The following is a 57,671-nucleotide window of genomic DNA, read 5'->3' as shown; positions in this document are numbered from 1 at the left end:
GCCGAGACCGTGGCGGTGGACGCGCGCTACTGCGTGGCGGTGCCCGACGGCATCGACGACATCACCGCCGCGGCCATCGCCAACCCCGGCATGTCGTCCTGGGCGGCGCTGCAGGAACGCGCGCACTTCAAGCCCGGCGAAAGCGTACTGGTCAACGGCGCCGCCGGCACCTCCGGGCGCCTGGCCATCCAGGTGGCCAGGCACCTGGGCGCCTCGCGGGTGGTCGCCACCGCGCGCAACCCGGCGGTGGAAGCGGAACTGCGCGCCCTCGGCGCGGACGACTTCATCCGCCTCGACCAGCCGGCCGAGCAACTGACCGCCGCCTTGCGCGAAGAAATCCAGGGCCGCGGCATCGACGTGGTCCTGGACTACCTGTGGGGCCCGCCGGCGGCCTGCATCCTCGACGCCGCGTCCAGCCACGGCAGCGGCGAGGCCTCGCCGCGCCTGCGCTTCGTCAACATCGGCTCGCTCGCCGGGGCGAGCCTGCCGCTGAACGCCGGCGCGCTGCGCAGCTCCGGCCTGGAACTGCTCGGCAGCGGCCTGGGCAGCGTGTCCAACGAAGGCCTGGTGCAGGTGATCGGCCAGTTGCTGCGGGCCATCGAGCCGGCCGGGCTGAAGGTGGACGCCGAGGCGGTGCCGCTGAGCGAGGTCGAGTCGGCCTGGCAGCGCAGCGCCGCCGAGCGCATCGTCTTCACCCTGTGATCGGCTAGCCGCGGGGGAGGCATACCATGCTTCCCGGTAACCTGTAGGAGCGGGCCCTGCCCGCGATTTCGCGCGCAGGGCGCGCTCCTACATTGGAATGGCGAGGGTGGGCAGTGTAGGAGCGGATCTCATCCGCGAATCGCGCCGGGACGACCGGCTATCGCGGACAAGGTCCGCTCCTACGACGGAGGTTCCCGGGAGCGTAGGGCGAATAACCGTTCGCGGTTATCCGCCGATACGCCGAGGCCATGGCCGTATGCCCAGGCCAACCCTGGAGCGTCGTAGGATGGCGTTGAGCGAAGCGATACCCATCGCCACGGCCGCATGGGTTTCGCAAAGGCTCAACCCATCCTACGAAAAGCGTTTCGGCGCAGCCGGCAAGACAGCTGCTCCTGCGACGGAGGCTTCCGGGAGCGTAGGGCGAATAACCGTTCGCGGTTATCCGCCGATACACCGAGGCCATGGCCGTGTGCCCAGGCCAACCCTGGAGCGTCGTAGGATGGCGTTGAGCGAAGCGATACCCATCGCCACGGCCGCATGGGTTTCGCCAAGGCTCAACCCATCCTACGAAAAGCGTTTCGGCGTAGTCGGCAAGACTGTGATCAGCGCTTCCCATCGGCAGGCACGTACACCACCCCGGCCATCAGCCGGCGCCAGGCACGTCTACGCCAGGCGGCACTTCTTCATCGACGAGGACAGCCGGGCGATCGCCAAGGTCGACCAGTACGACAACCGCTGCGAGCTGCGACGGGTTTGACCTCTTGCACTTTTTAAGGTAATCACCTTAGGCGTGGGGCCCGTTGCGCCGTCCGCCGTGCCTTTGCGCATGGCCCGGGTGCGCAGCGGCGCCGTATGGCGAACGATCCTGAGGAGGATGCCGCGTTGTCGAAACTGGCCAGCTATTACAACAACAAGATCGCCGTGGTCACCGGCGCCGGCTCGGGTATCGGCCGGGCCATCGCCCAGCGCCTGGGCGCGCTGGGCGCCCGGGTGTACTGCACCGACGTCGATGGCGCGGCGGCGCAGCGCGTCGCCGAGGGGTTGTCCAATGCCGCCGGCGAGGCGCTGGACGTCACCGACGCCGCGGCGCTGGCGGCCTTCGCCGAGCGCGTGTATGCCCGCGAGGGCAGGGTGGACCTGCTGTTCAACAATGCCGGCGTCGGCCATGCCGGGCGGGTGGAGGACACCGAGCTGTCCGACTGGCGCTGGGTCTTCGAGGTCAACCTGATGGGCGTGGTGCACGGCATCCACGCCTTTCTGCCGCGCATGCTGGCGCAGCCCGGGCGCGGGCACATCGTCAACACCGCCTCCGGCGCCGGGCTGATCCCGATGCCGCGCACCGCGCCCTACTGCGCCTCCAAACACGCGGTGGTCGGGCTGTCGCAGTCGCTGGCGGCGGAACTGGCCGGGCGCAACGTCGACGTCACCATCCTCTGCCCGGGCACCATCGACACCGCCATCATCCGCAACACCCGCATGCGCGGGGCCGGCGCCGAGCAGCGGCAGTCGCGGGCCGTCGAGTACTACGCGCGGCGCGGCGTGTCGCCCGACCGGGTGGCGGCGGACGTGCTCACGGACATCAGCAAGGGGCGGCTGTTCTGCGTCACCCCGCGCAGCGAGGTGGGCGTCGGCTGGCTGCTGCAGCGCCTGTCGCCGCGGCTGATGCAGCGGATCATGCGGGCGCGCATGGACAAGGTCGAGGCGGCGGACTGAGACGCCGGGCGCGGGGCCGGCGAGCGGCCCCGCGCGTCACTCAGCGTCGTAGGATGGGTTGAGCGAAGCGATACCCATCGCCACGACCGCATGGGTTTCGCCAAGGCTCAACCCATCCTACGAAAAGCGCTTCGGCGCAGCCGGCAAGACAGCTGCTCCTACGACGGAGGCTCCCGGGAGCGTAGGGCGAATAACCGTTCGCGGTTATCCGCCGATACACCGAGGCCATGGCCGTGTGCCCAGGCCAATCCTGGAGCGTCGTGGGATGGGTTGAGCGAAGCGATACCCATCGCCACGACCGCATGGGTTTCGCCAAGGCTCAACCCATCCTACGAAAAGCGCTTCGGCGCAGCCGGCAAGACAGCTGCTCCTACGACGGAGGCTCCCGGAAGCGTAGGGCGAATAACCGTTCGCGGTTATCCGCCGATACACCGAGGCCATGGCCGTGTGCCCAGACCAACCCTGGAGCGTCGTAGGATGGCGTTGAGCGAAGCGATACCCATCGCCACGACCGCATGGGTTTCGCCAAGGCTCAACCCATCCTACGAAAAGCGTTTCGGCGCAGCCGGCAAGACAGCTGCTCCTGCGACGGAGGCTCCCGGGAGCGTAGGGCGAATAACCGTTCGCGGTTATCCGCCGATACACCGAGGCCATGGCCGTGTGCCCAGGCCAATCCTGGAGCGTCGTGGGATGGGTTGAGCGAAGCGATACCCATCGCCACGGCCGCATGGGTTTCGCCAAGGCTCAACCCATCCTACGAAAAGCGTTTCGGCGTAGTCGGCAAGACTGTGATCAGCGCTTCCCATCGGCAGGCACGTACACCACCCCGGCCATCAGCCGGCGCCAGGCACGTCTACGCCAGGCGGCACTTCTTAATCGACGAGGACAGCCGGGCAATCGCCAAGGTCGACCAGTACGACAACCGCGGCGAGCTGCGGCGGGTTTGACCTCTTGCACTTTTTAAGGTAATCACCTTAGGCGTGGGGCTCGTTGCGCCGCCCGCCGTGCCTTTGCGCATGGCCGGGGTGTGCGCAGCGGCGCCGTATGGCGAACGATCCTGAGGAGGATGCCGCGTTGTCGAAACTGGCCAGCTATTACAACAACAAGATCGCCGTGGTCACCGGCGCCGGCTCGGGTATCGGCCGGGCCATTGCCCAGCATCTGGGCGCGCTGGGCGCCCGGGTGTACTGCACCGACGTCGATGGCGCGGCGGCGCAGCGCGTCGCCGAGGGGTTGTCCAATGCCGCCGGCGAGGCGCTGGACGTCACCGACGCCGCGGCGCTGGCGGCCTTCGCCGAGCGCGTGTATGCCCGCGAGGGCAGGGTGGACCTGCTGTTCAACAATGCCGGCGTCGGCCATGCCGGGCGGGTGGAGGACACCGAGCTGGCCGACTGGCGCTGGGTCTTCGAGGTCAACCTGATGGGCGTGGTGCACGGCATCCACGCCTTCCTGCCGCGCATGCTGGCGCAGCCCGGGCGCGGGCACATCGTCAACACCGCCTCCGGCGCCGGGCTGATCCCGATGCCGCGCACCGCGCCCTATTGCGCCTCCAAGCACGCGGTGGTGGGGCTGTCGCAGTCGCTGGCGGCGGAGCTGGCCGGGCGCAACGTCGACGTCACCATCCTCTGCCCGGGCACCATCGACACCGCCATCATCCGCAACACCCGCATGCGCGGGGCCGGCGCCGAGCAGCGGCAGTCGCGGGCCGTCGAGTACTACGCGCGGCGTGGCGTGTCGCCCGACCGGGTGGCGGCGGACGTGCTCACGGACATCAGCAAGGGGCGGCTGTTCTGCGTCACTCCGCGCAGCGAGGTGGGCGTCGGCTGGCTGCTGCAGCGCCTGTCGCCGCGGCTGATGCAGCGGATCATGCGGGCGCGCATGGACAAGGTGGAGGCGGCGGACTGAGACGCCGGGCGCGGGGCCGGCGAGCGGCCCCGCGCGTCACTCGGCCTGCTCGCCGGCGGCCGCGCGGACGTCGCGCGAGCGCACCAGGTAGGGCTCGAACAGCGCCGCCATCTGGTTGTAGCCCCAGTTCAGATGCTTGCGGGTGACGCGCACGATGCCGTGCCGCGAGTGCAGGTATTCGATCCAGTAGGTGGAGACGATCCAGGCGTTCTCCAGCAGCGCCTCCACCTGTTCCTCGCGCAGGTTCATGCGCCCGCTGCCGATCATCGCCAGCAGCTTGGCGCGGCCGTGGGCCTGGACCTCGTCGGAGAGCGTCTGCAGGCGCGGGCGCAGGCTGGGGTCGAGGGCGAACAGGGTCATGCTGTCGCGGTAGAAGAAGCGCCATTCCCACATCAGCTGGAACCACAGGTGCAGGTCGTCCTGCTGCGAGGCCACGCGCAGCTGCTCGGCGGCGAACTGCTCGAACAGCTCGCTGACGATGTCGGCCTTCTTCTTGAAGTAGTAGTACAGGTTGCCCTCGTTGATGCCCACCGCCTCGGCGATGGCCGCGGTGGTCACGGCGGCCACGCCGCTGGTGTTGAACAGCTTGCGGCACGTGACCAGGATGCGCTCCCGGGTGTTCTGGCGCTTCATGGGCTTCACCTGTTCGGCGGTTGACATTGTAAGGTGTTCACCTTAGATTCGGTTTTAAGGTGCCTACCTTAAAGCAGGCGCCGGAGTTTTTGCATCTTAGCGACGCTTCACCGCATAAAAAAGCATCCCCCGGCGGCGCCGGGGGTACGACAACAGCGTGGAGATCCAGATGTCGGTCGAGCATTTCGATGTACTGGTGGTGGGCGCCGGGCTGTCCGGCATAGGCGCCGGCTACCACCTGAAGACGCGTTGCCCGGAGCGCAGCCTGGCGATCCTGGAGGCGCGCGAATCCATCGGCGGCACCTGGGACCTGTTCCGCTACCCCGGCGTGCGCTCGGACTCGGACATGTTCACCCTGGGCTATGCCTTCCGCCCCTGGAAGGCCGGCAAGGCCATCGCCGACGGCGCCAGCATCCTCGAATACATCCGCGACACCGCGCGGGAGTTCGGCATCGACCGGCACATCCGCTTCGGCCACCGCATCGTCTCGGCGGCCTGGTCGTCGCAGCATGCGCTGTGGCAGCTGCAGGTCGAGGTGGGCGGCCAGCTGCGCGGCTTCACCTGCAACTTCCTCTACCTGTGCAGCGGCTACTACCGCTACGACGCCGGCCACCTGCCGGCGTTCCCCGGCATCGAGCGCTTCAAGGGGCGCCTGGTGCACCCCCAGCAGTGGCCGCAGGACCTCGACTACCAGGGCAAGCGCATCGTGGTGGTGGGCAGCGGCGCCACCGCCGTGACCCTGGTGCCGAGCCTGGCCGGCGAGGCGGCTCACGTCACCATGCTGCAGCGCTCGCCTTCCTACGTACTGTCGCTGCCGGACGCCGACGCGCTGGCCGATGTCCTGCGCAAGCTGCTGCCGGAGAAACTGGCGCACAAGCTGGTGCGCGCCAAGAACGTGCTGCTGAGCATGTTCCTCTACCGCCTCTGCCGGCACCGCCCGAACCTGGCCAAGCGCCTGATCCGCAGCGGCATGCGCCGCTACCTGGGCGAGGGCTTTCCCCTCGACCCGCACTTCGCGCCCAGCTACCAGCCCTGGGACCAGCGCCTGTGCCTGGTGCCCAACGGCGACCTGTTCCGCGCCCTGCGCAAGGGCAGCGCCTCCATCGTCACCGACCGCATCGAGGGTTTCAGCGAGCACGGCGTGCGCCTGGCTTCGGGCCAGGAGCTGGCGGCGGACATCCTGGTCGCCGCCACCGGCCTGGAGCTGGTGCCTTGCGGCGGCATCCGCTTCGAGGTCGACGGGCGCCCGGTCGCGGTGGGCGACACCTACAGCTACAAGGGCCTGATGATGTCCGGGCTGCCCAACGCGGCGGTCTGCGTCGGCTACACCCACCTGTCCTGGACGCTGCGCGCGGACCTCGCCTCCCTCTACGTCTGCCGCCTGCTGCGCTACATGGCGCGCAAGGGCTACAGCCACTGCGTAGCCCAGGCGGACGACCCGCGGATGCCCGCCGCGCCGCTGCTGGACCTGCAGTCCGGCTACATCCTGCGCGCCGCGCCGCTGTTCCCCAAGCAGGGCCCGGGCGCGCCCTGGCGGCAGAAGCAGAGCTACCTGGGCGACCTGCTGGACATGCGTTTCGGTCGCCTGGCCCAGCGCAACCTGAAGTTCCACCGCGCCACGCCGGCCGGGGAGGCCCTGCAACCCGGCACCTGAGCCGCGCCGCTGCAGCTTCCCGTGACGATGACCAGGGCCGGCGCCACAGCCGGGCCCGCTACCAGACTGCGAAGGAACGACCATGGCCTTTATCGAACGTGAAACCCCCGGCGCCGGCGACGCGGCACAGATCGCCGAACTGCAGCGGCTGCTCGCCGCCCAGCGCCGCGCCTTCCTCGCCGAGCCGATGCCCAGCCTGGCCCAGCGCCTGGCGCTGCTCGGCACCCTGGCGAACATGCTGCTGGCCAACCGCACGCGCATCCAGGAGGCCATCGCCAGCGACTTCGGCAGCCACCCGCGGCAGTTCGCCGACCTGGTGGAATGCCTGGGCGTGGCGGGGCGCGCGCAGTACGCCGCCGAGCACCTGGTGAGCTGGATGAAGCCCCAGGCGCGGGCCCTGGACCCGGCCCTGTACGGCAGCGCCAACGCCTATGTGCAGCCGCAGCCCAAGGGCGTGATCGGCAACATGGCGCCGTGGAACTTCCCCTTCGACATCGGCCTGGGGCCGGTGGTGGAGATGCTCGCCGCCGGCAACCGGGTGATCGTCAAGCCTTCCGACCTGGCCCCGGCCTGCAGCGAACTGCTGCTGGAGATGCTCGCCAGCCACTTCGACGCCGAGCAGCTCACCGCCGTGGCCGGCGGCCTCGACCTGGCCCGGGCCTTCGCCGAACAGCCCTGGGACCACCTGATGTACACCGGCAGCACCGAGGTCGGCCGTCAGGTGGCGGTGGCCGCGGCGCACAACCTGGTGCCGGTGACCCTGGAGCTGGGCGGCAAGTGCCCGGCGATCATCGCCCCCGGCGGCCTGGACGAAGCCGCGGTGGAGCAGATCGTCGGCTGCAAGACCATCAAGAACGGGCAGATGTGCGTGACCGTGGACTACGTGCTGGTCCACGAGGATGACCGCGAGCGTTTCGTCCAGATGGTCGGCACCTTGCTGGACAGCCGCCTGCCGGGCTATGCCAGCCGCGCCGACACCACCGGCATCATCAACGCGCGGCACCTGCAGCGTCTGCTTGGCTACCTCGACGACGCCCGCGCCAGGGGCGCCAGCCTGGTGCAGTTCGGCGGCGAGGCACAGCCGCAGGCGCGGCGCCTGCCCTTCACCCTGGCCCTGGACGTGGACGACGGCATGCAGCTGATGCAGCGGGAGATCTTCGGTCCGATCCTGCCGGTGCTGACCTACCGCGAGCTGGACCAGGCCATCGCCTACGTCAACGCCCACGAGCGGCCGCTGGGTATCTACGTGTTCTCGGCCCACCCGGCCAGCGCCCACCGGGTGCTCGGCCGCACCGTTTCCGGCGGCGCCTGCATCAACTGCGCGGCGCTGCAGGCCGCGGTGCCCAGCCTGCCGTTCGGCGGCATCGGCAAGAGCGGCAGCGGGCGCCACCACGGCCATGAAGGCTTCCTCGAATTCTCCAACCTGCGCTCGGTGGTCGAGCGCGGCCAAGACGACCTGGTACGCGCCATGTTCGCCCCCTACGGCGAACTGGCCGACGCCCTGATCGCCGCTGCCACCGGCGGTTGAGGGGAGGGGTTCGCGCCGGCCCGGCGGGCCGCGCGGCACATGCCAACCCCGCCGCGGCCGGGCCGCGGCGGACGTGGATCGAGTCATCCATCAAGGAGCGCCAAATGATAAGAACAATAAGGTTCGCCGGCTTCAGCCCGAAGATACTGGCGGTGGTGGTGGGCGTCGGCGTCAGTGCCGAGGCCTCGGCGGTCAATTTCAACATCGGCGAGATCCAGGGGCAGTTCGACTCCTCGCTGTCCATCGGCGCCAGCTGGAGCACCCAGAGTCCCAAGCAGGACCTGATCGGCGCGGCCAACGGCGGCCACGGCTTCACCCAGACCAACGACGACGGCCGGCTGAACTTCAAAAAGGGCGAGACCTTCTCGAAGATCTTCAAGGGCATCCACGACCTGGAGCTGAAGTACGGCGACTTCGGCGTCTTCACCCGCGGCAAGTACTGGTACGACTTCGAGCTCAAGGACGAAAGCCGCCAGTGGAAGGACATCGACGACCACGGCCGCAAGGAGGGCGCCAAGTCCTCCGGCTTCCAGCTGCTCGACGCCTTCGGCTACTACAACTACAGCATCGCCGAGAAGCCCGGCAGCGTGCGCCTGGGCAAGCAGGTGGTGAGCTGGGGCGAGAGCACCTTCATCCTCAACTCGATCAACAGCATCAACCCCATCGACGTCGCCGCCTTCCGCCGCCCCGGCGCCGAGATCAAGGAAGGCCTGATCCCGGTGAACATGGCCTTCATCTCCCAGGGCCTGACCGACCAGCTGTCGATGGAAGCCTTCTACCAGCTGGAGTGGGACCAGACCGTCATCGACAACTGCGGTACCTTCTTCTCCACCACCGACGTGGCCGCCGACGGCTGCCGGAACAACTACAACATCCTCGACCCGGCCTCGGTCAACGCGCTCAACGCGCCGGCGACCAAGGCCGTGCTCAACTCCCTGGGCGTCACCGTCACCCCCGAGGGCCTGATGGTGCCGCGCGGCGCCGACCGCGACGCGCGTGACTCCGGGCAGTGGGGCCTGGCCCTGCGCTGGCTGGGCGACAACACCGAGTACGGCGCCTACTTCATGAACTACCACAGCCGCACGCCCATCGTCAGCATGCAGAACGCCAACCGCGGCGACATCGGCAATGCCCTGCTGGCGCTTTCCAGCCCGGCCACCGCGGCGCTGGCCCAGCCGATCCTGCTCGGCCGCGGCAGCTACTTCCTCGAATACCCCGAGGACATCCGCCTGTACGGCCTGAGCTTCTCCACCACGCTGCCCACCGGCACCGCCTGGAGCGGCGAGATCAGCTACCGGCCGAACATGCCGCTGCAGACCAACACCACCGACCTCACCCCGTTGCTGGCCACCACCGTGGCCGGCGGCTTCGCCAGCGGCGGCGTGGCCGGCGCGCTGGGGGCGGCCGGGCAGGTCAGCCACGGCTACATCCGCAAGGAAGTCACCCAGGCGCAGACCACCTTCACCCAGTTCTTCGACCAGGTGATGGGCGCCGAGCGCCTGACCCTGGTGGGCGAGCTGGGCCTGACCTACGTCGGCGGCATGACCGACGACGTCGGCGAGCGCTACGGCCGCGACGCCGTCTACGGCGTGCCGGAAAACCCGGCGGCGGCCAGCCGCTACGGCAGCCACGGCTTCTACACCTCGTCGTCCTGGGGCTACCGCGCGCGGGCCATCTGGGACTACCCCAACGTCATCGCCGGCATCAACCTTAAGCCCAACCTGGCCTGGTCCCACGACGTCGACGGCTACGGTCCGGTGTTCAACGAGGGCAGCAAGGCCGCCAGCATCGGCCTGGACGCCGACTACCAGAACACCTACACCGCCAGCCTTTCCTACACCAACTTCTTCGGCGGCGATTACAACACCATCAGCGACCGCGACTTCGTCGCGCTCAGCTTCGGCGTGAACTTCTGAGGAGGGACCCTGCATGAACAAGCCCAAGATACAGTTGCACGGCATCGCCCTGGTCCTGAGCCTGCTGGCGGGCCACGCGCTGGCGGCGGCCACGCCGGACGAGCTGGCCAAGCTCGGCACTTCGCTGACGCCGCTGGGCGCGGAGAAGGCCGGCAACGCCGACGGCAGCATCCCGGCCTGGACCGGCGGCCTCAAGCCCGACGCCGCGCCGGTGACCGCCAATGGCTTCCTCGGCGACCCCTACGCCGGCGAGCAGCCGCTGTTCACCATCACCGCGAAGAACCTCGAGCAGTACCGCGCGCGCCTGTCCGAGGGGCAGCTGGCGATGTTCCAGCGCTACCCGGACAGCTACCGCATGCCGGTGTACACCAGCCACCGCTCCAACGCGGTGCCCGAGGCGATCTACGCGGCGGCGAAGGTCAGCGCCCAGAAGACCCGCCTGATCCCCAGCGGCAACGGCCTGGAAGGCTTCACCGACAGCCGCTACTACGCCTTCCCCATCCCCCACGACGGCCTGGAAGTGGTGTGGAACCACATCACCCGCTACCGCGGCGGCAACCTGCGGCGCCTGTACGTGCAGGCCGCGCCGCAGGTCAACGGCAGCTACAGCCTGGTCAACTTCGAGGACGAGGTGGCCTTCCCCGACAAGATGCCCGACCTGCCGGCGGACACCGCCGCCAACGCGCTGCTGTACTTCAAGCAGCAGATCACCGCGCCGGCGCGCCTGGCCGGCAACGTGCTGCTGGTGCACGACTTCCTCGACCAGGTGAAGCAGCCGCGCATGGCCTGGATCTACAACGCCGGCCAGCGCCGCGTGCGCCGCGCCCCGCAGGTGGCCTACGACGGCCCCGGCACCGCCGCCGACGGCCTGCGCACCTCGGACAACTTCGACATGTACAACGGCGCGCCGGACCGTTACGACTGGAAGCTGATCGGCAAGAAGGAGCTGTACATCCCCTACAACAACTTCCGCCTGGCCGCGCCGACGGTGAAGTACGCCGACATCCTCAAGGCCGGCCACACCAACCCGGAGCTGGCGCGCTACGAACTGCACCGGGTGTGGGTGGTGGAGGCGACGCTGAAGAGCGGCGAGCGCAACATCTACGCCAAGCGCCGCTTCTACCTCGACGAGGACAGCTGGCAGATCGCGATGTCCGACCTCTACGACGGCCGCGGCCAGCTGTGGCGGGTCGGCCGCGCCATGCTGATGCCCTACTACCAGCGCGAAGTGCCGGCCTACGCCTTCGAGGAACTCGACGACCTGATCGCCGGGCGCTACATCGTCACCGGCCTGAGCAACGAGGAGAAGACCTTCGTGCAGTTCGACCTCAAGGCCTCGCCGGCCGACTTCACCCCCTCGGCGCTGCGCAGCACCGGGGTGCGCTGAAACCCGGCCACCGCCCTGCGCGCGCAAGCGGGCAGGGCGGTGGCGCCTTGCTCGCCAGCGTGGCGTTCAGGCCTGGCCGGCGCCAAGCTCCGCCACTACCAGGTCGACGAAGCTGCGCAGCTTCGGCGGCATGCGCCGGTCGCTGGCGTACAGCAGGTGCACCGGCCGCGCCGGCATCTGCAGCTGGGGGAACAGCCGCACCAGGCTGCCCCGGCGCAGGTCTTCGGCGAGCATCGCCTCGGCGCCGAGGAGGATGCCCAAGCCGTCGCGCGCCGCGGCTCGCTGGGCGCGCGCGTCGTTGACCTGGAAGCGGCTGCCGCGGGAGAAGTACTGCAGGCTTTCGCTGTCGAGCATCAGCCAGTCGCTGGCCGCTGCGGGCGATTGGAAGGTGAAGCCCAGGCACTGGTGCCGGGCCAGCTCGGCCGGGGCATGTGGCGTGCCGTGCTCGGCCAGGTAGTCCGGCGAGGCGCAGGCCACCAGCCGGTAGGGCGCCAGCGGCCGGGCCACCAGGCTGGAGTCGCCCAGGGTGCCGATGCGGATGACCGCCTCGAAGCCGTCGTCGATCAGGTCCACCAGGCGGTCGTTGAGCGACAGTTCCACCTGCACCTCGGGGTGCGCGCGCAGGTAGCGGCCGAGCAGCGGCAGCAGGCAGTAGGTGCCGTAGGTCACCGGAGCGCTGATGCGCAGGCGCCCGCGCGGCACCGCGCTGTGGTTCAGGGCCAGGGCGTCGGCCGCTTCCGCCTCGGCCAGCACCAGCTTGCAGCGTTCGTAGTACTGCTGGCCGACCTCGGTGAGGCTCTGCCGGCGGGTGGTGCGGTTGAGCAGCTTGACGCCCAGGCGCTCCTCCAGTGCGCCGACGTGCTTGCCGACCATCTGCGAGGACATGCCCAGGGCCGCGCCGGCGGCGGAGAAGGAGCCGCTGTCGGCGGCCTTGACGAATACCGCCATGCTTTGCAGACGATCCATGATTCAAAACTCGCGATTCAAAACCAATGGTTTCGGCAGTTGCAAATGGAGGCCGATTTTTCCGCCTCCAAGTTTCAAATAGCATCCTGGCTTCCGGGTTGGCTGGCAAGCGCCAGCCGCCCCCCACCGAGAACGGACAACGGGAGACAGGCGATGCGTATCGGAATCATCGGGGCGGGCTTCATCGGCCGCGCCCTGGCAGAACTGGGCGTGAAGAACGGCTACGAGGTGATGCTCAGCAACTCCCGTGGCCCGCACACATTGACCAGCACCATGATCGCCCTGGGCTGCCGGATCGGCAGCGTGGAGCAGGCCGCCAGCTTCGGCGACCTGTTGCTGCTGGCCATACCCTTCGGCCGCTACCGCGAGCTGCCGGCCCAGGCCTTCGCCGGCAAGATCGTGCTGGACGCCAACAACTACTACCCGCAGCGCGACGGCCAGTTCGCCGAGCTGGACAGCCAGGCGACCACCACCAGCGAACTGCTGGCGCAGCACCTGCAAGGCGCCCGCGTGGTCAAGGCCTTCAACGCCATCCTCGAACGCGACCTGGTGGCCGACGCGCGGCCCGCCGGCGCCGCCGACCGCCGCGCGCTGCCGATCGCCGGGGACGATGCGCAGGCCAAGCAGGCGGCCGCTGAACTGCACGAGCGCTTCGGCTACGACGTGGTCGACGCCGGCCCCCTAGCCGAGGGCTGGCGTTTCGAACGCGCCCGCCCGGCCTACTGCCGGCGCCTGGACAGCGCCGGCCTGCGCGCCGCGCTGGCCGATACCGGGCCCAACCAGGCCGAAGGCGCCTGGCGCAGCTGACGCGGCGCGGGGGAGGGCTCTGGCGCGGGGGATTCTGGTTTGCCCAGAGTGACTCCGATAGTATGGGCGGCATGCCCAAGAGTCCCTCCGCACCGCCCGCCGCCAGGCCCTCCCGGCCTGTTTCGCCGCAGGAAAAGATCGCTTTCGTACCGCTGCCCAGCTGGATCCAGGCAGCGGCGCGCTGCGGTTTCGCCATCGACCCCATCCTCCGCGAGATCGGCGTGCGGGTGGATGGCATCCGCCTCAACGAGGTCAGCATCAGCCTGGCCCAGTCCAGCCGGCTGATCGAGGCCTGCGTCGCCCGCTCCGAGGCGGCCAGGGCGCGTGGCGAGCATTTCCCCTTCGTCTTCGGCGAGTCCTTCGCCTTCGGCTCGATCCCCGAGATCGAGACCTACCTGGCCACCTGCACCACGCTGCGCAAGGCGCTGCGCGCGCTGGACTGGGTCAGCGAGCTGATGAGCCAGAGCCTGCGCATGACCCTGCACGAAAGCAGCCGCTACGCCCAGCTGCGTATCGACCTGGGCGACTACCAGGCCTGGCCGGCGCCGACGCGCTACTTCACCGAGGCCTGGCTGGCCTCGATGCTGCGCTTCACCCGCACGCTGATCGGCCGCAACGCCGTGGAACGCGTGCTGGTGCGCCATGCCGCGCCGGAGTATGGCGAACTCTATGCCCGCCACTTCGCTGCCGAAGTGCGTTTCGAGCAGCCCTGCAACGCCATCGTGCTGCCCCGCGAACTGCTCGACCAGCCGCTGTTCGGCGCCTTGCCCGAACTGCATCGGCAGGCCGAGGTGAGCATCGAGCAACGGGTTTCCCGGCTGACCTCGCAGGTAGGCATCAGCGGCCAGCTGGAACGGCTCTTCGGCGAGCGCCCGGCCTTGCTCAGCCTGGGCATCGAGGGCAGCGCCGAGGAACTCGGCATGCAGGTGCGCACCCTGCAGCGGCGCCTGCAGAGCGAGGGCGAGAGCTTCGCCGCGCTGCAGGCGCGCCTGCGCTTCCGCCAGGCCAGCAAGCTGCTGCGCGAAACCGACCTGGACCTGGACAGCATCAGCGAGCGCCTCGGTTTCTCCGAACGGCGCGCCTTCACCCGGGCCTTCAGCCGCTGGGCCGGCATGTCGCCCAGCGTCTTCCGGCGTTCGCAGAAGGGCTGAGGGCCCGGCTGGCAGCGACCGCCTTCGACTGTCGTCTTCGGTCCCCTGGGCGTCGCGGGCGGTCCTAGTTGCGCCCCGGGCCTGGCCCTATCGTTCTGCCACACCCCCGCCGGCCAGGCGGGCGGTGCCAGAACAATAAGAGGCCCAGCCTCAGGAGCGCCGAATGACAAGAACAAATCGGCAGGCCAACCTTGCGTCGCAGGTACTGACCTTCTCGGTCGTACTGGGATTGGCCGCCCCCGCCCATGCCTACAACTTCACCCTCGGCGAGATCGAAGGCCAGCTCGACTCCTCGCTTTCCTTCGGCGCCAGCTGGGGGACCTCGAAAATCGACAGGAACCTGGTCGGCATCAACAACGGCGGGCGCGGCCCGACCGCCACCGGCGACGACGGCCGCCTCAACTTCAAGCGCGGCGAGACCTTCTCGAAGATCTTCAAAGGCATCCACGACCTGGAGCTGAAGTACGGCGACTACGGCGCGCTGCTGCGCGGCCGCTACTGGTACGACTTCGAACTCAAGGACGAAAACCGGCCCTGGAAGGACATCGACGACCACGGCCGCGACGAGGGCGCCAAGGCCTCCGGCGGCGAAATCCTCGACGCCTTCGTCTACCGCAACTACGACATCGGCGGGCAGCCCGGCGCGGTGCGCCTGGGCAAGCAGGTGGTGAGCTGGGGCGAGAGCACCTTCATCGCCAACGGCATCAACGCCATCAACCCGGTGGACGTTTCCGCCCTGCGCCGCCCCGGCGCCGAGGTCAAGGAAGCGCTGATCCCGGTGAACATGCTCTCGCTGTCGCAGAGCCTCGGCGACTCGCTGAGCGTCGACGGCTTCTACCAGCTGGAATGGCAGAAGACCGTGGTCGACAACTGCGGCACCTTCTTCTCCAGCTCCGACGTGGTGGCCAAGGGCTGCAACGACAACAACCGCGTCGGCTCGCCGGCCATCGCGCCCCTGGAGCCCCTGGCGCGGGCCTTCGGCATCGGCTTCGACGTCGACGCCGAGGGCGTCGCCATCCCCCGCGGCAAGGACCGCGAGGCGCGCGACTCCGGGCAGTGGGGCCTGGCCCTGCGCTGGCAGACCGACAACGTCGAGTACGGCGGCTACTTCATCAACTACCACAGCCGCACGCCGTTCCTCTCCACCCGGACGCCCAGCGGCCTGCTCGCGGTGGCCGCCAACCCGGCCTTCAACGCTGCCGCAGGGCCCCTGGCCGGCGGCCTGCTGCAGAGCGCCGCGCTGGGCACCGGCCAGTATTTCCTCGAATACCCGGAAAACATCCGCCTCTACGGCCTGAGCTTCGCCACCACGCTGCCCACCGGCACCGCCTGGAGCGGCGAGATCAGCTACCGGCCCAACGCGCCGCTGCAGATCAACACCACCGACCTGCCGCGGGCGCTGCTCAACCCCATCAGCGGCGGCCTCGCCTCGCCAACCATCCCCACCAGCGAGGGCGCCTACAACCAGGGCTACCGGCGCAAGGAGATCACCCAACTGCAGACCACCTTCACCCACTTCTTCGACCAGGTGATGGGCGCCGAGCGCCTGACCCTGGTGGGCGAGGTGGCCTACGACCACGTCGGCGGCCTGGAGAGCACCCACGACCTGCGCTACGGCCGCGACCCCAACTTCGGCAGCGTCGACGACCCGGCGCAGCGCGCCGAGTTCGGCACCGCCGGCTTCGTCACCCGCGACTCCTGGGGCTACCGCGTGCGCGCGCTGTGGGACTACAACAACGTGTTCGCCGGGGTGAACCTCAAGCCCAACCTGGCCTGGTCCCAGGACGTCGACGGCTACGGCCCCAACGGGCAGTTCAACCAGGGCGCCAAGGCCGCCAGCGTCGGCCTGGACGCGGACTACCTGAACACCTACACGGCCAGCCTTTCCTACACCAACTTCTTCGACGGCAAGTACAACACCCAGGGCGATCGCGACTTCCTCGCGCTCAGCTTCGGCGTGAACTTCTGAGGAGCCACAGATGCGTGCAACAACCCGATGGTTCGCTTCCCTGACCCTTTCCCTGCTGGCCACCAGCGTGCTGGCCGCGGCCACCCCCGACGAGGCCGCCAAACTCGGTAGCAGCCTCACCCCGCTGGGCGCGGAGAAGGCCGGCAACGCCGACGGCAGCATCCCGGCGTGGACCGGCGGCCTGCCGACCGATGCCGCGCCGATCGCCGCCGGCGGCTTCGTCGGCGACCCCTATGCCGGCGAGAAGCCGCTGTTCGTGATCACCGCGCAGAACCTGCAGCAGTACCGCGGCAAACTCACCGAGGGCCAGCTGGCGCTGTTCCAGCGCTACCCGGACAGCTACCGCATCCCGGTGTACAGCAGCCACCGCAGCGCGGCGCTGCCGCAGAAGATCTACGACCTGGCCAAGGTCAGCGCCCAGCGCACCAGGCTGGTGGAGGGCGGCAGCGGCCTGGCCGACTTCACCGACAGCCGCTATTACGCCTTCCCCATCCCGCACAACGGCCTGGAGGTGATCTGGAACCACATCACCCGCTACCGCGGCGGCACCTTGCGGCGCTCCATCGTGCAGGCGGCGCCGCAGACCAATGGCGAATACAGCCTGGTCAACTTCGAGGACGAGATCGCCATGCCCGACGGCCTGTCCGACCTGCCGGCGGACAAGGCGGCCAACCTGCTCTTCTACTACAAGCAGAAGGTCACCGCGCCGGCGCGCCTGGCCGGCAACGTGTCGCTGGTGGCCGAGACCATCGACCAGGTTAAGGAGCCGCGCCTGGCCTGGGTCTACAACGCCGGCCAGCGCCGCGTGCGGCGCGCCCCGCAGATCGCCTACGACGGCCCCGGCACCGCCGCCGACGGCCTGCGCACCTCGGACAACCTGGACATGTTCAACGGCGCGCCGGACCGCTACGAGTGGAAGCTGCTGGGCAAGCGGGAAATCTACATTCCCTACAACAACTACCGGCTGGCCTCGCCGCAGCTGAAATACGCCGACATCCTCAAGCCCGGGCACATCAACCAGGACCTGACGCGCTACGAGCTGCACCGCGTGTGGGTGGTGGAAGCGAGCCTGAAGAGCGGCGAGCGCAACATCTACGCCAAGCGCCGCTTCTACCTCGACGAGGACAGCTGGCAGATCGCCGAGTCGGAGCTCTACGACGGCCGCGGCCAGCTCTGGCGGGTGGGCGAGGCGCAGTTGTACCAGCAGTACGACAAGCAGATCCCGGTGTACGCCCTGGAAGCCTTGTATGACCTGATCGCCGGGCGCTACATCGCCATCGGCCTGGGCAACGAGGAAAAGGCGCCTGTGCAATACGGGATCGAGCTTTCTTCCAGTGACTTCAGTACAGCAGCACTGCGCAACGACGGCGTGCGCTAAGGGAGGCGATATGTTTCTGAGTATCCAGCAGGCCCGCGAACTGGCCGAAGCCGGCATGCGCGGTTGCGGCCACAGCGCCGAAGAGGCGAGGGTGATCGCCGACCACCTGATCGACTGCGAACTGCGCGGGCTGTCCTATGGCGGCCTGCCGCGGGCGCTGTCGATCATCGAGCGGATCGCCGCCAGCCCCACGCCGCCGCGGCCGATCCGCATCGAGCGGGAAAGCGCGGTGTCGGCGGCCATCGACGGCGGCGACCAGGTCGGCTACCTGGTCGCCCAGCGCGCCACCGACCTGGCCATCGCCAAGGCCCGCGACAGCGGCGTGGCCGTGGTCGGCGCCCGCCAGACCTGGTACACGGGGATGTTCTCCTACTACCTGGAACAGGTCACCGGCGCCGGCTTCGCCGGCATGATCGCCGGCAGCGGCGGGCACATAGTGGCGCCCCACGGCGGCACCGAAAAGCGCTTCGGCACCAACCCCATCGCCTTCGGCTTCCCCACCCCGGCGGCGCCGATGATCTGGGACATCGGCACCTCCAGCGTGATGCTCGCCGAGGTGCTGCTGAAGCTGCGCCTGGGCGAGCAGCTGGCGCCGGGCCTGGCCTTCGACGGGCAAGGCCAGCCGACCCGCGAACCGGCCGAAGCCCTGGCCGGCGCCTTCAGCGTCTGGGGCGGCCACAAGGGCTCGGGCCTGGCGCTGGTGGTGCAGCTGCTGGGCATGCTCTGCGGCGCCGCGGCGGCCCCCGAAGGGCTGCGCGACTGCGGCTTCTTCCTGCTGGTGGTGGACCCCGGCCTGTTCGGCGAGCGCGAGGCGTTCCGGCAGAGGGTGGGCGAGTATCTGGAAAGCCTGCGTGCGACTCGTCCGCTGGAGGAGGGTAGGCCGGTGAGGGTGCCGTTCGAGCGGTCGGCGGCGGAGCGTGAGCGGCGGCTGGCGGAGGGGCGTGTCGAGGTGGAGGAGGTGGTGTATCAGGCTCTGGTGAAGGTCGCTGGGACTGGAGGGTGAGGGAAGGGGAGTATGGTTTGGCGCTGGAGCGGTGTTGACGTCCGCAACCCTCTCCCCAGCCCTCTCCCTGAAGGGAGAGGGGGCCGTTCGGTGTGTGCGGGAAGTCAGCAGTTATCCTGATACTCCTTTCGCTCTTGAAACCTCCGTTGTTCCAGGATGACACCAAGCCCCAAATCCGCTCAGGACAGCCCCCTCTCCCTTTAGGGAGAGGGTTGGGGAGAGGGGCGGAGTCCACCCAGCACACCGCAACCACCGGCGAACACCTTTCGCGAGCAAGCTCGCTCCTACAACTGCAGGAATACACCAACGTAGGATGGGTTGAGCGAAGCGATACCCATCGCCACGACCGCATGGGTTTCGCCAAGGCTCAACCCATCCTACGAAAAGCAGCGCACAAACGCCGTTTCCCACCCCTGGGAAACGGCGTTTTCATTTGCCCGCCATACCCTGCATCGAGAACCTTCCAGTCTGTCGTCTTCGGTCCCCTGTCCGTCGTGGCCTGTCCTATGGAGCCCCGCGGCCGCGCCCTATAGTCGCCTCAAGCTCATCGCCGCTCCCCGTGGCGGCGATGCCCCATAACAACAACGAGGAACGGCAGCAGATGGTCAAGATATTCACCGTGGACAGTCCCTTCGAGAACAACGTCCCCAGCCCCGAGGCACTGGCGCGCCAGGCGCGCAAATGGGAGGCGGCGGAGGTCATCGACTACGTACTCTGCGGCTATTCGTCCCTGTGGCCGCACAACCTGGTGACTTCGCCGCTGCTGTTCGCCGAAAGCAGCCGCGTCAAGCTGATCGTCGCCCACCGCCCGGGGGTCATGCACCCGGCCGCCGCGGCGCGCTGCTTCGCCACCATGGACGTGATGTCCGGCGCGCGCCTGGCGATCAACTTCGTCACCGGCTCCTCGGACAAGGACGTGCACCGCGAGGGCGACTACGCCGACAAGGCCACCCGCTACGAGCGCGCCGGCGAGTACGTGGAAGTGATGAAGCGCTGCTGGAGCGAGCCGAAGTCCTTCGACTACCAGGGCGAGTTCTACCGCGCCGAGGCGGTGCGCCAGCTGCTGCGTCCGCTGAAGAACCACGTGCCGGTGTTCATGGGCGGCGACAGCGACGCGGCCATCGAATTCGGCGCCCGCCATGCCGACACCTACATGCTCTGGGGCGAGCCCCTGGCCGGCACCCGCGAGCGTATCGAGCGGGTGCTCGCCGCCGCCGAGAAGCATGGGCGCAAGCCGGAATTCTCGCTGAGCCTGCGGCTGTTCCTGGGCGACACCGACGAGGCCGCCTGGGCCGCCGCCCACGCCGCCGAGGACACCATCCTCGCCGCCCAGGGCAGCAACCGCTTCGCCCGCTCCAGCGCCGGCGACACCTCGGTGGGGCGCGAGCGCCAGTTGTCGCTGACCAACGCCGACGTCCACGACGACTGCTTCTGGAGCGGGCTGGTCAAGCTGCTCGGCGGCTTCGCCAACTCGGCGGCGCTGGTCGGTACCCCGGACCGCGTCATGGCCACCCTCAAGCAGTACCACGCCCTGGGCATCGGCGCCTTCCTCTTCACCGGCGGCGCCGATGGCCTATGGGAACCGTCGCTGAAGGACTTCCTGGTGCGCGTCAAGCAGGAGCTGCAATGAAGCCGGTGCGCCTTCGCGACATCTCGCCGCGCCTGGCCTTCCAGGCACGGCCGGCGAGCACCGCGCAGAAGATCGAGCTGGTCGACCGCCTGAGCGCGGCCGGGATGCGCGCCATCGAGGTGTCGTCCTTCGTCCACCCGAAGCTGGTGCCCGGGCTGGCCGACGCCGAGCAGGTGTTCGCCGGCGTGCAGCGCCGCGAGGGGCTGTCGCTGGAGTGCTGCGTGGGCAACCTCACCGGGCTCAAGCGCGCCATCGACGCCGGCGCCCACGTCGCCTGGTTCCTGCTGGCCGCCGACGAAGCCTTCGCCCGCGCCAACATCGGCCGCTCCATCGACGATTCCCTGCTTGAGCTTGAGAAGATGCGCGAGCTGGCCGAGGGCACCGGCACCGGCCTGGGCACCTATATCATCGCCGCCTTCGGCGGGCCCATCGGCCTGCCGCGCGGCCCGGCCAGCGTGCGGCCGCTGGCCGAGCGCCTGCTGGCCATGGGCGTCGAGCACTGGATCCTGGCCGACTCCTGCGGCTACGCGGCGCCGCCGCAGGTGCGCGCCATGGTCGAGTTCGCCGCCGGGCTCACCGGCATCGACCGGCTCAACGTGCAGGTCCACGACAGCCGCGGCATGGGCGTGGCCAACGTCGCCGAGCTGGCGCGCCTGGGCGTGGCCAACATCGACACCGCCCTGGCCGGCTCCGGCGGCCATCCGGCGGCGCCGGGGGCCTCGGTGGGTGGCGTCTGCACCGAGGACGCGGTGCAATTGCTGGAGCTGATGGGCGTGGACACCGGGCTGGACCTGGGCGCGCTGATCGACACGGCGAACTGGCTGGACGCTATCCTCGGCGCAGGCGAGAAGGGTTTCACCCGGCGCGTCGGCAAGGTACCGCTGGACCAGGCCGAGCTGGAAGTCTTCCGCAAGGCCCAGGGTACCTTCGACTGGGCCAGGCGATAGAACACAGGGCCTGCGTGCCCGGCCGCCAGGCGCCACAGAGCGCCGCCGGCCGGTAGCCCACGAAACATGCGCCCGGTATGCCGGGCCACCATAACAACAAGAGGCGAATCCATGAACGTGCATGACTTAGAGGACCTTGGCGGCGGCACCCTGACCGGCCTGCTGGCCCGGCGCGCCCGGCAGGCGCCGGACAACCCGGCGCTGCTGTTCGAGGGCCGCGAGTACAGCTATGCCGAGCTGAACCGCGAGGCCGACCGGCTCGGCTCGGCGCTGATGGCGCAGGGCCTGGGCAAGGGCGACGTGCTGGGCGTGTTCCTCGGCAACCGTCCGGAATACCTGTTCACCACCCTCGGCTCGTCCCGCGCCGGGCTGGTCAACGTGTCGATCAACAACGCCTACAAGGGCGAATTCCTGCACTACGCCCTGGAGCATTCCGGGGTGCAGATACTCATTACCGACTCGCGCCTGGCCCAGGCCGTGGCCCAGCTCGACGAACTGCCGCCGACGTTGCGCACCCTGGTCTACCTCGGCGACGAAGCGCCAGGCATCGACGCGCCGGGGCTGCGGGTGCTGTCCTGGGCCGAGCTGCTCGCCGGCGCCAGCGACGCGCCGCAGTTCCCCCGCGTGGAATACCACGACATCGGCGCCATCAGCTTCACCTCCGGCACCACCGGCAAGAGCAAGGGCGTGGTCGCGCCGCACCTGCAGGGCGTGATCATGGCGCGGGAGACCGCCCAGGCCTTCGGCCTCACCCCGCGCGACCGGCTATACACCTGCATGCCGCTGTTCCACGGCATGGCCCAGGTGACCACCTGCGCCGCGGCCATCTACGCCGGCGCCTGCATCATCCTGTCGCCGCGCTTCAGCGTCAGCAACCTGTGGAACGAGGTGCGCGAAGCCCGCGCCACCCAGTTCAACGCCCTGGGCTCGATGCTGCACATGCTGTTGTCCACGCCGCCGTCGCCGCGCGACCGCGAGCACGACGTGCAGTTGGTGTTCGCCGCGCCCGCGCCAGCCGAGGTGCTCTACCGCTTCGAGGCGCGCTTCGGCGTGCACGTGCTCGAAGGCTATGGCCAGACCGAGATCAAGAACGTCCTGTACAACCCGCGCCAGGGCCGCAAGGTCGGCTCGCTGGGCAAGCCGACCGCCTCGTCGATCCTGGAAATCCACGACGAGCAGGGCAACCGCCTGGCGCCCGGCCAGGTCGGCGAGATCGTCTACCGCCCGCGGCTGCCGCACATCATGCTCAGCCACTACCACCGCAACCCGACCGCGACCCTGGAGAAGATGGCCGGCCTGTGGTGGCACACCGGCGACCTGGGCTCGATGGACGAGGACGGCTTCTTCTACTTCCACGACCGCAAGTCCGACTCGCTGCGCCGGCGCGGCGAGAACATCTCCTCGATGGAGCTGGAGCGCGCCCTGGCGGCCTTCCCCGGGGTGGTGGACGCGGCGGCCATCGGCGTGCGCTCGGACCTGGGCGAGGACGAGGTGATGGTGGTGGTGGAGCACCACGCCCCGCAGGCGCTGGACTTCAGCGCGCTGTTCCAGCACTGCGTGCGGCAACTGCCGCGCTTCATGGTGCCGCGCTACTACCGCGTGGTGCAGGTGCTGCCGCGCACGCCCACCGGCAAGGTGCTCAAGGTCCCCCTGCGCGAAGCCGGGCTGACCGCCGACACCTGGGACCACGTCGCCGTCGGCCTCACGGTTCCGCGCTGAGCCGCGGCTTTCCTCTTCGATCTCGCGGCCGCCCGGCGCGGCCCCTTGCAGGTATGACGACATGACTCTCTCCGTCGCTCCCTTCGACCAGCGGCAACTGCGCGACGTCCTCGGCACCTTCGTCACCGGCGTCACCGTGGTCACCACCCGCGACGCCCGGGGCGTGGCCCACGGCGTCACCGCCAACTCCTTCAGCTCGGTGTCCCTCGACCCGCCGCTGGTGCTCTGGAGCCAGGCGCTGACCTCGCGCAGCTTCGAGGCCTTCCGCGACAGCCGGCATTTCGCAGTGAACATCCTGGCCCACGACCAGGTGGCGCTTTCCGGGCACTTCGCCAAGTCCCGCGAGGACAAGTTCAACGGCGTCGAGCACCATGACGGCCACGGCGGCGCGCCGGTGCTGGCCGGCGCGGCGGCGCACCTGGAGTGCGAGCAGGTGGCCGCCTATCCCAGCGGCGACCACCTGATCTACATCGGCCGGGTGCTGCGCATCGGCCACGCCAACCGCCGGCCGCTGGCCTTCGCCGGCGGCCGCTACATGCTCGCGCATTCCTGGGACCTGGAGGCGTCCTACCTGCAGTTCGAACAGGCCCCGGCCTTGCCGCCGCAGGCCCTGCGCAACGTCGTCGCGGCGCTGCCGGAGCTGGCCGCGAGCCTGGGCGAGCACAGCCTGTGCCTGGCGGCCTGGGGCAACCGCGGGCCGGTGGCGCTGCACTGGGAGGCGTCGCGCCAGCCGGTCAGCGAGCACCTGGTCAGCGGCCTGGTCATGCCGGTCACCCGCTCGGCCACCGGCCAGGCCTTCGCCGCCTTCCTGCCGGAGGCCTGGACCACGCCCTTCATCGAGGAGGAACTGCGCCAGTTCGCCGAGCCCGGGCAGGGCCTGGAGGCGCGCCGCGAGCAGTTCCGCGCGGCCCTCGACGAGGTGCGCCAGCGCGGCCTGGCCCGCGAGCTGGGGCCGGCGCCGGCGCGTTTGCACAAAACCGCGGTGAATACTTTCAGCGCACCCATTCGCAACACGAATGGTGACATGATCATGGCGTTGACCTTGGCAGGCAGCCCGGCACGCCTGGGTGCAGACTGGGAGGGCGAGGTTCCCCGGCGCCTGCTCGCGGCCGCCGCCGAACTGTCCCGGCAACTCGGCCACCCGGCGGCGGGCTCCGCGGCCTTGCCGCGCTGAAGCCCGGCGTGCCGGTGTCCATGACAACAAGAACAAGGGAAACACCATGCAGCAGCACAGCCAGCAGGCGGACAATGCCTGGCGCATCCTCTTCCTGCTTTTCCTCGCCAACCTGTTCAATTTCTTCGACCGCACCATCCCGGCGATCCTGGTCGAGCCGATCCGCCACGAGTGGAACCTCAGCGACTTCCAGCTGGGCCTGGCCGGCACCGTGTTCACCCTGGTCTACGCCATCGCCGGCCTGCCCCTGGGGCGCATGGCCGACCGCGGCTCGCGCAGCCGCATCATGGGTTGGGGCCTGGCCACCTGGAGCGGGCTGACCGCGCTCAACGGGCTGGCCTGGAACTACACCAGCTTCCTGCTCATCCGCATGGGCATCGGTGTCGGCGAGGCCAGCTACGGGCCGGCCGCCAGCTCGCTGATCGGCGACCTGTTCCCGGCCCACAAGCGCGCCCGCGCCATGGGCATCTTCATGCTCGGCCTGCCGCTGGGGCTGATCCTGGCGTTCTTCACCACCGGCGCCATCGTCAAGGCCTTCGACAGCTGGCGCGCGCCTTTCTTCATCGCCGCGGTGCCGGGGCTGCTGCTGGCGTTCTTCACCCTGCGCATCCGCGAGCCGGCACGTGGCGCGGCCGACGGCGTGGTCGCCGACAGCACGCCGGTGGCGCGCCCCATGCGCCGGGTGCTGGCGATCCGTACCTTCTGGTGGCTGATCCTCGCCGGGCTGGCGTTCAACTTCGCCAGCTACGCCTGCAACTCGTTCATGGTGCCGCTGCTGCAGCGCTACTTCCTGCTGCCGCTGGAGCAGGCGGGCATCGCGACCGGGCTGATCGTCGGCCTGACCGGACTGATCGGCCTCACCGCCGGCGGCTGGGTCGCCGACTACCTGCACCAGCGCAGCCGCAGCGGGCGCCTGCTGTTCGCCGCCTTCAGCATGCTGGTGGCCGCGCTGGCCACCGGCGGCGCCTTGCTCGCCGGGCGCATCGATACCGGCCTGTTCATCGCCGTGTTCGGCGTCGGCTGGCTGTTCTCCTACGCCTTCTTCACCTGCGTCTACACGGCGATTCAGGACGTCATCGAGCCGCGCCTGCGGGCCACCGCGATGGCCCTGTACTTCATCTTCCTCTACCTGCTCGGCGGCGGCCTGGGGCCGATCGTGGTGGGCCTGCTCTCCGACCACTTCTCGCACCTGGCGATGCTCGCCGCCGGCACCGGGCAGATGCGCGAGGAGTTCCGCGCCCTGGGCCTGCACGACGCCATGTTGCTGATCCCGGTGTCGCTGCTGCTGTGCATGCTGGCACTGCTGATGGGGGCGCGCACCTACGCCGCCGATGCCCACCGGCAGAGCGCCGCGCTAAGCGAGGCCACGCCCCAGGGCGCCAGCTGAGGCCCGGTCGGCCGAGCGCCGCGGCCGACCAGCGCTCGGCCGGGCCACTGCTGTAGAGTACGCCTTCGCAAAGCTCCGCCCCGCGGAGCGCAAGGGCGTGATCGAAGGACGGCGCATGTCGAGCAGAAAGCCACACAACCAGCCCGGGGCGCCCGCGCCCCAAGCGGATGCCGGCGCGGCCACGCGCAACGCCAAGGCGCGTTCGCGCACCCGCGCCAAGCTGATCCGCGCGGCGCGCGAGGTCATGGGCCGGCAGGGCATCGAGGCCACCGCCATCGGCGAGATCACCGAGCGCGCCGAGCTGTCGCTGGGCTCGTTCTACAACTACTTCAGCAGCAAGGAAGCGATCGCCCGCGCGGTGTTCATCGAGGACGCCCTGGCCCTGGCGGACCTGCTGGACGCCGAGGCCGCGAACAGCCGCGACATCGTCGAGCAGGTCGGCCACAACATCCGCAGGACGCTGCACCATGCGCTGCACGACCCGGTGTGGGGCTGGTTCTTCATCCACTCGGCGCACAGCATCAACGACCTCGGCGCCACCCTCGGCAGCCGGCTGCTGCGGGACCTGCGCAGCGGCGCGCAGCAGGGATCGTTCGCCATTGCCGACGCGCAGGCCGCGGCCGACTGCATCATCGGCGGCTGCCTCTACCTGTTGCGGCAGATTCTCGAAGGCGAGCGGCAGGCCAGCGCCATCGAAGGCGCGGTGGAGTTCTTCCTGCTTGGCCTGGGCGTCGCGAAGGAAGAGGCCGGGCGGGTGGCGCACCGGCCGTTGGTAGCGGGTTCCAGCGCCTGAGGCTGGATGAAGGGAACCCCGCGCGGCTCGTGGCTGCGCGGGGGTGGGGCGAGGTCAGCGCGGTTCGGCGATGACGCGGTTCTCGATGTGGCCGATGCCGTCGATCTCCACGCGCATCACGTCGCCGACGGCGAGGAAGCGCGGCGGGTCCATGGCCAGGCCGATGCCGGCCGGGGTGCCGGTGATCAGGATGTCGCCGGGCTGCAGGGTCATCACCTGGCTGAGGTAGGCGATCTGCCTGGCGACGCTGTAGGTCATCTTCGAGGTGGAGGATTCCTGGCGCGTCTCGCCGTTGACCTGCAGGCGGATGTTCAGCGCCTGCGGGTCGGCGATCTCGTCGGCGGTGACGATCCACGGGCCGATCGGGCCGTGGGTGTCGAAGGACTTGCCGAGCGTCCAGGTCGGGCTCTTGGCCTGCCAGTCGCGCGCGCTGACGTCGTTGGCCACGAAGTAGCCGGCGACGTGTTCCAGGGCCTGTTCCTCATCGATGTAGCGCCCCGGCTTGCCGATCACCACGCCCAGCTCGGCCTCGTAGTCCATGCGCTCGCACACGGCGGGGTAGTGCACGTCGTCGAACGGGCCGGTGATGCAGGACACCTGCTTGCTGAACCACACCTGGGAGGTGGGGATGGGCACGCCGGCGCGGCGCGCTTCGGCTTCGTGGTCCTTGTAGTTCATGCCCAGGGCCATGAACTTGGACGGCCGCAGGATGGGCGCGCCCAGGCGCACCTCTTCCAGCGCCAGGCGGTTGCCGGCGTGGCCCTGCAGGGTGCGCGCGGCTTCCAGGGCCGCGGGCGAGGCGAGGATGTCGGCGACGTCGCGGGCGCCGGCGGGCAGCACTTCGGACAGGTCGATCAGGTACTGGCCCTCGACCTTGCCCAGGGAGGTGCGGCCGTTGTGGCTGTAGCGTGCGAGTTTCATGGGGTTTCCTCTTGTGCGTTGCCGCCCCGGGCGCTGGCCGGGGCGGGGCTGGGGTTGGTACGGCTCAGTTCAGAAAGTCCGGCGACAGCGGCGGCGCCCATTGCGCGAAGGCGTCGGGGGTGAGCGGCTCGTGGGTGGTGGGCGTGGCGTCGTTGACCAGGTCGCCGTCGGTCCAGTGCTCGATCTTGTTGCCGAAGGGGTCGCGCCAGTAGTCGAACACCTGGCTGCCCTGGATGTGCCGGCCGATGCCCCAGGCGTGCTGGCGCTCGCGGGCCGCCAGGTGCTGGTTGCCGCGCACCAGGTCGTCCCAGTCCAGCACCTCGAAGGCGCTGTGGTCGAAGTCGCGCTCCTGGCTGCCGATGTTGATCAGCGCCACGGTGTGGTGGTCGGTGTAGCGCTCGCCCAGGCCGCAATGCAGGAAGGCGGCGACCATGTTTTCCGGCGCCTGCGCGTAGTAGCTGTCGGAAATCCGCAGGCCCAGCACCTTCTGGTAGAAGTCCATCATGGCCGGGAAGTCGACGGTCTTGAGCACCACGTGGCCCAGGCGCATGACGTGCGAGGGGCCGGCCGGCACCCGCGCGGCCTGGCCCAGGCGCGGGCGCTGCTGGGCGTTGTTCAGGCGCAGCGCGGCGCGGGTGGGGGCGGCCTGGACCACTTCGCCGCCGTGCAGCAGGTCGACGCGGAAGCCGTCGGGGTCGGCGAGGGTGACGATGGAGCCGGCGCCCAGTTCGTCGTTGTCACGCACCTGGGTGCCGAACTCGGCGGCGATGCGCTGCAGGTCGGCCAGTTCCTGGGCGATGAGGCCGATGCCCAGGGCCTGTCGCGGGCCCAGCTGGGAGATGTGCAGCGGGTAGCCGCCGGTGTAGGAGCCCATGTACAGGGCGGTGTCGGTCCTGCGCTGTCGGCGCATGCCGAAGTCCTCGAGGAACGCGGCCTGGGCGTCCAGATCCGGGACCTGGTAGCGGACGTAAGCGATGTCGCGCACGCTGATCATGTCTGTGCACTCTTGTTGTCGTTCGTGAAGGAAAGGCGGCTCAGCCGAAGTCGTGCCAGCAGTGGCTGGGGTCCAGGGCATGCAACTGCTTGTAGGTGCCGGAGAAGAACAGCAGCGGGCGGCCATCGGACTCCTCGATGGCTTCGACGTCGGCCGTGTAGATCAGGTGGTCGCCGCCGGGGTGCACGGCGTTGGCGCGCACCGCCAGTTGCACCAGCGCGCCCTGCAGCAGCGGGGTGCCGCGGTGCTCGCCGAAGGCGACCTGGCAAGCCGCATCCGGGCGGCCGCCGAAGTGCCGGCTCAGCGCCTCGTGCTCCTCGCGCAGGAAGGCGATGCCGAAGCCGTCGCCGGGCTTCACGCTGCCGGCGAAGCGCGACTCCTTGCGGATCGACACCAGCACCATCGGCGGGTCCACCGAGAGCGACATGAAGGCGTTGGCGGTCATGCCCGCCGGCTGCCCCTCGTGCTGGTAGGTGATGACGGTGACGCCGGTGGCGAACTTGCCCATCACCCGGCGAAAGCGCTTGGCATCGAGTGCCGCTGTCTGCATGTCCATGGGCTTCTCCTGGCTGGCCACGGGTTCAGATGAAGGGCGTGCCCGGTTCCATGCCGCAGAGGATGCGGCCGTAGGTCTCGAAGTTGGTGGCCGGGGTGACGATGCCGTGCAGCGAGGCGATGCGCGCGTCCTGCCAGAGGCGGTTGAAGGGGTTGCCCACCGCGGCCAGGGAACCACCGGAGGCAGTCGCCAGCATGTCCACAGCTTCCCACAGCAGCTTCTCGGCGAAGCCGACGTCGCGGCGCACCCGGGCGCGGTCGAGGAACTCCATGTAGCGGCCGTCGCGGGCGCAGGCGTCCAGCGCATCGGCGTGCTTCTCCAGGATGGCGCGCGCGCCCTCCAGCTTGGCCGAGGCCTCGCCGAGCATCAGGTGGGTGACCGGCGCCTCGGCCTGCTTGGTGTACCAGCTGTACTGGATGCCGCGGCGCGGCAGGCCTTCGAGGAAGGTTTCCAGGGCGGCGACGCCCAGGCCCAGGGCCGGGAAGGCGAGGATGATCGCCAGCATCGGCATGCAGGCGACGCTGTACAGCGGCTCGTCCGCCAGGTGCCTGGACTCGTAGTCGCCGGTGATGGCCTTGCTCACCGAGGTGACCCGCGAATCCGGCACGAAGACGTCGGTCACCGAGACGCTGGAGCTGCCGCTGCCGGAAATGCCGATCACGTTCCAGTCGTCGAGGATCTTCACCTGCGAGGTGGGGACCAGCGACACGCCCTGGTCGATCACGTTGCCGGCGGCGTCGACGATGGGGATGCCCAGCAGGTCCCAGTTGGCGTGGTAGATGCCGGAGTTGAAGCCCCACAGGCCTTCCTCGATCAGGTAGCCGCCCTCGACCTTCTTCACCACCGCTTTGCGCGGCGAGAGCACGCCGACCACGCGGGCCTTGGGCCCGTCGCCGAACAGCTCCTCGGCGGCGCGCTCGCCGAAGAAGGTCGCGGCGCTCCAGGTGCTGACGTTGGTCAGGGCGGTGACCCAGGCCACCGAGGCATCGGCCTTGCCCAGCTCGGCGACGACTTCCAGGAAGGTGCGCACCGACACCGAGGGGCCGCCGTACTTGCGCGGCGTGGTCATGCTCAGCAGGCCGCCGGCCTCGAGGTCGGCGATGGTCTCGGCGGGCAGCCGGCCGAGGGCGGCGGTGTCCTTGGCGCGGGCTTTGAGGGTGGGGATCAGCGAGGCGGCGTAGGCACGCAGGTCGTCGGCGCTGCGCTCGGTTCTGGCGGGTGTTGCGGCATAGGCGATGGTGCTCATGGAAATACCTTTGTCTTGTCGATTGTTATCAAGGCTCTTCTGCGCCTCCCCCGGCTGAGCTGGGAGGGGAGGGTGGTTTGATACTAGCATCAAATTTGAAGGATATTCAAAAAATAAAATCGATGAGATGAAGGTGAGGGTTGGAGGGTGTGTGGTGGGTGGCTGGTGTGGCTTTTCGTAGGAGCTTGCTCGCGAACGGGGCTCGCCGGTGGCTTCGGTGTTTTGGATTAACTCCGCTCCCTCTCCCTAACCCTCGGCTGCGCGCCCCGCCCTGAAGGGAGAGGGGACCGTTCGGAGTGGACTGGCTTTCCCGAGTTAGCCGGCAAGCGCGGTGGTTTCCGGCTGGAACCATTCCTTCTCTCGGCACGGACTAGCCCCCTCTCCCTTCAGGGAGAGGGCTGGGGAGAGGGTGTTCTTGGTCCTGGCGCCGAAGCCCCCGGAAGCCTCGTTCGCGAGCTTGCTCGCTCCTACGAAAAGCAACTTCTGCCGCGGTGCACGAAGTCCTCGATGCCTTCCCGGGGATGTCTGCGCGCCGCTGCGGCGCCCGTGCCAGCGGCGGAAAAAAAGCAGCCACCTGGGTGGCTGCAAGGCGTTGCGTCAGGAGTTGCAGGGGCGGGCCGGGGCCCGCCCATGCCCGGGGCGGCGTGCTCAGCGCACGCCGGCATTCCTCAGCGCGGTCGGGGTGAAGTCGGCGGCCACCGCCTTCACGCCGAACTCGATGGCGTTGCGTTCCTGGTTGCGCATGCCCGAGGCGATGTAGCGGCCGTTCTGCAGGTCGTACAGGGTTTCCACCGCCAGCCACGGCACCTTCACGTCGTAGAAGGGTTCCATGTGGCCCTCGGCGACGCGCCACAGGTTGCCGCGGCCGTCGTAGTGGTCGGCCAGGGCGATCTGCCAGGAGTCCTCGTCGACGAAGTACACGCGCTTGGCGTAGATGTGCCGGGCGCTGGGCTTCAGGTTGGCCTCCACCACCCACACGCGATGCAGCTCGTAGCGGGTCAGGTCGGGGTTGAGGTGGCCGGCCTTGATCACGTCGGTGTACTGCTTGCCGGGCGCGTCGAGGGCGAAGGCGTTGTAGGGGATGTACATCTCGCGCTTGCCCAGCAGTTTCCAGGTGTAGCGGTCCTGGGCGCCGTTGTACAAGTCGAAGTTGTCGCCCACGCGCTGGCCCTCGGAGGCCGGGTAGGGGCCGTCGTAGGCCACCTGCGGGGCGCGTCGCACGCGGCGCTGGCCGGCGTTGTAGATCCACGCCTGGCGCGGCTCGGCGACCTGGTCGATGGTCTCGTGCACCAGCAGCACGTCACCGGCCAGGCGCGCCGGCGCGGTCACCGCTTCCTTGTAGTAGAAGAGCACGTTGCCGGGGTTGCCCGGGTCGAACTCCTTGAGCCGGTCGCGGTAGGTGAACTGCAGCTGGAAGAACACCGGGGTGAAGCCGCCGTCCTTGTCCGGGGTGGCCTGCACGCTCAGGCGCTTGACGCTGCCGCCGCGGTAGCGGGTGGTGTGGTTCCACATCACTTCCTGGGCGTTCTGCGGGATGGGGAAGGGATAGGCGGTGAGGAAGTCGGCCAGGCCGTTGCCGTCCTTGACCATCTTCGCGTGCAGGGCGTTGGCCTTGGCGTCGTTGTAGATGGCATCGGGCAGCGAGACGCTGCGGTGGCTCGGGTACACCGGCATGCGGTAGCTGTCCGGGTAGCGCTTGAACATCGCCAACTGGCCGGGGCTGAGCTTGTCCTTGTACTTGTCGACGTTCTTCGCGTCGATGACGAACAGCGGTTTCTCCGCCGCGTAGGGGTTGCTCAGGAAGCCCGCGCCGTCCTTGCTGCCGGCATTGGTGGGCAGCCCGCCGGTCCATTCGGGAATGCTGCCGTCGGCGTTGCCGGCGCGCTCGGCGCCCAGCGGGGTGAGGCGCTTGCCCAGCTCCGCGGCCTGTTCCGGGGAGACGGCGGCGAGGGCGCTGCCGGCCAGCAGCGAGAGGCCGAGGGTGGTGCCTTTGATCAGGTGGTTCATGAGGGGACTCCGGCTCAGAAGGACATGCCGACGCTGAAGGCGACGAAGTCGCGATCGACGTTGGTGTTGTAGCGGCCATCGAAGAAATCGGTGACCGACAGGCTGGCGCTGTAGGTGTTGCGGTAGTCGGCGTCGATGCCGAGGCTGACGGCCTTGCTGCCTTCGTTGAAGCCCGGCTCCGGCGCGTAGCCTTCGACGTCGTGGGACCAGGCGATGTTGGGCTTGAGCGTCACCGAGGGGATCAGGTTGCTGTACTCCCAGATGGCGCGCATGCGGTAGCCCCAGGAGAAGTCGGTGGTGAAGCCGTGGCTGTTGCAATTGCGCGCGGTCGCCGGGCTGTTGGAGGCCTGGCACAGGCTGTTGTCGGGGTACAGCGCGCCCTGGCCGAACACCGGGTCGCGGCCATAGCGCAGGCCGCCCTTGCCTTCGAGGTTGCCGACGTGGACCGCGCCGACCTCGCCGATCAGCGTCACCCGGTCGGCGCCCATCACCTGGTCGAAGAACTGCACGGCGGTGACCTGCGCCTGGGTCACCGGCTTGCGCTGGTAGCCCTGGATCAGTGCGTCGTCGGCCACCGGATAGGCGCCCGAGGACAGCAGCGGGGAGAGGGCGGGAATGCCGCTGGAGGCCGACACCTGGTCCACCGCGTTGAGCTGCAGCGGCATGTTCGGCCGGTAGCTGATCTCGCCGGACAGCGCCGTGCCGGTGGGCAGGGTGGTGGCGAAGCTCAGGCCGTAGAGGCGGATGTCCTCGGGGTAGGTGACCTGGTACCTGGAGGTGCCCAGGCGGTAGGCCACCGCCAGGTCGTTCAGCGCAGGGCCGAGGGCGCCGGCGCAGGCGCCGGGGTCGCCGATACCGAGGTTGCCGCACAGCTGCGGGACGAAGTTCAGGTTGTCGGCGTTGGGGCTGGAGTAGGAGTTAACGTAGGGCTGGCGGCTGTGGTAGTTGATGAAGTAGGCGCCGAACTCGGTGTCCAGGCTCGGCACCATCCAGCGCAGCGCCACGCCGAACTGGCCGCTGTCGCGCGCGTCGTCGTCGCCCAGGCGCGGCACCACGATGCCCTGGCGGCTGAGGTTGATGCCGAAGGGCGTCAGCGCCGCCATGGCCGCCGGGTTGCCGGTCAGGTTCGGGCCCACCGGCACGCCGTTGCAGCCGTCGGGGACGAAGTCGTTCTGCGAGAAGAAGGTGCCGCAGTTGTCGATCACCGTCTGCTGCCAGCCGAGCTGGTAGAAGCCCTCGGCGGACAGGTTGTCGGTGATGGCCTGGGACAGGTAGAACATGTTCACCGGGATCAGGCCTTCCTTGATCTCGGCGCCGGGGCGGCGGAACGCCGAGACGTCCACCGGGTTGATGCTGTTGATGCCGCCCTGGATGAAGGTGCTTTCGCCCCAGCTGACCACCTGCCGGCCCAGGCGCACGGTGCCGGGCAGGTCGGCGATCATGTAGTTGTGGTAGAGGAAGGCGTCGAGCAGTTGCCCGCCGGAGGACTTGGCGCCTTCCTCGCGGCCGTGGTCGTCGATGTCCCGGACGAGGCGGTGCTCGTCCTTGAGCTCGAAGTCGTACCAGTACTTGCCGCGGACGAACACGCCGCTGTCGCCGTATTTCAGTTCCAGTTCGTGCAGGCCCTTGAAGATCTTCGAGAAGGTCTCGCCCTTCTTGAAGTTCAGGCGGCCGTCGTCGGTGCCGGTGGCGAGGCCCTTGCCGCCGTTGTTCTCGCCGACCAGCCTGGAGTCGGCGCCGCGCAGGGCCCAGCTGGCGCCCAGGCTGAAGGTGCTGTCGAACTGGCCTTCGATCTCGCCGGCATTGAAGGTCACGCCGTAGGCCGGCACGGCCAGGCTGCCGGCCAGGCCGAGCGCCAGGGGCACGCAGGCGCGGTACCGGAACATGGGTTTGTGGTTCATGACTCATACCTTTTTGTTGTTGTGTGGCATGCAGTGCACTTTTTTCGGGGCAGACAGGTCCCCTGCGAGGAACGCGGCGTTCTTCGCGGCGGCGACGTGAAAGGTTCCCTTGCTCGAGAAAATCCGGAAGCGGCAGGCACTGGGCTCATCCAGGGCAATGGCTGTACCAGGCGCGCTGCGCGGCGCCATGCATAGCCTCTGCCGGAGAGGGCTTCCTATCGATTCCTATGGTGTTTTTCCGTGGTCTTGGCCCTCGCTCGGTCGGTTGCGGTCAAACTTCGCTGGCGCCTTGCTGGCGACTTGCATCAACTCCCCGGCTTTCCCGCCGGGGCGGTTGGCGAAAATTCGTCAATGCGCAAGCAAGGCGCGGTCGTTCATGGCAGGCATTCGACCTGGAAGGCGTAGCGCCCCAGCGCCGCGGCCAGGTCGTGGCGGTCCGGGCCCTGGAGCCGGGCGAGGGTGCCGCGGCGGCCGTCCTGGACGACTTCCACTTCCACCGCGTAGCCGGCCTGGGCGGCCTCCTGGCGCACCACGCGCTCGATCTCGCGGCGTTGCAGGGCGGGCTTGAACAGCTTGCCCACCGGCGTCACCGGCAGGCTGGCGAGAATCTCGATGCGCTTGGGCACCGCGGCGCGCTCGCTGACGTGGCGGGCGGCGAAGGCCAGCAGTTCCTCGCTGTCGGCCCGGGCGCCCTGCACCAGCTGCACGTAGGCCACCGGCACCTCGCCGGCATAGGCGTCCGGGCTGCCCACCGCGGCCGCCAGGGCCACCGCCGGGTGCCCCTGCAGGGCCTCCTCGATCTGCTTGGGATCGATGTTGTGGCCGCCGCGGATGATCAGTTCCTTCTTGCGCCCGGTGAGCCAGAAGTAGCCCTCGGCATCCAGGCGCCCGAGGTCGCCGCTGTTCAGCCAGCGCTGGCCGTCGATGTCCAGCCACACGCCACGGTTGTGCGCCTCGTCCAGGTAGCCGGCGAACAGGTTGGGCCCGCGCAGGACGATGGCGCCCACTTCATCCACCTCGGCGTCGCGCAGGTAGCGGCCGTCGTCGTCGAGGACCACCGCGCGCATCGGCTGGTAGGGCAGGCGCAGGCCGATGGAGCCGATGCGCCGCTCGCCGTTGGGCAGGTTGCAGGACGACACGCAGGTGCCCTCGGTCAGCCCGTAGCCTTCGAGGATGCGCACGCCGCTGACGCGCTCGAACTCGCGGAACAGCTCCACCGGCATGGGCGCGGCGCCGCACAGCGCGTAGTCCAGGCTGGAGATGTCGGCATCGCCCACCGGCTGCTGCAACAGCGTGGCGTAGACGGTGGGCACGCCGGAGAAGAAGGTGATCCGGTAGTGCTCGACGATCTGCCAGAAGCGCGCGAGCAACCCGGCGCTGCGGTAGCCCTGGGGCGTGCCGAGGATGACGTGGCCGCCCTGCAGCCAGGGGCGCAGCCCGGTCACCAGCTGGGCGTTCACGTGGAACAGCGGCAGGCCGCAGAAGTAGCGCTCGTTGGCCGGGTCGCCGGCGAGCACGGCGCCCAGCGCCCAGGCGTCGAAGACCTCGGCGCCGTGGGTGCGCACGGCGATCTTCGGCAGGCCGGTGGTGCCGCCGGTACAGAAGTACGAGGACGGGGCCGTGGCCTGGATGACGCGGCCGCTGGCCAGGCGGTCGGCCGGCTGTTCCGCCAGCAGGTCATGCAGGTCGTGGACGTTGCGGCCCTGGCGTTGCCGCTCGACATGCTCGCGCAAGGCCTGGGCGCGCTCGGCGTCCAGGTAGGGCGCGGTGCTCACCCAGACCACTTCGCGCAGCGCCGGCAGCTGGTCCAGGTGCGGGGCTAGGCGCTCCCAGGTGTCCTGCCCCGGCGTCGGTTCCAGGGTCACCAGCACCTTGGCGTTGGCCGCGCGCAGCAGGTCGGCCATCTGCGCGCCATCCAGCAGCGGGTTGATCGGCATGACGATGCCCGCCGCCTCGCCGCCCCAGGTGCAGAAATGGGTTTCCGGCAGGTTCGGCAGCACCAGCGCCACCACGTCGTCCGGGCCGACGCCCAGCGCGTGCAGGGCGTTGGCCGTGCGGGTGATGCGGGCGAACAGTTCGGCATGGCTCCAGTGCCAGGCCTGCTGGTAATGTTCGGCATCGAAGAAGAAGCTCAGCGCCGGGGCCTCCGGGCTGCGTTGCGCGCTGCGCTGCAGGGCCGCGTAGGTGTTCTGCGGCAGGTCGTGGGCGGCGAGCGGGGTGCGTTCGAGGTGTTCGATGTCGGCCAGGTTGCGCAGGATCATGCGGCGTACCCTCCGGCGGCGACGTGGCTGCCTGCAGATGCCGGCAGGCGGGAGCGAAGGGCACTGGGGCTGCACGCAAAGGCAATGCGTTGTTGGATGGGCATCGGGGCCGGCTCCATTGTTATTGTTTGGAAGCGTTAATTGAAGGTATTTCAGAAATGAAAGATTTTCAATACCTGGCCCGTCCGCTATTCTTCGTGGCAAGCAAACGGAGCATCTATGGCCATAGGCAAACGAGACAGGACACGCAGCAAACTGCTGATCGCGGCCCAGGAACTGGCCCTCGAAGGCGGGGCGGGCGCCCTGACGGTCTACAACCTGACCGAGCGGGCCGAAATGGCGCCCGGCACCTTCTACAACTACTACCGGACCCGCGAGGACGTGCTGGACGACGTCTTCGAATTGCTGGTCATGGCCGCCCGCCAGGCCGTCGTCGAGGTTACCGAAGGGATGACGGACCTGCGCGCCATAGTCGCCACCTCCGTGCGCCAGACCTTGCGCATGGCCGCGCCGGGGCACGCCGTCGGCCATCTGCTGTTCGACGCCAACCTCCCCACCCAGCACTTCATCCTGGGCGTGCGGCAGTTCTTCCGGCGCGACCTGGAGAACGGCATGGACAACGGCGCCTTTCACGTCAGCAACGAGTCCGCGGTGATCGCGATGGTTTCCGGCAGTTCCTACGGCGTGATGCAGGAGATCTACCAGGGCCGGCTGCCCATGGAGATGATCGAGGATGTCGCCGAGCTGACCCTCGGCCTGCTGGGCGTGGAAGCCTCCGTTGCCGCGGCCCAGGCCCGTCTGCCCATCGATTTCAGGGCGCCGCCGAAGCTGCCGCTGATCGCCACCGAACTGCTCCCGCCGCTGGGCGCCGCGGCGCGCTAGCGGCGGCGGGGCTGCTTCCGTCGTATTGCCCGCAGGCCCGCGGGCATCGAGAATGCAGCCTTCCGAGCCAGAGGTGAGCGGCCATGATCCTGCGCGGTATGGCACAGATGCATATCGACGACCTGCCTCCCGGGTTCCAGTCGCTGGTCCGCGGGCTGGCGGGCGGGGAGCCGTTGGGGTTCGTCTGGGTGGTGTTCTACCAGGGGCGTATTTTCGGGGCCTATCCCTGTGCGGACCAGGCGTTGCGCAAGGTGACCGAGATCGAGCATTGCATCAGCGAGGACGAGGTGCCGAGCGCGCAGGGGTGAGGGCTGGTTTTCGACATTCGCCTGATCGCGGATGAATCCGCTCCTACGTCTCCAGGGAAGCACGGCTTTTCGCAGGATGGCGTTGAGCGAAGCGATACCCATCGCCACGGCAGCATGGGTATCGCAAGCTCAACCCATCCTACAATTCCAGGCCACGCCGGACGCCCCGGCGGCGCATAACCGCGAACGGTTATGCGCCCTGCGCGTTCAGGGTTTCAGGCCACCGGGATAAGCGGATCGGCCGCCGCCAGGGCGATGCTGCGATCGGCCGCCGGTGGGTAGATCCACAGGGTGTTGATCTGCGTCTTCAGCTCCTTGGCCTGCTCGCCCAGCAGCTTGACCTGGCGGTCCCAGCCCTCGGTGTACACCGCGCCCCAGGCGCCCAGGTCCAGGCAGGTCACGTACTTGGGCTGGCGGTAGGGGGTGGGCGGCACGCCCAGCAGGTCGGCGGCGGCGTTGTTGCCGGCGTGGCGGCCCAGGGAGATGGCGTGCTGGCAGGACATCACCGCGTGGTTGCCGAGGTCGTCGGTGGCGGCGTAGGCCACGTCGCCGGCGGCGAACACCTTGGCCTGGCCGCGCACCTTGAGGTTGCCGTCCACGTGCAGGCGGCCCAGGGCGTCGCGTTCGCCGCTCAGTTGCCCGGTCAGCGGGCTGGCGCGCAGGCCGCCGGTCCAGATGACCGTGTGGCTGTCGATGCGGCGGCCGTCGGCCAGGCTCACGCCGTCGGCGTCCACTGCAGCGACGCTGGCATCGGGCACCCATTCGATGCCCAGCTTCGCGGAGGCCTCGATGATCGACGGGCGGATGCCTTCGCCCAGGGCGGCGGCCACCTGCGCGCCGCGGTCGACGACTATCACCCGGATGTCCTGCTCCGTGCCCAGCGCTTCGCGCAGGCGCGCCGGCATTTCGGTGGCGGTCTCGATGCCGGTGAAGCCGCCGCCGACCACCACCACGGTGTTGCGCGCCGGGCTGGCGGGGCGGTTGCGCAGGGCCTTGAGATGCGCTTCCAGGCGCGCCGCGGATTCGATCTGGTCGACGTCGAAGGCGTGGCTGTCCAGGCCCGGCACCGGCGGCCGGGCGAGCTGGCTGCCGGTGGCCAGCACCAGGCGGTCGTAGCCCAGCTCGCCCTGGCGGCCGGCGGCGTCGCGGTAGCCGACGCTCTGCGCCTGCTCGTCGATGCGCTCGGCGCTGCCCTGGACGAAGCGGATGCCCACCGTGTCGAACAGCGCGTCCAGCGGAGCGAACATGTGGCCCACGTCGGGTTCGTAGAAGCGCGGGCGGATGCGCAGCTCCGCCTGGGGCGCGAGGAGGCTGATCTGCACGTCGTGACGCTCGTGCCGGTCCAGCAGGCGTGCCGCGCTCAAGGCGCTCCAGAGCCCACCGAAGCCTGCGCCCACCACCAGAATCTGCTGTTTCATGATTTGCTCCCGAATATACGTAGTGATGAATGACCTTGAAGTTTCGGCTCCAAGCCCGGCGTGACTGTCGAGTCGTCCGCTGTGGAATTCATGCTATTCGGGGAAGTTGCGCCGCACACTTCTACATGGGGTTCGCGGAATAGTGCGTTGGTCTGGCGGATATATACCCAGGTATCGGAGGAACTTGCCGGGGAAGTTTCAGCGCGGCTGGCGCAGGGCGGTTTCGATGCACGCGAGCAGGCGCTCGGCGTCGAACGGCTTGGGCAGACAGGCGAGCGGGGCGGGGACCGCCTCGGGGTAGGCGGTGATGAAGATGACGGGAATGCGCAGGCCCATGGCGATGAGCCTTGCGTGCAGCTGCAGGCCGCTCATGCCGGGCATCTGCACGTCGGACACCAGGCACTGCGCCTCGCCAGGCTCTCCGGCGGCGAGGAAGTCCAGGGCGCTGGAATAATTGCGCACGCGGTAGCCGCTGGCACGCAGTAGGCTCTCCAGCGCCGCGCGCACGGAGTCATCGTCGTCGACCACGGCAATCACGGCCGTCTGGCGACTCGGGGGTTCTTGGGTCATCTGGGGTCGCTCGTGGCGGTACTTGTGGAGACTTCAAGATACGCCAGCGAACAAGGCGAAGAAGTATACCTGGGTATAGTCCGGCGAGACCTGGGTATGGGTTCTTGCAAACTTCCGTCGAGGCACTTTCCGCAACTTGGCAACTTGCCTCGATCGATGAAGGGCAAGTTCATGGATACGAAGGTAGAACTCAGGCCTCACGGGTAAATCGGCTGCGATAGTCGCGCGGGGCGATCGACAGGTGGCGCTGGAAGGTGACGCGCATCCGCTCCTCGTTGCCGAAGCCGCATTGCCGGGCGATCTGCTCGATGCTCTGCGTCGAGTGCTCCAGCAGGCGCCGGGCGGCCTCCAGGCGGAACAGCTCGATGGCCCGGGCCGGGGTGCGGCCGGTGCGCTGCTTGTAGACCCGCGAGAAGTTGCGCGGGCTCATCCGCACGCGCTCGGCCAGCTGCTCCACCGTGAGGCTGCGCTCGCCCAGGTGCTCGGCCAGCCACAGGTGCAGCTCGTCGAACAGCGGGCTGTCGGCGGCCTGGGACTGCAGCAGGGTGCTGTACTGCGCCTGGCCGCCGGGGCGCTTGAGGTATACCACCAGCTCGCGGGCCACGGCCATGGCCACCTCGCGGCCGCAGTCGGCTTCCACCAGCGCCAGGGCCAGGTCGATGCCGGCGCTCACGCCCGCCGAGGTCCAGGTTTCGCCCTGCTGGATGAAGATCGCGTCGGCGTCCACTTCCACTGCCGGGAAGCGCTGGCGCAGGGCGTCGCACAGGGCCCAGTGGGTGGCGGCGCGGCGGCCGTCGAGCAGGCCGGCGCGGGCCAGCAGGAAGGCGCCGCTGCACACCGAGGCGACGCGCCGGATGTGTGGCGCGGCGGCGCTGATCCAGCCCGCCAGCTCGGCATGGCTGTCCAGCGTGTGGCAGATGTCCGGGGCGCCGGGCACCACCAGGGTGTCGGCCGCCACGGCGTGCGGCGGCGGCAGGCGCGTGCTGTCCACCGCCAGGCCTTCCACGGTGCGCACCAGGCCGCCGGCCAGGCTCGCGGTGTGCAGGCGGTAGCCGGGCAGGCCGCGTTCGGCCAGCGCCTTGGAGGCGGCCCAGAACACCGTCTGGGCGCCGCTGAGGTCGAGCAGGCCCATGTCCGGGTAGGCCACGAACAGCACCTCGCGCGGGCCGTTGCCGGGTAACGCATTCTGGGGGTTGTCGCTTGGGGGGACGCTCATTGCCAACGCTGCCATGCCGATTCCAACCAGCAGCGAGATACCGCCTGCGGCGGCGCTTGGCAAGCCCGGCGCCGGGGCTGGCCGATAACCTGGGATTTCTGTCCTGGCGAGCGGGCGAAGTGGCGCGCTAACTTCGTCCGGATGCCGGGCGTCCCGCCGCGTTGTCGGAGGCGCCGTGGTGGACTAGTTTTTTCAGTCGTATGCCAGGCGCGGCGTCGGTCGCAGGAGAGCAAGCCGGATGAATTCGTGGTCGCAATCGGGGGCGCAGCCGGGCAGCGCCAAGCCCAGGGAACCGGTGGTCTACGTGGTCGACGACGACGAGTCGATGCGCCTGGCGCTGTCCGGGCTGCTGCGCTCCATCGGCCTGCGCGTGGAGACCTTCGAGTCCCCCGCGGACTTTCTCGCCTTCCCCCGCGACGACGCCCCCAGCTGCCTGGTGCTCGACGTGCGCCTGCGCGGCGAGAGCGGCCTGGCCTTCCAGGAACAGGTGGAGAAGCACGGCCTGCGCATGCCCATCGTGTTCATGACCGGCCACGGCGACATCGCCATGACCGTCAAGGCCATGAAGGCCGGCGCGGTCGACTTCCTCGCCAAGCCGTTCCGCGACCAGGACATGCTCGACGCCGTGGCCAACGCCCTGGCCAAGGACGCCGAGCGCCTCGCCGCCGAGCGCTCCAGCGCCGGGCTGCGCGAGGCCTATGCCGCGCTCACTCCCCGCGAACGGGAGGTGATGGGCTACGTGGTGGCCGGCCTGATGAACAAGCAGATCGCCGCCGAGCTGAACCTCAGCGAGGTGACGGTGAAGGTCCACCGCGGGCAGCTGATGCGCAAGCTGGCGGCGCGCTCGGTGGCGGACCTGGTGCGCAAGTCCGAGGCCCTGGGCATCGCGCCGCAGACGCGCCGGGCCCCCTGAGCGGGCGCGGCGTGGAGCGGGGATGAGCGATAGACGACAGGTCCTCTGGGACGACGGCGAGCGGGTGTTCAGCCGTGGCCGGCACCCGCGCCAGGAGGGGCTCGGCGTGCTGCTCGCGCGCCCGGCCGGCGAGCCGCCGCAGCCCGCCAGCGTCGAGCGCCTGGCCCACGAGTTCGGCCTGAAGGACGAACTGGACGGCGCCTGGGCGGTGCGCCCGCTGGAGCTGCTGCGCGAGGGCGGGCGCAGCCTGCTGGTGCTGGAAGACCCCGGCGGCGAGCCGCTGTCCGCGCAACTGGGCGCGCCCATGGAGACCGGCCGCTTCCTGCAGCTGGCCGTGGGCATCAGCGCGGCCCTGGGCCACCTGCACCAGCGCGGCCTGGTGCACAAGGACCTGAAGCCGCCGCACATCCTGGTCGATTGCGCCGACGGCCGCGTGCGCCTCACAGGTTTCGGCCTGGCCTCCTGGCTGCCGCGCGAACGCCAGGCGCCGGAGCCGCCGGAAACCATCGCCGGCACCCTGGCCTACATGGCGCCCGAGCAGACCGGGCGGATGAACCGCTCGATCGACTCGCGCAGCGACCTCTACGCCCTGGGCATCACCCTCTACCAGATGCTCACCGGCGACCTGCCGTTCGCCGCCAGCGAGGCCATGGAGTGGGTTCACTGCCACATCGCGCGCCAGGCGGTGCCGCCCACGGTGCGGGTGGCGAGCATCCCCGCGCCGCTGTCGCAGCTGGTCATGAAGCTGCTGGCCAAGACCGCCGAGGAGCGCTACCAGAGCGCCGCCGGGCTGGAGCACGACCTGCGCCGCTGCCTGGCGAGCTGGCAGCGCCACGGGCGCATCGACGACTTCCCGCTGGACGGGCACAGCGTGCCGGAGCGCCTGCTGATCCCCGAGAAGCTCTACGGCCGCGAACGCGAGGTCGGCACCCTGGTGGCCGCCTTCGAACGCATAGTCGCGGGCGACGCGCCGGGGCTGGTGCTGGTGTCCGGCTACTCCGGCATCGGCAAGTCCTCGGTGGTCAACGAGCTGCACAAGCTGCTGGTGCCGCCGCGCGGGCTGTTCGCCTCCGGCAAGTTCGACCAGTACAAGCGCAACATCCCGTACTCCACCCTGGTGCAGGCCTTCCAGGGCCTGGTGCGCATGCTCCTGGGCAAGAACGACCGCGAGCTGGCGCGCTGGCGCCAGGCCCTGCTGCAGGCGCTGGGCGCCAATGCGCGGGTGATGACCGAGCTGATCCCGGAGCTGAAGCTGATCATCGGCGAGCAGCCGCCGCTGCCGGCGCTGGAACCGCAGCAGGCGCAGCGCCGCTTCCTGCTGGTGCTCAAGCGCTTCATCGGCGTGTTCGCCCGGCCGGAACACCCGTTGGCGCTGTTCCTCGACGACCTGCAATGGCTGGATGCGGCCACCCTCGACCTGCTGGAAGACCTGCTGACCAGCGACGACCTGCGCCACCTGATGTTGCTCGGCGCCTACCGCAGCAACGAGGTGGACGAGGCCCACCCCCTGCGCACCACGCTGCGCAAGGTCGGCAAGGCGCAGGTGCGCATCGACGAGATCCGCCTGGCGCCGCTGGGCCGCGGCCACGTCGAGCAACTGATCGCCGAGGCCCTGCACGGCGCGCCGGCGCACATCCGCCCGCTGGCGCAGCTGGTGCACGACAAGACCGCCGGCAACCCGTTCTTCGTCATCCAGTTCCTCCAGGCCCTGGCCGAGGAGGGCCTGCTGGCCTTCGAGGCGCAGGCGCGGCAGTGGCGCTGGGACCTCGGGCGCATCCAGGCGATGGGCTACACCGACAATGTCGTCGACCTGATGCTCGACAAGCTGGCGCGGCTGCCGGCGCAGACCCAGGAGGTGCTGCAGCAGCTGGCCTGCCTGGGCAACCGCGCCGAGGCCGCGACCCTGGGCAGCGTGCTGGCGCTATCGCGCAGCCAGTTGCAGCGGGCCCTGTGGGACGCCATCCGCCAGGAACTGGTGGAGCGCGGGGAGGGCGCCTACGCCTTCGCCCACGACCGCATCCACGAGGCGGCCTACCTGCTGATCCCCCAGGCCGAGCGCGCCGCTGAGCACCTGCGGATCGGCCGCCTGCTGGCCGAGCAGACGCCGCCGCAGGCGCGCGAAGAGGCGATCTTCGAGATCGTCGGCCAGCTCAACCGCGGCGCCGCGCTGATCGCCGAGCCGGCCGAGCGCGAGCGCCTGGCCGGGTTCAACCTGCTCGCCGGGCAGCGGGCCAAGGCCTCGACCGCCTATGCCTCGGCGCTGGCCTATTTCGCCCGCGGCGTGGAGCTGCTGGACGAGGCGAGCTGGCAGGGCCGCCACGAACTGCTGTTCGCCCTGGAGTCCGGCCGCGCCGAATGCGAGTTCGCCACCGGCCAGGTGGCCCAGGCCGAGCAGCGCCTGCGGGTGCTCTCCGGGCGCGCCGCGACGACCGTGCATCGCGCCTGGGTGGCCTGCCTGCAGGTGGACGTCTACCTGATCCTCGACCGCCGCGACGACGCGGTGGCGGTCTGCCTGGATTTCCTCCGCCACGTGGGCATCGACTGGCCGGCCCACCCGGACGACGCCACGGTGCAGGCCGAGTACGAGCGCATCCGCGCGCAGCTCGGCGCGCGGCCCATCGAGTCGCTCATCGACCTGCCGCCGATGCGCGAGCCGCTCGCCCTGGCCACCATCGAGGCGCTGACCACGCTGTTCTCGCCGGCCCTGCACACCGACGGCAACCTGGCCTGCCTGACCATCTGCAAGGCCATCAACCTGAGCCTGGAACACGGCAACGGCGACGCCTCCTGCGTGGCCTACGCCAACATCCCGCGGGTCGCCGGGCGGCGCTTCGGCGACTACCAGGTCGGCTTCCAGTTCGGCCGGCTCGGTTGCGAACTCGTCGAACGCCGCCGCCTGGAACGCTACGAGGCGCGCACCTACCTGTCGTTCTCGCTGTTCGCCCAGCGCTGGGTGCAGCCGGTGCGCGCCTGCGAGGAGCAGCTGCGCCGCGTGTTCGACAGCGCCAACCGCACCGGCGACCTGCCATTCGGCGCCTTCGCCTGCAACAGCCTGGTGTCCAACCTGCTGTTCAGCGGCGAGCCGCTGCCCGAGCTGCAGGCCGAGGCGGAGCGCGGCCTGGCCTACGCCGGCAAGGTCGGCTTCGGCCTGGTGATCGACTTCCTCGACAACCAGCTCGCGCTGATCCGCACCCTGCGCGGCCTGGCGCCGCGCTTCGGCCTCCTCGACCAGGGCGATTTCCGCGAGGCGGAGACCGAGGCGCGCCTGGCCGATGCGTCGCGGGTGTACAGCTGCTGGTACTGGATCCGCAAGTTGCAGGCGCGCTACTTTGCTGGCGATTACGCCGCGGCGCTGGAGGCGTCCGCCCAGGCGCAGCCGTTGCTGTGGACTTCCCATGCGTTCATCGAGGAGGGCGAATACTGCTTCTTCGACGCGCTTGCCCGTGCCGCGCTGTGCGATGCCGACAGCCATCTGGATGCGATAGCCGCGCACCGGGACGAACTGCGGGCATGGGCCGACCTCTGCCCGGCGAACTTCAGCTGCCACGTCCTGCTGCTGGAAGCCGAACTCGCCCGCCTGCAGGGCCGCGTGGCCGATGCCGAGCTGCACTACGAGCAGGCCATCCGCGCCGCCCAGGACGACGGCTTCCTCCAGGTCGAGGCGCTGGCCAACGAACTGGCGGCCGCCTGCTACGCCGCGCGCGGGCTCGACAGGGTGGCCCGCGTCTACCTGCAGGGCGCGCATGCCTGCTACCGGCGCTGGGGCGCCGAGGGCAAGCTGCGGCAGTTGGAGGCGTGGCATCCCTTCCTCGGCGAACAGGCGCCGGCGCCGGGCCCCACGGCCACCATGGCCGCCCCGGTGGAACAGCTGGACCTGGCCACCGTGCTCAAGGTGCTGCAGACCACCTCCGGCGAAATCGTGCTGGAGCGGCTGGTGGACAGCGTCATGCGCACGGCCCTCGAACAGGCCGGCGCCGAGCGCGGCGTGCTGGTGCTCCAGGGCGCCGACGGGCCGCGCATCGTGGCGCAGGTGACGGTCGACGACGATGCGCCGCGCCTGCAACTGCGCGACGAGCCGCTGAGCGAGGCGCTGCTGCCGGAGGCGCTGCTCTACCAGGTGCTGCGCACCGGCGAGAGCCTGGCGCTGGACGACGCCCTGGCCGAGGCGGCATACGCCAGCTCGCCCTACGTGCGCAACCGCCAGGCGCGCTCCATCCTCTGCCTGCCGCTGATGAACCAGGGCCAGCTCAGCGGCGCCCTGTACCTGGAGAACAACCTGACCGCCCGCGCCTTCAGCCCGGCGCGCACCGCCGTGCTCAAGCTGGTGGCCTCGCAGGCCGCCGCTTCCCTGGAGAACGCCCGGCTGTACCGCGACCTCGCCGAGCGCGAGCGGCGCTACCGCGAGGTGCAGGGCGAACTGGCCCACGCCAACCGCGTGGCGACCATGGGCCAGCTCACCGCGTCCATCGCCCACGAGGTCAACCAGCCGATCGCCGCCACCATCACCAACGCCTACGCGGCGCAGCGCTGGCTGGGCGCGCAGCCGCCGGACCTGGGCGAGGTGGGGCAGGGGCTCGAACGCATCGTCAAGGATGCCAACCGCGCCGCGGACGTGCTCAAGCGCATCCGCGGGCTGCTGCGCAAGGCGCCGTCGCAGAAGGCCGCGCTGGACATCAACGAGGCGATCCTGGAAATGGTCGAGTTCACCCGCGGCCAGGCCGCCAAGGGTGGCGCCACGGTGCGCACGCAACTGGCCGACGGCCTGCCGCCGGTGGAGGGCGACCGGGTGGAACTGCAGCAGGTGCTGCTCAACCTGATCATCAACGCCATCGAGGCCATGGGCGAGGTCGACGACGGCGTGCGCCGGCTGGACATCGAGACGGCGCCGGACGGCGCAGGCGGCGTGCGGGTGAGCGTCAGCGACACCGGGCCGGGCTTCGCCGCGCAGGACGCCGGGCAGGTCTTCGCGCCTTTCTACACCACCAAGCCCAGCGGCCTGGGCATGGGCCTGTCGATCTGCCGTTCGATCATCGAGGCCCATGGCGGGCAGCTGCAGGCCTTGGCCAACCCGCCGCGCGGCGCGCGGGTCCGCTTCGACCTGCGGGGCTGCCCGGGCGAGGCCCTAGAGCTGCGATAGGCCGCCGTCCACGCACAGGTCGACGCCGGTGACGAAGCTGCTGTCGTCCGAGGCGAGGAACAGCGCGGCGTTCGCCAGCTCCTCGGGGCGGCCGAGCCGGCCCAGGGGAATCAGGCCCGCCACCTGCCTTTCGAACGCGGCGAACTGCTCGTCGCCGATGCCCATCTTGCCGATGATCGGCGTCAGCACCGGGCCCGGGCTCAGGCAATTGACGCGGATGTTGCGCTGCCTGAGTTCCGCCGCCCAGCTGCGCGCGAAGGAGCGGACGGCGGCCTTGGTGGCGGCGTACACCACATGGGCGTCCAGGGCCTTGAGGTGGGCGATGGACGACACCAGCACGATGGAGCCGCCGTCGCGCAGCAGCGGCAGGGCCTTCTGGATGCTGTAGAAGACGCCCTTGACGTTGATGTCGAACTGCTCGTCGAACTGCGCCTCGTCCACCTGTTCTCCCGCGGCGGGGCGGATGATGCCGGCATTGGCGACCAGCACGTCGAGCCGCCCGTACAGCTGGCCGATGCGCTGGTACAGCGCGTCGATATCGGCCAGCCGGCCGGCATCGGCGCAGATGCCCAGGGCGTTGCCGCCGATCTGCCCGACGGCCTCGTCCAGCACCTGGCGGCGCCGCCCGGTGATGACCACCGTCGCGCCCTCCCGGGCGAACCGCTGCGCGGTGGCCAGGCCGATGCCGCTGTTGCCGCCCGTCACGAGCGCGATCTTGTCGTTCAGCTTTCCCATGGTTCCTCCAACGTCGTTGCCGAGTGAGTTTGCGTGGGGGATTGCCATGCAGGATCGGCCGGCAGCGGCAGGTAGCGCCCGATCTTCTCCGCCAGCTTCGCGCGGCGATCGGCGAGCCGGGCCTGGAGCGCGTCCAGCGCCTGGAGCTTCTCCAGGTGCTGCTGCAGGCAGGCGAGGAAGCCTTCGCTGTCTTCCTCCTCCTCCAGGTGCTGCAACAGGCCGTGGATCTGCCGGGTGCTGAAGCCGCACTCGATCAGTTCGCGTATCCAGCGCACGCGCTGCACCATGGCCGGGGCGTAGTCGCGATAACCGTTTTCCAGCCGCGACGACGCGATCAGCGTCCGGGCCTCGTAATGACGAAGCGCGCGGGTGCTCGCGCCGGTACGCAGTGCCAGTTCGCCAATCCGCATGTTCACCTCCACCGGCGGAACTCTAGGGGCTTGACGCTAGTGTCAAGGTCAAGCGCCCGGGCTTGCCCGGCGCGTGACTTCGGACGGCGATTATAGGAACGCGGCCCGGCGACCAGAAATGCACCTGGGTATAGGCCCGGCATACCTGGGTATGACGGCCGGCGGGGCGCGGAAACCGGCTCGTCTATGCTGGAGTTTTCGATTGCCAGCGAGGGTGCGTCATGGGCCTGAACGAAGCGAGCCAGCGGCTGCGGCGCGAATTATTGAACATGGCCTTCCGCCATGAGGGACTGGCGACCGACCTGGGGCGGGCCGCCGAGCAACTGCCGGCGTCCCAGGCGGTGCACCTGGTGCGCATGGCGGCGTTCCTGCAGGGCGATGCCGAACGGCTGATCGCCATGGCCGAGCAGGTGCGCACGGGCGTCATCAGCGCGAGCGACCCCTGACCCCTCCAAAGCACTATTCCCTTCCTCCGGCGTGCGGGTAAGGTGGCGGCAGAACACCACTGGATTGCCCATGAACCGCAACGCCGCGCCCCCGCAGGCCCGCCAGGTCGTCCTGGCCAACGGCCTGGGGCTGACCCTGGTGCACGATCCGCAGGCCACCCGCGCCGCCGCCCTGGCGCGGGTGGCGGCCGGCAGCCATGACGAGCCGCGGGCGCACCCCGGGCTCGCGCATTTCCTCGAACACCTGCTGTTCCTCGGCGGCGCGGGCTTCGCCGCGGGCGAGCGGCTGATGCCCTGGGTGCAGGCGCGGGGCGGGCGGCTGAACGCCAGCACCCGGGCGCGCACTACCGACTACTTCTTCGAAGTGCCCGCCGCGGAGCTGGACGGCGGGCTGGCGCGCCTGCTCGACATGCTGGCCCGGCCGCGGCTGGAAGTTGCCGCGCAGCTCGGCGAGCGCGAGGTGCTGGAGGCGGAATACATCGCCCGCGCCAGCGATGCCGGCACGCTGATCGACGCGGCCCTGGCCGCCGGGGTGGCCGAGGGGCATCCGCTGCGCCGCTTCGTGGCCGGCCGGCGCGCCAGCCTGGCGGTGGAGGCGGCGGATTTCCAGGGCGCGCTGCGGGACTTCCATGGCGGCTTCTACCGGCCCGGCAATGTGCAGCTGTGGTTGCAGGGGCCGCAGTCCCTCGACGAGTTGCAGGCCCTGGCCGCCCGGCACTGCGGGGATTGGTTGGCTGGCCCAGTGCCGGTCCGCAACCTGCCGCCGGCCTTGGCGCCGCTGGCCGGCGACAGGCTGCACCTGCGCCTGCCCGGTGCGCCGCGCCTGGTGCTGGGCTTCGCCGTGGCCGAGCTGGATGCCGCCGCCGAGCAGACCTTCGATGCCCTGGCCGGCCTGCTGGGCGACGAGGCGGAGGGTGGATTGCTGGCCTGGCTGGGCGAGCGCGGGCTGTGCGATGCGGCGAGCTTGCGGGTGGTCTACCGCGCGCCGGGGCAGGCGCTGCTGGCGGCGACCTTCGAACTGGCGCAGGCGCGGGATGCCGCGCGGGTCGAGGCGGCCTTCCTCGATTGGCTGCGGGCGCTGCGCGAGAGTGGCGGCGATGCCTTGGTGACGGACGAAGCATGGCAATTGCCTCCCCTGGAGCAACTGCAGCGGCGTGCCAGGGGCCTGTCGGCGCCGGTCTCGCCGCAATGGCTGGCGGCGCTGGACGCATCATGCCTGGTCCGCCTGCTGGTCGCGGCGGATGCGCCGGGCCAGCCTACCCGCGTGGCTGGCTTCGACCTGCACCTGGGGCGCAGCCCGGTCGAGCCCGTGCCCTTCGCTCCTCAGCCCTGGCGCTTCGCGGCGCCACCGGCGGCCAGCACGGCGGCAACGGGGGCGATCCATTTGCGTTGGCGCTTCCCGAGCGCGCCGGCCCATAGCCACTTCCTCGCCTTGCGCCACGGCCTGCGCCCGCTGGCCGGGCTGGCGCGGCGCAATGGCGTGAGCCTGCGCCTGGACGAGGAGGGCGCCGACTGGACCCTGGGCCTGCAAGGCCCGGCCGACCGCCTGGAAAGCTGCCTGGACGGCGCCCTGGCGCTGCTGGCCGAGCCCCCCGCGGCAGTGCTGGCCCAGGGGGAGCGCCTGCTGTTGCGCGAGCGGCAGCAGAAGGCCGCCGAACTGCCGATCCGCCGCCTGCTCGATGCCTTGCCGGTCCATTTGGCGGGGGAGGGTGCGGCTTTGCCGGACTGGTCCTCGGCGCGCTGGGACATGCTGGTGCGTAACGCCGAGCCGCCGCTGGCGAGCCAGGTGCCCGGCCGGTTGGCGACGGAGCCGCTGTTGCCGCCGGCACGGGTTCCGGGCCGCCATCGCTGCGACATGGCGGGCGAAGGCGAGTCGGCGCTGCTGCTGTTCTACCCGCTGCCAGGGCGGGATGCGCCGCAAGAGGCCGCCTGGCGCCTGCTGGCGCGCGAGCTGGAGGGCGGCTTCTACCAGCGCCTGCGCGTCGAGCTGAACCTGGGTTACGCACTGTTCTGCGGCTTCCGCCAGGTCGCCGGCTGGCGCGGGCTGCTGTTCGCCGTGCAGTCGCCGCACGCGCAGCCGGACGCGCTGTTCGGCCACCTGCGCACCTTCCTGGAAGACGCCGCCATCTCCCTGGGCGAACTGCCCGAGGACCGCCAGCGCGACCTCGCCCATAGCCTGGCGAACGAGCCGGCCAACGAGAACGCGGCCTGGCGCGACCAACTCGCCGGTGTGGATGCCGGCCACGCGCAACGCGTGGCCGAGGCCGCCCGCCACACCACCCGTGCCGACCTCCTGGCCGCTCACGCCGCATTGCTGGACGAACAGGGCGGCTGCTGGCTGCTGACCCACCGCGCCTGATCTCTTTCTACACCTCCTTCCGCTACTGCCAGGGCCTACCGCTCCGGGTACGTACGCCTGCGACTTTGGTCCTGCGCCGCAAGGCCCGCTGCCAAGGTGCCGCTACCCCCGCGACCAAGGCGCCGGGCCTTGTGGTGGCCTGGTGCCATGGCCTTGCGCAGCGCTCCGGCAAGCCCCACGCAAGCAGCGCCGAAGCGCGCCCAAAGCAGCGTATGGCGCCGCGCGGGGCGTTTCGATAATCGCCTCCGCCACGACCCCGAACGGTCATCCATCCCCTGCGGAGCGCGTCATGAACAAGAACAACACCGCCATTCGCCGTTTCCTGCCCCTGGCCCTGGCCTCGCTGGGCAGCCTGGGCTGCCTGCCGGCCGTCGCCGACATCAAGCTGTACGACAAGGACGACACCACCTTCTCCACCGACGGCTACTTCAACGCCTTCTACGTCAACAGCGACGTGGACCGCGAGGGCGACACCTACGACCGCCGCCAGTCGCGGGTGAAGATGGGCTTTTTGCCCAACTACATCGGCTTCAACTTCGGCAAGAAGATCGACGGCCTGACCCTCACCGGGCGTTCCTCGTTCTGGGTGACCATCAACGACAGCGAGCAGGACGGCACCGACACCGCCATCGACGTGCGGCAGTTCTACGGCAACGTGGCCGGCGACTGGGGCGAGGTGCTGATCGGAAAGGACTTCGGCCTGTTCTCGCGCTCGAACATCTTCCTCGACGAACTGCTGGCCGGCTTCGGCAACACCAGCGACACCCTCGGCCTGGTGGACGGCAAGGGCGTGTCCTTCGGCAACATCGGCACCGGCTACCCGTACCCGTTCCCCACCTCGCAGATCACCTACCGCAACAACAACCTGGTGGACGGCCTGCGCGTGGCGGTGGGCATCATGGACCCGATCGACACCAACCAGATCGACAAGGACGCCAGCGACGGCCTGGACGACAAGGCCTACCAGGACAACCCGCGCTACGAGAGCGAGATCAGCTACCAGTTCGACCTGGGCGGCGCGCAGATCTACAGCTGGGTCAACGGCGCCTACCAGACCTCGAAGAACACTAACGACCAGGTCGACGACGTCACCTCCAAGGGCCTGGGCTACGGCATCCAGGCCAAGTTCGGCGGCGTGTCGCTGACCGGCTCGGGCTTCACCGCCAAGGGCATCAACCCCTTCTTCACCAACAACGCCGGCGAAGCCGCGCTGCGCGAGGTGGACAGCCGCGGCATGCTGCTGCAGGGCTCCTACACCTGGGGCAAGAACCGCCTGGCGCTGTCCTACGGCAAGACCGAGGACGACGGCAACGGCCTGGGCAGCGCGGCGGACTACTCCACCCGCGGCATCGCCTACTTCCGCACCATCAACGACAACCTCAAGCTGGTGGCCGAGTACAACCAGTACGAGATCGACGGCCGCAAGGGCTCGCTGGTGAGCGAAGACACCGACACCTTTGCGGTTGGCGCGGTATTGAACTGGTAATAATCCTCAGAGCTCCTTTGGCAGTAATTGGGCGGGGCGGCGGTGGCGTCGGTCCGCCGTTTTTTTGTGGGGGGATGGTGTTCTGTCGGGAGGGTTGGTGAGGCTCTGGAGAGCGCCCTCTCCCCAGCCCTCTCCCTGAAGGGAGAGGGGGCTAGTCCGTGCCGAGAGGAGGAGTGGTTTCAGCCGGTAACTTTCGGTTTTGCCGGCTAACGCCGAAACATCAGCACACACCGAACGGTCCCCTCTCCCTTCAGGGAGAGGGTTAGGGAGAGGGTTGCGGACACCAACCCCGCTCCGCAACTGAACCTGACTCCGCTGTTCGCTATACCGCGAATCGCGCGCAGGGCGCGCTCCTACGAATGACACGGAGCTACGCCTTTCGGAGGTCCCCGCCAGCACCCAAGTAGCATGGGGCCGCGCCGGGCGCCTTCGTAGAATGCCCCCGTGGTCAACCGGCGTTGAGGCAGGCGTATGCAGGAAGGGCAGGGGGAAGGCGTAGTCAGGGGCATGTCCAGTGCCCGCGACGCAGAGGCGGTGGCCCAGGACCTGGCGCGGCAGTTGATCCATCCGCACCTGGGCTTCGTGCTGTTCTTCTGCTCCGCCGAGTACGACCTGCCGGCCCTGGCCGCCGCGCTGGAGCAGTACTTCGGCGGCATCGAGCTGGTCGGCTGCACCACTGCCGGCGAGATCACCCCCCAGGGCTACGGCCGCGGCTGCGTCAGCGCGGTGGGGTTCGACGTGCGCAGCTTCGCCGTGGCCAGCGCGCTGATCGACGAGATGGAGCGCTTCAGTCTGATCGACGCGCAGCAACTGGTGGAGGCCCTGGTGGCCGACTGCCGCAGCAGCGAGTTGGCGCCGATCAAGGACCACAGCTTCGCCCTGACCCTGCTCGACGGCCTGTCCAGCCGCGAAGAGGTGGTGCTGGCGGCGCTCAGCGCGGCGCTCGGCGCCATCCCGCATTTCGGCGGCTCGGCCGGCGACGACAACCACCTCACCCACACCCATGTCTACTACCAGGGCCAGTTCCACACCGGCGCGGCGGTGGTGCTGCTGTTCAACACCTGGCTCGACTTCGAGGTGTTCACCACCCACCACGTGGTGCCGCGCGGCGAGAAGCTGGTGGTGACCCGCGCCGACAGCGCCAGCCGCCGGGTGCTGGAGCTCAACGCGGAGCCCGCCGCCCTGGAATACGCCCGGCTGGTCGGCGTGGAGCCCCACGAACTGAGCTTCGAGCTGTTCTCCCGCCACCCGCTGGCGGTGCGCATCAAGGACCAGTACTACGTGCGCTCCATCCAGCAGGTGCACGACGACTTCAGCCTGACCTTCTACTGCGCGGTGGAGAACGGCATCGTCCTCACCGCCATGAGCACCGGGCCGCTGCTGCCCAACCTGCAGGCGCAGTTCGCGCGCCTGCGCGAACGCCTCGGCCCGCCGCTGCTGACCATCGGCTGCGACTGCTTCCTGCGCCGCCTGGAGCTGGAAGTGGCGGGCGACAGCGCACCCACCGCCGCTTTTCTCCGCCACCAGCAGGTGATCGGCTTCAACACCTACGGAGAGCAATTCAATGGCATGCACATCAACCAGACCTTCACCGGCGTCGCCATTGGCCGTCCCCGTGGCGGCGCCGGCTGAGCTGCTGGCGCGCATCGACGAACTGGAGCGCGACAAGCTCAAGCTGCAGCGCATCAACACCGCGCTGATCGAGCGCATCGAATCCAGCGCCTCGCGCGGCGACGGCGCCTACGGGGCCTTCCAGCATTCGGTGGTGCTGGCCGAGCAGGTGCGCGAGCGCACCGACGCCCTGAGCCAGGCCATGGCCGAGCTGAAGTCCAGCAACCAGCTGCTCAGCGACGCCCGCCTGCGCGCCGAGACCGCCCACCAGCACCTGCTGGATGCTATCGAAAGCATCTCCGACGCCTTCGTGCTGTTCGACCCGCAGCAGCGCATCGTACTGTTCAACGAACGCTTCCGCGCGCTCTGGGCGCCCACCCGCGCGCGCCTGGGCGCCGGCACCCGGTTGGCCGAGGTGCGCCGCCTGGCGCAGAGCAGCGGGCTGATAGTCGAAGAACAGCGCAGCAACGACGACGAACACACACTCTACCGCCTGCGCGACGACCGCTGGGTGCGCATGAGCGAGCGGCCGACCCGCGACGGCGGCCTGGTGGTGCTCTACACCGACATCACCGAGATCAAGCTCAGCGAGACCGCGCGCCGCGAGCAGGCGGTGGCGCAGAAGTCGCACCTGCTGCAGCGCGCCGTGGACAACCTGTCCCAGGGCGTGGCCATGGTCGGCGCCGAGGGCGCGCTGGAGCTGTGGAACCGGCGCTTCCTGGAACTCTGCGGGCTGGCGCCGATCGGCGCGCACCGGCCCTTCGCCGACGTCATGGGCGAGAGCGGCCTGCCGCTGCTCACCCCGCGCAGCCGCGGCGACGACGGCGCGCCCCTGGCGGCCCTGGAGCAGCGCCTGTTCGACGGCCGCATGCTGGAAATCCGCACCCACGCGCTGCCCACCGGCGGCTTCGTCAACACCTTCACCGACATCACCGAGCGCTACCGCCACGCCGAGGCGCTGCGCGAGAGCGAGCGCTGGATCCGCCTGATCACCGACCAGGTGCCGGCGCTGATCGCCTACCTCAACGCCGACCTGGTCTACGAGTTCACCAACAAGGTCTACGAGCAGTGGTACCGCTGGCCCAGCGGCGCGATGCTCGGGCGCAACCTGCGCGAGGTGCACGGCGCCGAGCACTGCCGGCGCCTGGAGCCGTACTTCGAGCGGGCGCTGTCGGGCGAGAGCGTGACCTTCGAGATCGCCGAGACCAACCTGGCCGGGCAGGAGCGCTACATGCAGCGCTCCTACGTGCCCAACCGCCAGGCCGACGGCCAGGTCGCCGGGCTGTTCGTGCTGATCCGCGACATCACCGAGCGCCGGCGCACCGCCGAGGCCCTGCACCAGGCCTACCAGAACCTGGAGCAACGGGTGCGCGAGCGCACCGCCGAGCTGACCAGCCTGAACGACCAGCTCAAGCGCGAGATCGACGAGCGCAGCCAGGTGCAGGCGCGCCTGCGCGAGGCCAAGCGCGAGGCCGAGCAGGCCAACCTGTCGAAGACCAAGTTCCTCGCCGCGGTCAGCCACGACCTGCTGCAGCCGCTGAACGCCGCGCGGCTGTTCACCAGCGCCCTGCAGGAGCGCGGCGAGGGCGACGGCCTGGTGCGCAACATCAGCCACTCGCTGGAGGACGTGGAGAACCTGCTGGGCACCCTGGTGGACATCTCCAAGCTCGACGCCGGGGTGATCAAGCCGGACATCGCGCCCTTCGAGGTCGGCGAGCTGCTCGGCAACCTCGCCGCCGAATACCGCCAGATCGCCGCCAGCGAAGGCCTGCGCCTGGACTACGTGGCCTGCGACGCCCAGGTGCGCAGCGACCTGCAACTGCTCGCCCGCATCCTGCGCAACCTGCTCTCCAACGCCATCCGCTACACCCCCGCCGGGCGCGTGCTGCTGGGCTGCCGACGGCGCCGGCAGAGCCTGTGGATCGAGGTCTGGGACACCGGCATGGGCATCCCGGCGGACAAGCTCGGCGAGATTTTCCAGGAGTTCAAGCGCGGCGACACCCAGCGCTCCCACCAGGACCGCGGCCTGGGCCTGGGGCTGGCGATAGTCGAGAAGATCGCGCGCATGCTCGGCCACCGCATCCAGGTCGGCTCGGTGCCCGGCAAGGGCTCGCGCTTCGCCGTCGAGGTTCCGCTGGCGCGCGGGGCGGTGCGCGCGCGCCCGGAACCGGCGCAGCAGGCCGAACATCTGGTGGAACGCCTGCGCGGCTCGCGGGTGTGGGTGCTGGACAACGACGCGGCCATCTGCGCCGGCATGCGCACCCTGCTGGAAGCCTGGGGCTGCCGGGTGGTCACCGCGCTATCGGAAGAAGACCTGGCGCGCCAGGTGGACAACTTCCACGCTGAAGCCGACCTGCTGATAGCCGACTACCACCTGGACGACGGCTGCAACGGGGTGGACGCCGTGGCTTCGATAAACGCCCGCCGCGGCGCGCCGCTGCCGGCGTTGATGATCACGGCCAACTACAGCAACGAGCTCAAGCAGCAGGTGCGGGAGCTGGGGCATACGCTGATGCACAAGCCGGTGAGGCCGATGAAGCTGAAGACGGCGTTGTGTCATTTGATGGATAGGGCTGGCTGAGGTTGGCGCCGTACCTGTAGGAGCGGGCCCTGCCCGCGATTTTCGCGCGCAGGGCGCGCTCCTACATGGGGGATGGGGGCGGAGTAGGGCGGGGGTCGTGGCGGTGAAGGTTCGACTTCGGCGCAGGGTTTGGGTCCGCAACCCTCTCCCCAGCCCTCGGCTGCGCGCCCCGCCCTGAAGGGAGAGGGGGCTATCCGTGCCGCTGGTGGTTTTCGTGCCATCCGGCAACACCGGCGTGGCCGGCGAGCGCCGAAATTACACTTCACGCCGAACGGTCCCCTCTCCCTTCAGGGAGAGGGTTAGGGAGAGGGGGGCTTGTTCGTGCGGTGAAGGGATCTGGTGCCAGCCGGATACTCGGTACGAACCGGCTAACGCCGAAACGTCAGCGCACGCCGAACGGTCCCCTCTCCCTCTGGGAGAGGGTTAGGGTGAGGGAACGGAGGTTGGCCTAGCAGAGGTGTCACCGGCAAACAGGTTCGCGAGCAAGAACTAGGCGTCCCCCTCGCTCCTACGAAAAGCCAGCCAGTGCTCAAGCCCGCTGAGCAGCCGGCACACGCACCTTGGCCCGCAGTATCAACCCAATCCCCCCCAACACCGCGCAGGACACCAGCAACAACCGCAAACCGATGTGCTCCCCCAGCAGCAACGCCCCGGACAACGCCGCCAGCACCGGCACACTCAGCTGCACCGAGGCCGCCTGGATCGCCGACAGCCCCGGCAGCGCCGCGTACCAGATGGCATAGCCAATCCCCGAAGCCAGCGCCCCGGACAGCACCGCGTAGACCACTCCCGGCACATCCCCCCGCAACTGGCCATGGAACACCAGGGCCAGCACGGCAGCAAAGGCAATGCCACGAACGAAGTTGCCCGTGGTCACCGCCAGCGGATCGCCCGCATTACGCCCCAGCAGCGAATACAGCCCCCAGGCCACGCCGGACAGCAGCATCAGCAGCGCGCCCGTCAGCGGCGGGGCGCCGGCGCCGGGCAGCAGTTGCACCAGCAGCCCGCCCAGGGCCAGGGCGAAGCCCAGCAGGGCCTGGCCGGCCAGGCGTTCGCCGCGCAGCAGGCCGACCACCAGCATGGTCACCTGCACCGCGCCGAACAGCAGCAGCGCGCCGGTGCCGGCGTCCAGCTGCACGTAGGCGTAGGAGAAGGCCGCGGCGTAGACGAACAGCGCCGCCGCCGCGCGCCAGTTGCCTTTGGCCTCGCCGGCCCGGCCGCGCAGGCGCAGCAGCAGGCCGAGCATCAGCGCGCCGGAGAGGATGCGGATGCCGGTGAAGCTCACCGCGTCCAGCTGGGTGGCCTTCAGCGCCAGGCGGCAGAGCAGGGAGTTGCCGGCGAAGGCGAGCAT

44 protein-coding genes and 1 pseudogene (2 of these 45 running past the window's edge) are annotated in these 57,671 nt (G+C 69.5%); 29 read left to right on the top strand and 16 right to left on the bottom strand.

The window, feature by feature from the left end; all coding sequences use genetic code 11:
- The 5 genes and pseudogenes from FG99_RS19885 to FG99_RS19870 all read left to right on the top strand — a co-directional run.
- Positions 1-702: the 3' portion of a quinone oxidoreductase family protein gene (locus FG99_RS19885; protein WP_043272015.1), read on the top strand. Its footprint begins 258 nt before the window's first position; the window shows 702 of its 960 coding nt (coding positions 259-960); its start codon lies beyond the left edge, outside the window; it ends in the stop codon at positions 700-702.
- Positions 703-1,201: 499 nt separating this feature from the next.
- On the top strand, positions 1,202-1,459 hold the full coding sequence (locus FG99_RS33310) for a DUF1329 domain-containing protein (RefSeq protein WP_043272014.1): 258 nt from the start codon (positions 1,202-1,204) through the stop codon (positions 1,457-1,459).
- 95 nt (positions 1,460-1,554) lie between these two features.
- On the top strand, positions 1,555-2,415 hold the full coding sequence (locus tag FG99_RS19875) for an SDR family NAD(P)-dependent oxidoreductase (RefSeq protein ID WP_081884678.1): 861 nt from the start codon (positions 1,555-1,557) through the stop codon (positions 2,413-2,415).
- An 839-nt stretch (positions 2,416-3,254) separates the two neighbouring features.
- Positions 3,255-3,359 (top strand): annotated as a pseudogene (locus FG99_RS32925) (DUF1329 domain-containing protein); the annotation flags it as partial.
- A 100-nt stretch (positions 3,360-3,459) separates the two neighbouring features.
- On the top strand, positions 3,460-4,320 hold the full coding sequence (locus tag FG99_RS19870; protein ID WP_081884676.1) for an SDR family NAD(P)-dependent oxidoreductase: 861 nt from the start codon (positions 3,460-3,462) through the stop codon (positions 4,318-4,320).
- Between the two features lie 36 nt (positions 4,321-4,356).
- On the opposite strand, the gene FG99_RS19865 is transcribed toward FG99_RS19870, so the two are convergent.
- Positions 4,357-4,953, bottom strand: a complete 597-nt coding sequence (locus tag FG99_RS19865; protein WP_009623041.1) for a TetR/AcrR family transcriptional regulator — start codon at positions 4,951-4,953, stop codon at positions 4,357-4,359.
- A gap of 169 nt (positions 4,954-5,122) precedes the next feature.
- Here FG99_RS19865 and FG99_RS19860 point away from each other — a divergent pair, with 169 nt between their 5' ends.
- The 4 genes from FG99_RS19860 to FG99_RS19845 all read left to right on the top strand — a co-directional run bounded on the left by FG99_RS19860 (position 5,123) and on the right by FG99_RS19845 (position 11,438).
- Positions 5,123-6,607, top strand: a complete 1,485-nt coding sequence (locus FG99_RS19860) for a flavin-containing monooxygenase (protein WP_043272013.1) — start codon at positions 5,123-5,125, stop codon at positions 6,605-6,607.
- A gap of 82 nt (positions 6,608-6,689) precedes the next feature.
- Positions 6,690-8,135: an aldehyde dehydrogenase family protein gene (locus FG99_RS19855; RefSeq protein ID WP_043272012.1), complete on the top strand. Its 1,446-nt coding sequence runs from the start codon at positions 6,690-6,692 to the stop codon at positions 8,133-8,135.
- Positions 8,136-8,239: 104 nt separating this feature from the next.
- On the top strand, positions 8,240-10,051 hold the full coding sequence (locus FG99_RS19850; RefSeq protein WP_043272011.1) for a DUF1302 domain-containing protein: 1,812 nt from the start codon (positions 8,240-8,242) through the stop codon (positions 10,049-10,051).
- A 13-nt stretch (positions 10,052-10,064) separates the two neighbouring features.
- Positions 10,065-11,438, top strand: a complete 1,374-nt coding sequence (locus FG99_RS19845) for a DUF1329 domain-containing protein (protein ID WP_043272010.1) — start codon at positions 10,065-10,067, stop codon at positions 11,436-11,438.
- Between the two features lie 66 nt (positions 11,439-11,504).
- On the opposite strand, the gene FG99_RS19840 is transcribed toward FG99_RS19845, so the two are convergent.
- Entirely contained in the window at positions 11,505-12,404 is a 900-nt protein-coding gene (locus FG99_RS19840) for a LysR family transcriptional regulator (protein ID WP_043272009.1), read from the bottom strand.
- A gap of 153 nt (positions 12,405-12,557) precedes the next feature.
- Between FG99_RS19840 and FG99_RS19835 the strand changes: the two genes are divergently transcribed.
- The 11 genes from FG99_RS19835 (at position 12,558) to FG99_RS30835 (ending at position 26,362) form a co-directional block, all read left to right on the top strand.
- Entirely contained in the window at positions 12,558-13,211 is a 654-nt protein-coding gene (locus FG99_RS19835; RefSeq protein ID WP_009623032.1) for an NADPH-dependent F420 reductase, read from the top strand.
- 71 nt (positions 13,212-13,282) lie between these two features.
- Positions 13,283-14,362: an AraC family transcriptional regulator gene (locus FG99_RS30845; protein ID WP_161796256.1), complete on the top strand. Its 1,080-nt coding sequence runs from the start codon at positions 13,283-13,285 to the stop codon at positions 14,360-14,362.
- A 163-nt stretch (positions 14,363-14,525) separates the two neighbouring features.
- The gene (locus FG99_RS19825; RefSeq protein WP_043272007.1) at positions 14,526-16,331 is read left to right on the top strand and encodes a DUF1302 domain-containing protein; all 1,806 of its coding nucleotides are present in this window, start codon (positions 14,526-14,528) and stop codon (positions 16,329-16,331) included.
- A 10-nt stretch (positions 16,332-16,341) separates the two neighbouring features.
- Positions 16,342-17,709, top strand: a complete 1,368-nt coding sequence (locus FG99_RS19820) for a DUF1329 domain-containing protein (protein WP_043272005.1) — start codon at positions 16,342-16,344, stop codon at positions 17,707-17,709.
- A gap of 10 nt (positions 17,710-17,719) precedes the next feature.
- Positions 17,720-18,712 (top strand): Ldh family oxidoreductase, encoded by a 993-nt coding sequence (locus FG99_RS19815; RefSeq protein WP_043272004.1) that lies wholly within the window; start codon positions 17,720-17,722, stop codon positions 18,710-18,712.
- Between the two features lie 568 nt (positions 18,713-19,280).
- Entirely contained in the window at positions 19,281-20,342 is a 1,062-nt protein-coding gene (locus FG99_RS19810; protein ID WP_197674138.1) for an LLM class flavin-dependent oxidoreductase, read from the top strand.
- Complete coding sequence (locus tag FG99_RS19805; protein WP_043272002.1) at positions 20,339-21,289, top strand: beta/alpha barrel domain-containing protein; 951 nt, start codon at positions 20,339-20,341, stop codon at positions 21,287-21,289. The genes FG99_RS19810 and FG99_RS19805 overlap by 4 nt, the downstream gene beginning before the upstream one ends.
- A 111-nt stretch (positions 21,290-21,400) precedes the next feature.
- Complete coding sequence (locus FG99_RS19800) at positions 21,401-23,008, top strand: AMP-binding protein (RefSeq protein ID WP_043272000.1); 1,608 nt, start codon at positions 21,401-21,403, stop codon at positions 23,006-23,008.
- A gap of 61 nt (positions 23,009-23,069) precedes the next feature.
- Positions 23,070-24,182, top strand: coding sequence for a flavin reductase (locus FG99_RS31485; protein ID WP_043271998.1), 1,113 nt, complete (start codon positions 23,070-23,072; stop codon positions 24,180-24,182).
- A gap of 46 nt (positions 24,183-24,228) precedes the next feature.
- Positions 24,229-25,569 (top strand): spinster family MFS transporter, encoded by a 1,341-nt coding sequence (locus FG99_RS19790; protein WP_009623022.1) that lies wholly within the window; start codon positions 24,229-24,231, stop codon positions 25,567-25,569.
- A gap of 115 nt (positions 25,570-25,684) precedes the next feature.
- The gene (locus tag FG99_RS30835) at positions 25,685-26,362 is read left to right on the top strand and encodes a TetR/AcrR family transcriptional regulator (protein WP_051879083.1); all 678 of its coding nucleotides are present in this window, start codon (positions 25,685-25,687) and stop codon (positions 26,360-26,362) included.
- Between the two features lie 54 nt (positions 26,363-26,416).
- Here the strand turns inward: FG99_RS30835 and FG99_RS19780 are convergent, their stop codons facing one another.
- The 8 genes from FG99_RS19780 to FG99_RS19750 all read right to left on the bottom strand — a co-directional run bounded on the left by FG99_RS19780 (position 26,417) and on the right by FG99_RS19750 (position 36,248).
- Positions 26,417-27,283 carry a fumarylacetoacetate hydrolase family protein gene (locus FG99_RS19780; RefSeq protein WP_043271996.1) on the bottom strand — a complete coding sequence of 289 codons (867 nt, stop codon included), beginning with the start codon at positions 27,281-27,283 and terminating at the stop codon, positions 26,417-26,419.
- A gap of 64 nt (positions 27,284-27,347) precedes the next feature.
- Positions 27,348-28,277: a VOC family protein gene (locus FG99_RS19775; protein WP_043271995.1), complete on the bottom strand. Its 930-nt coding sequence runs from the start codon at positions 28,275-28,277 to the stop codon at positions 27,348-27,350.
- A gap of 40 nt (positions 28,278-28,317) precedes the next feature.
- Positions 28,318-28,833, bottom strand: a complete 516-nt coding sequence (locus tag FG99_RS19770; protein ID WP_043271993.1) for a flavin reductase family protein — start codon at positions 28,831-28,833, stop codon at positions 28,318-28,320.
- A gap of 25 nt (positions 28,834-28,858) precedes the next feature.
- Positions 28,859-30,079, bottom strand: a complete 1,221-nt coding sequence (locus tag FG99_RS19765; RefSeq protein WP_043271991.1) for an acyl-CoA dehydrogenase family protein — start codon at positions 30,077-30,079, stop codon at positions 28,859-28,861.
- 648 nt (positions 30,080-30,727) lie between these two features.
- Entirely contained in the window at positions 30,728-32,086 is a 1,359-nt protein-coding gene (locus FG99_RS19760) for a DUF1329 domain-containing protein (RefSeq protein ID WP_043271989.1), read from the bottom strand.
- A gap of 14 nt (positions 32,087-32,100) precedes the next feature.
- Positions 32,101-33,987, bottom strand: coding sequence for a DUF1302 domain-containing protein (locus FG99_RS19755; RefSeq protein ID WP_043271987.1), 1,887 nt, complete (start codon positions 33,985-33,987; stop codon positions 32,101-32,103).
- Between the two features lie 3 nt (positions 33,988-33,990).
- Positions 33,991-34,176 (bottom strand): hypothetical protein, encoded by a 186-nt coding sequence (locus tag FG99_RS32175; protein ID WP_134163419.1) that lies wholly within the window; start codon positions 34,174-34,176, stop codon positions 33,991-33,993.
- A gap of 185 nt (positions 34,177-34,361) precedes the next feature.
- Positions 34,362-36,248: an acyl-CoA synthetase gene (locus FG99_RS19750; protein ID WP_043271985.1), complete on the bottom strand. Its 1,887-nt coding sequence runs from the start codon at positions 36,246-36,248 to the stop codon at positions 34,362-34,364.
- Between the two features lie 219 nt (positions 36,249-36,467).
- On the opposite strand from FG99_RS19750, the gene FG99_RS19745 reads away from it, so the two are divergent.
- Positions 36,468-37,130 (top strand): TetR/AcrR family transcriptional regulator, encoded by a 663-nt coding sequence (locus FG99_RS19745; RefSeq protein ID WP_043271983.1) that lies wholly within the window; start codon positions 36,468-36,470, stop codon positions 37,128-37,130.
- Positions 37,131-37,213: 83 nt separating this feature from the next.
- On the top strand, positions 37,214-37,438 hold the full coding sequence (locus FG99_RS19740; protein WP_043271981.1) for a hypothetical protein: 225 nt from the start codon (positions 37,214-37,216) through the stop codon (positions 37,436-37,438).
- A gap of 215 nt (positions 37,439-37,653) precedes the next feature.
- Here FG99_RS19740 and FG99_RS19735 read toward each other — a convergent pair whose 3' ends face one another.
- The 3 genes from FG99_RS19735 to FG99_RS19725 form a co-directional block, all read right to left on the bottom strand.
- Positions 37,654-38,856 (bottom strand): NAD(P)/FAD-dependent oxidoreductase, encoded by a 1,203-nt coding sequence (locus FG99_RS19735; protein ID WP_043271979.1) that lies wholly within the window; start codon positions 38,854-38,856, stop codon positions 37,654-37,656.
- A gap of 198 nt (positions 38,857-39,054) precedes the next feature.
- A complete protein-coding gene (locus FG99_RS19730) occupies positions 39,055-39,426 on the bottom strand; it encodes a response regulator transcription factor (RefSeq protein WP_043271978.1) in 372 nt (123 codons plus the stop codon).
- A gap of 190 nt (positions 39,427-39,616) precedes the next feature.
- Positions 39,617-40,642 carry a GlxA family transcriptional regulator gene (locus tag FG99_RS19725; RefSeq protein WP_051879081.1) on the bottom strand — a complete coding sequence of 342 codons (1,026 nt, stop codon included), beginning with the start codon at positions 40,640-40,642 and terminating at the stop codon, positions 39,617-39,619.
- A 238-nt stretch (positions 40,643-40,880) separates the two neighbouring features.
- Between FG99_RS19725 and FG99_RS19720 the strand changes: the two genes are divergently transcribed.
- A complete protein-coding gene (locus FG99_RS19720) occupies positions 40,881-41,555 on the top strand; it encodes a response regulator transcription factor (protein ID WP_043271974.1) in 675 nt (224 codons plus the stop codon).
- 22 nt (positions 41,556-41,577) lie between these two features.
- Positions 41,578-46,692 carry a trifunctional serine/threonine-protein kinase/ATP-binding protein/sensor histidine kinase gene (locus tag FG99_RS19715; protein WP_043271973.1) on the top strand — a complete coding sequence of 1,705 codons (5,115 nt, stop codon included), beginning with the start codon at positions 41,578-41,580 and terminating at the stop codon, positions 46,690-46,692.
- On the opposite strand, the gene FG99_RS19710 is transcribed toward FG99_RS19715, so the two are convergent.
- Both FG99_RS19710 and FG99_RS19705 read right to left on the bottom strand, forming a co-directional pair.
- Complete coding sequence (locus FG99_RS19710) at positions 46,678-47,427, bottom strand: SDR family NAD(P)-dependent oxidoreductase (RefSeq protein ID WP_043271971.1); 750 nt, start codon at positions 47,425-47,427, stop codon at positions 46,678-46,680. The two genes, FG99_RS19715 and FG99_RS19710, sit on opposite strands and share 15 nt — an antisense overlap.
- Positions 47,415-47,837 carry a MerR family transcriptional regulator gene (locus FG99_RS19705; RefSeq protein ID WP_043272237.1) on the bottom strand — a complete coding sequence of 141 codons (423 nt, stop codon included), beginning with the start codon at positions 47,835-47,837 and terminating at the stop codon, positions 47,415-47,417. The genes FG99_RS19710 and FG99_RS19705 overlap by 13 nt, the downstream gene beginning before the upstream one ends.
- A gap of 221 nt (positions 47,838-48,058) precedes the next feature.
- Between FG99_RS19705 and FG99_RS19700 the strand changes: the two genes are divergently transcribed.
- The 5 genes from FG99_RS19700 (at position 48,059) to nahK (ending at position 56,320) form a co-directional block, all read left to right on the top strand.
- Positions 48,059-48,283 carry a hypothetical protein gene (locus FG99_RS19700; RefSeq protein WP_009622991.1) on the top strand — a complete coding sequence of 75 codons (225 nt, stop codon included), beginning with the start codon at positions 48,059-48,061 and terminating at the stop codon, positions 48,281-48,283.
- Positions 48,284-48,353: 70 nt separating this feature from the next.
- Positions 48,354-50,642, top strand: coding sequence for a pyrroloquinoline quinone biosynthesis protein PqqF (gene pqqF, locus FG99_RS19695; protein WP_043271969.1), 2,289 nt, complete (start codon positions 48,354-48,356; stop codon positions 50,640-50,642).
- A 289-nt stretch (positions 50,643-50,931) separates the two neighbouring features.
- Positions 50,932-52,128: a porin gene (locus FG99_RS19690; RefSeq protein WP_043271967.1), complete on the top strand. Its 1,197-nt coding sequence runs from the start codon at positions 50,932-50,934 to the stop codon at positions 52,126-52,128.
- Positions 52,129-52,599: 471 nt separating this feature from the next.
- Positions 52,600-53,760 carry a nitric oxide-sensing protein NosP gene (gene nosP, locus FG99_RS19685; RefSeq protein WP_043271965.1) on the top strand — a complete coding sequence of 387 codons (1,161 nt, stop codon included), beginning with the start codon at positions 52,600-52,602 and terminating at the stop codon, positions 53,758-53,760.
- Positions 53,693-56,320, top strand: coding sequence for a hybrid sensor histidine kinase/response regulator NahK/ErcS' (gene nahK, locus FG99_RS19680; protein WP_081884674.1), 2,628 nt, complete (start codon positions 53,693-53,695; stop codon positions 56,318-56,320). The genes nosP and nahK overlap by 68 nt, the downstream gene beginning before the upstream one ends.
- A gap of 529 nt (positions 56,321-56,849) precedes the next feature.
- On the opposite strand, the gene FG99_RS19675 is transcribed toward nahK, so the two are convergent.
- A protein-coding gene (locus FG99_RS19675) for a DMT family transporter (RefSeq protein ID WP_043271962.1) crosses the window boundary here: on the bottom strand, positions 56,850-57,671 show its 3' portion. The gene runs 39 nt beyond the window's last position; only the last 822 of its 861 coding nucleotides appear in the window; its start codon lies off the right edge, out of view; it ends in the stop codon at positions 56,850-56,852.

This window comes from Pseudomonas sp. AAC (genome assembly GCF_000725445.1).
Classification (GTDB): Bacteria; Pseudomonadota; Gammaproteobacteria; order Pseudomonadales; family Pseudomonadaceae; genus Pseudomonas; species Pseudomonas citronellolis.
The sequence above is the reverse complement of the archived record's forward strand: the minus strand, read 5'-3'. Positions and strand labels throughout refer to the sequence as shown.

Excerpts from the sequence above, each read along its gene's own strand:
- FG99_RS33310 (WP_043272014.1), top strand. The coding sequence starts at position 1,202 with ATGGCGTTGAGCGAAGCGATACCCATCGCCACGGCCGCATGGGTTTCG.
- FG99_RS19875 (WP_081884678.1), top strand. The coding sequence starts at position 1,555 with ATGGCGAACGATCCTGAGGAGGATGCCGCGTTGTCGAAACTGGCCAGC.
- FG99_RS19870 (WP_081884676.1), top strand. The coding sequence starts at position 3,460 with ATGGCGAACGATCCTGAGGAGGATGCCGCGTTGTCGAAACTGGCCAGC.
- FG99_RS19865 (WP_009623041.1), bottom strand. The coding sequence starts at position 4,953 with ATGAAGCGCCAGAACACCCGGGAGCGCATCCTGGTCACGTGCCGCAAG.
- FG99_RS19860 (WP_043272013.1), top strand. The coding sequence starts at position 5,123 with ATGTCGGTCGAGCATTTCGATGTACTGGTGGTGGGCGCCGGGCTGTCC.
- FG99_RS19855 (WP_043272012.1), top strand. The coding sequence starts at position 6,690 with ATGGCCTTTATCGAACGTGAAACCCCCGGCGCCGGCGACGCGGCACAG.
- FG99_RS19850 (WP_043272011.1), top strand. The coding sequence starts at position 8,240 with ATGATAAGAACAATAAGGTTCGCCGGCTTCAGCCCGAAGATACTGGCG.
- FG99_RS19845 (WP_043272010.1), top strand. The coding sequence starts at position 10,065 with ATGAACAAGCCCAAGATACAGTTGCACGGCATCGCCCTGGTCCTGAGC.
- FG99_RS19840 (WP_043272009.1), bottom strand. The coding sequence starts at position 12,404 with ATGGATCGTCTGCAAAGCATGGCGGTATTCGTCAAGGCCGCCGACAGC.
- FG99_RS19835 (WP_009623032.1), top strand. The coding sequence starts at position 12,558 with ATGCGTATCGGAATCATCGGGGCGGGCTTCATCGGCCGCGCCCTGGCA.
- FG99_RS30845 (WP_161796256.1), top strand. The coding sequence starts at position 13,283 with ATGCCCAAGAGTCCCTCCGCACCGCCCGCCGCCAGGCCCTCCCGGCCT.
- FG99_RS19825 (WP_043272007.1), top strand. The coding sequence starts at position 14,526 with ATGACAAGAACAAATCGGCAGGCCAACCTTGCGTCGCAGGTACTGACC.
- FG99_RS19820 (WP_043272005.1), top strand. The coding sequence starts at position 16,342 with ATGCGTGCAACAACCCGATGGTTCGCTTCCCTGACCCTTTCCCTGCTG.
- FG99_RS19815 (WP_043272004.1), top strand. The coding sequence starts at position 17,720 with ATGTTTCTGAGTATCCAGCAGGCCCGCGAACTGGCCGAAGCCGGCATG.
- FG99_RS19810 (WP_197674138.1), top strand. The coding sequence starts at position 19,281 with ATGCCCCATAACAACAACGAGGAACGGCAGCAGATGGTCAAGATATTC.
- FG99_RS19805 (WP_043272002.1), top strand. The coding sequence starts at position 20,339 with ATGAAGCCGGTGCGCCTTCGCGACATCTCGCCGCGCCTGGCCTTCCAG.
- FG99_RS19800 (WP_043272000.1), top strand. The coding sequence starts at position 21,401 with ATGAACGTGCATGACTTAGAGGACCTTGGCGGCGGCACCCTGACCGGC.
- FG99_RS31485 (WP_043271998.1), top strand. The coding sequence starts at position 23,070 with ATGACTCTCTCCGTCGCTCCCTTCGACCAGCGGCAACTGCGCGACGTC.
- FG99_RS19790 (WP_009623022.1), top strand. The coding sequence starts at position 24,229 with ATGCAGCAGCACAGCCAGCAGGCGGACAATGCCTGGCGCATCCTCTTC.
- FG99_RS30835 (WP_051879083.1), top strand. The coding sequence starts at position 25,685 with ATGTCGAGCAGAAAGCCACACAACCAGCCCGGGGCGCCCGCGCCCCAA.
- FG99_RS19780 (WP_043271996.1), bottom strand. The coding sequence starts at position 27,283 with ATGAAACTCGCACGCTACAGCCACAACGGCCGCACCTCCCTGGGCAAG.
- FG99_RS19775 (WP_043271995.1), bottom strand. The coding sequence starts at position 28,277 with ATGATCAGCGTGCGCGACATCGCTTACGTCCGCTACCAGGTCCCGGAT.
- FG99_RS19770 (WP_043271993.1), bottom strand. The coding sequence starts at position 28,833 with ATGGACATGCAGACAGCGGCACTCGATGCCAAGCGCTTTCGCCGGGTG.
- FG99_RS19765 (WP_043271991.1), bottom strand. The coding sequence starts at position 30,079 with ATGAGCACCATCGCCTATGCCGCAACACCCGCCAGAACCGAGCGCAGC.
- FG99_RS19760 (WP_043271989.1), bottom strand. The coding sequence starts at position 32,086 with ATGAACCACCTGATCAAAGGCACCACCCTCGGCCTCTCGCTGCTGGCC.
- FG99_RS19755 (WP_043271987.1), bottom strand. The coding sequence starts at position 33,987 with ATGAACCACAAACCCATGTTCCGGTACCGCGCCTGCGTGCCCCTGGCG.
- FG99_RS32175 (WP_134163419.1), bottom strand. The coding sequence starts at position 34,176 with ATGGCGCCGCGCAGCGCGCCTGGTACAGCCATTGCCCTGGATGAGCCC.
- FG99_RS19750 (WP_043271985.1), bottom strand. The coding sequence starts at position 36,248 with ATGATCCTGCGCAACCTGGCCGACATCGAACACCTCGAACGCACCCCG.
- FG99_RS19745 (WP_043271983.1), top strand. The coding sequence starts at position 36,468 with ATGGCCATAGGCAAACGAGACAGGACACGCAGCAAACTGCTGATCGCG.
- FG99_RS19740 (WP_043271981.1), top strand. The coding sequence starts at position 37,214 with ATGATCCTGCGCGGTATGGCACAGATGCATATCGACGACCTGCCTCCC.
- FG99_RS19735 (WP_043271979.1), bottom strand. The coding sequence starts at position 38,856 with ATGAAACAGCAGATTCTGGTGGTGGGCGCAGGCTTCGGTGGGCTCTGG.
- FG99_RS19730 (WP_043271978.1), bottom strand. The coding sequence starts at position 39,426 with ATGACCCAAGAACCCCCGAGTCGCCAGACGGCCGTGATTGCCGTGGTC.
- FG99_RS19725 (WP_051879081.1), bottom strand. The coding sequence starts at position 40,642 with ATGAGCGTCCCCCCAAGCGACAACCCCCAGAATGCGTTACCCGGCAAC.
- FG99_RS19720 (WP_043271974.1), top strand. The coding sequence starts at position 40,881 with ATGAATTCGTGGTCGCAATCGGGGGCGCAGCCGGGCAGCGCCAAGCCC.
- FG99_RS19715 (WP_043271973.1), top strand. The coding sequence starts at position 41,578 with ATGAGCGATAGACGACAGGTCCTCTGGGACGACGGCGAGCGGGTGTTC.
- FG99_RS19710 (WP_043271971.1), bottom strand. The coding sequence starts at position 47,427 with ATGGGAAAGCTGAACGACAAGATCGCGCTCGTGACGGGCGGCAACAGC.
- FG99_RS19705 (WP_043272237.1), bottom strand. The coding sequence starts at position 47,837 with ATGCGGATTGGCGAACTGGCACTGCGTACCGGCGCGAGCACCCGCGCG.
- FG99_RS19700 (WP_009622991.1), top strand. The coding sequence starts at position 48,059 with ATGGGCCTGAACGAAGCGAGCCAGCGGCTGCGGCGCGAATTATTGAAC.
- pqqF (WP_043271969.1), top strand. The coding sequence starts at position 48,354 with ATGAACCGCAACGCCGCGCCCCCGCAGGCCCGCCAGGTCGTCCTGGCC.
- FG99_RS19690 (WP_043271967.1), top strand. The coding sequence starts at position 50,932 with ATGAACAAGAACAACACCGCCATTCGCCGTTTCCTGCCCCTGGCCCTG.
- nosP (WP_043271965.1), top strand. The coding sequence starts at position 52,600 with ATGCAGGAAGGGCAGGGGGAAGGCGTAGTCAGGGGCATGTCCAGTGCC.
- nahK (WP_081884674.1), top strand. The coding sequence starts at position 53,693 with ATGGCATGCACATCAACCAGACCTTCACCGGCGTCGCCATTGGCCGTC.